At 46.1% G+C, this 56354-nt stretch carries 38 protein-coding genes and 2 pseudogenes; 22 read left to right on the top strand and 18 right to left on the bottom strand.

What is annotated here, in order from left to right; translation table 11 throughout:
- Positions 1–107: 107 nt before the first annotated feature.
- Together QUA53_RS20270 and QUA53_RS20275 are read right to left on the bottom strand one after the other, a co-directional pair.
- Positions 108–3650, bottom strand: coding sequence for an AAA-like domain-containing protein (locus tag QUA53_RS20270; RefSeq protein ID WP_333099454.1), 3543 nt, complete (start codon positions 3648–3650; stop codon positions 108–110).
- 27 nt (positions 3651–3677) lie between these two features.
- Complete coding sequence (locus tag QUA53_RS20275) at positions 3678–7235, bottom strand: WD40 domain-containing protein (protein ID WP_333099455.1); 3558 nt, start codon at positions 7233–7235, stop codon at positions 3678–3680.
- Between the two features lie 207 nt (positions 7236–7442).
- On the opposite strand from QUA53_RS20275, the pseudogene QUA53_RS29295 reads away from it, so the two are divergent.
- Together QUA53_RS29295 and QUA53_RS20280 are read left to right on the top strand one after the other, a co-directional pair.
- Positions 7443–7726: pseudogene (locus QUA53_RS29295) on the top strand (hypothetical protein); the annotation flags it as partial.
- Between the two features lie 155 nt (positions 7727–7881).
- Positions 7882–8796: an NF038130 family PEP-CTERM protein gene (locus tag QUA53_RS20280; protein ID WP_333099456.1), complete on the top strand. Its 915-nt coding sequence runs from the start codon at positions 7882–7884 to the stop codon at positions 8794–8796.
- A 123-nt stretch (positions 8797–8919) separates the two neighbouring features.
- Here QUA53_RS20280 and QUA53_RS20285 read toward each other — a convergent pair.
- Positions 8920–9513 (bottom strand): annotated as a pseudogene (locus QUA53_RS20285) (AAA-like domain-containing protein); the annotation flags it as partial.
- A 405-nt stretch (positions 9514–9918) separates the two neighbouring features.
- On the opposite strand from QUA53_RS20285, the gene QUA53_RS20290 reads away from it, so the two are divergent.
- Positions 9919–10380 carry a Uma2 family endonuclease gene (locus QUA53_RS20290; protein WP_445304970.1) on the top strand — a complete coding sequence of 154 codons (462 nt, stop codon included), beginning with the start codon at positions 9919–9921 and terminating at the stop codon, positions 10378–10380.
- Here QUA53_RS20290 and QUA53_RS20295 read toward each other — a convergent pair whose 3' ends face one another.
- Both QUA53_RS20295 and QUA53_RS20300 read right to left on the bottom strand, forming a co-directional pair.
- Complete coding sequence (locus tag QUA53_RS20295) at positions 10381–11703, bottom strand: AAA-like domain-containing protein (RefSeq protein WP_333099457.1); 1323 nt, start codon at positions 11701–11703, stop codon at positions 10381–10383. It abuts the gene before it with no gap.
- Positions 11704–12094: 391 nt separating this feature from the next.
- On the bottom strand, positions 12095–12238 hold the full coding sequence (locus QUA53_RS20300) for a hypothetical protein (protein WP_333249043.1): 144 nt from the start codon (positions 12236–12238) through the stop codon (positions 12095–12097).
- Positions 12239–12353: 115 nt separating this feature from the next.
- On the opposite strand from QUA53_RS20300, the gene QUA53_RS20305 reads away from it, so the two are divergent.
- The 3 genes from QUA53_RS20305 to QUA53_RS20315 all read left to right on the top strand — a co-directional run bounded on the left by QUA53_RS20305 (position 12354) and on the right by QUA53_RS20315 (position 19108).
- Positions 12354–13907 (top strand): ATP-binding protein, encoded by a 1554-nt coding sequence (locus tag QUA53_RS20305; protein ID WP_333099458.1) that lies wholly within the window; start codon positions 12354–12356, stop codon positions 13905–13907.
- Positions 13908–14012: 105 nt separating this feature from the next.
- A complete protein-coding gene (locus QUA53_RS20310; RefSeq protein ID WP_333099460.1) occupies positions 14013–17696 on the top strand; it encodes a GAF domain-containing protein in 3684 nt (1227 codons plus the stop codon).
- Between the two features lie 194 nt (positions 17697–17890).
- Entirely contained in the window at positions 17891–19108 is a 1218-nt protein-coding gene (locus QUA53_RS20315; RefSeq protein WP_333099488.1) for an adenylate/guanylate cyclase domain-containing protein, read from the top strand.
- A 49-nt stretch (positions 19109–19157) separates the two neighbouring features.
- Here QUA53_RS20315 and QUA53_RS20320 read toward each other — a convergent pair whose 3' ends face one another.
- A complete protein-coding gene (locus QUA53_RS20320) occupies positions 19158–20438 on the bottom strand; it encodes a recombinase family protein (RefSeq protein WP_333099461.1) in 1281 nt (426 codons plus the stop codon).
- Positions 20439–20441: 3 nt separating this feature from the next.
- Positions 20442–20801 carry a VOC family protein gene (locus QUA53_RS20325; protein ID WP_333099463.1) on the bottom strand — a complete coding sequence of 120 codons (360 nt, stop codon included), beginning with the start codon at positions 20799–20801 and terminating at the stop codon, positions 20442–20444.
- A gap of 175 nt (positions 20802–20976) precedes the next feature.
- Here QUA53_RS20325 and QUA53_RS20330 point away from each other — a divergent pair, with 175 nt between their 5' ends.
- The 4 genes from QUA53_RS20330 (at position 20977) to QUA53_RS20345 (ending at position 25573) form a co-directional block, all read left to right on the top strand.
- Positions 20977–23121 carry a SpoIIE family protein phosphatase gene (locus QUA53_RS20330; protein WP_333099464.1) on the top strand — a complete coding sequence of 715 codons (2145 nt, stop codon included), beginning with the start codon at positions 20977–20979 and terminating at the stop codon, positions 23119–23121.
- A gap of 156 nt (positions 23122–23277) precedes the next feature.
- Positions 23278–24513: an adenylate/guanylate cyclase domain-containing protein gene (locus QUA53_RS20335; protein WP_333099465.1), complete on the top strand. Its 1236-nt coding sequence runs from the start codon at positions 23278–23280 to the stop codon at positions 24511–24513.
- A gap of 31 nt (positions 24514–24544) precedes the next feature.
- Complete coding sequence (locus tag QUA53_RS20340; protein ID WP_333099466.1) at positions 24545–25153, top strand: DUF6272 family protein; 609 nt, start codon at positions 24545–24547, stop codon at positions 25151–25153.
- 66 nt (positions 25154–25219) lie between these two features.
- A complete protein-coding gene (locus tag QUA53_RS20345) occupies positions 25220–25573 on the top strand; it encodes a slr1659 superfamily regulator (protein ID WP_333099467.1) in 354 nt (117 codons plus the stop codon).
- Positions 25574–25696: 123 nt separating this feature from the next.
- Here the strand turns inward: QUA53_RS20345 and QUA53_RS20350 are convergent, their stop codons facing one another.
- Both QUA53_RS20350 and QUA53_RS20355 read right to left on the bottom strand, forming a co-directional pair.
- On the bottom strand, positions 25697–27178 hold the full coding sequence (locus tag QUA53_RS20350) for an ATP-binding protein (RefSeq protein ID WP_333099468.1): 1482 nt from the start codon (positions 27176–27178) through the stop codon (positions 25697–25699).
- A gap of 436 nt (positions 27179–27614) precedes the next feature.
- Entirely contained in the window at positions 27615–28211 is a 597-nt protein-coding gene (locus QUA53_RS20355) for an alpha/beta hydrolase (protein WP_333099469.1), read from the bottom strand.
- A gap of 82 nt (positions 28212–28293) precedes the next feature.
- On the opposite strand from QUA53_RS20355, the gene QUA53_RS20360 reads away from it, so the two are divergent.
- Together QUA53_RS20360 and QUA53_RS20365 are read left to right on the top strand one after the other, a co-directional pair.
- Entirely contained in the window at positions 28294–28494 is a 201-nt protein-coding gene (locus tag QUA53_RS20360; protein WP_242720238.1) for a hypothetical protein, read from the top strand.
- 152 nt (positions 28495–28646) lie between these two features.
- Complete coding sequence (locus QUA53_RS20365) at positions 28647–30545, top strand: BamA/TamA family outer membrane protein (protein WP_333099470.1); 1899 nt, start codon at positions 28647–28649, stop codon at positions 30543–30545.
- 258 nt (positions 30546–30803) lie between these two features.
- Here QUA53_RS20365 and QUA53_RS20370 read toward each other — a convergent pair whose 3' ends face one another.
- Together QUA53_RS20370 and QUA53_RS20375 are read right to left on the bottom strand one after the other, a co-directional pair.
- The gene (locus QUA53_RS20370; RefSeq protein ID WP_333099472.1) at positions 30804–32138 is read right to left on the bottom strand and encodes a HEAT repeat domain-containing protein; all 1335 of its coding nucleotides are present in this window, start codon (positions 32136–32138) and stop codon (positions 30804–30806) included.
- 45 nt (positions 32139–32183) lie between these two features.
- Entirely contained in the window at positions 32184–32759 is a 576-nt protein-coding gene (locus QUA53_RS20375) for a CPBP family glutamic-type intramembrane protease (protein ID WP_333099473.1), read from the bottom strand.
- Between the two features lie 59 nt (positions 32760–32818).
- Here QUA53_RS20375 and QUA53_RS20380 point away from each other — a divergent pair, with 59 nt between their 5' ends.
- Complete coding sequence (locus tag QUA53_RS20380; protein ID WP_333099474.1) at positions 32819–33109, top strand: acylphosphatase; 291 nt, start codon at positions 32819–32821, stop codon at positions 33107–33109.
- 133 nt (positions 33110–33242) lie between these two features.
- Here QUA53_RS20380 and QUA53_RS20385 read toward each other — a convergent pair whose 3' ends face one another.
- The gene (locus tag QUA53_RS20385) at positions 33243–33890 is read right to left on the bottom strand and encodes a phosphoribosylanthranilate isomerase (protein WP_333099475.1); all 648 of its coding nucleotides are present in this window, start codon (positions 33888–33890) and stop codon (positions 33243–33245) included.
- Between the two features lie 133 nt (positions 33891–34023).
- On the opposite strand from QUA53_RS20385, the gene psaK reads away from it, so the two are divergent.
- The 5 genes from psaK to QUA53_RS20410 all read left to right on the top strand — a co-directional run bounded on the left by psaK (position 34024) and on the right by QUA53_RS20410 (position 38759).
- Positions 34024–34308: a photosystem I reaction center subunit PsaK gene (gene psaK, locus QUA53_RS20390; protein ID WP_333040629.1), complete on the top strand. Its 285-nt coding sequence runs from the start codon at positions 34024–34026 to the stop codon at positions 34306–34308.
- An 80-nt stretch (positions 34309–34388) separates the two neighbouring features.
- A complete protein-coding gene (locus QUA53_RS20395; protein ID WP_333099476.1) occupies positions 34389–35585 on the top strand; it encodes a site-2 protease family protein in 1197 nt (398 codons plus the stop codon).
- Between the two features lie 62 nt (positions 35586–35647).
- Complete coding sequence (locus tag QUA53_RS20400) at positions 35648–37609, top strand: adenylate/guanylate cyclase domain-containing protein (protein ID WP_333099477.1); 1962 nt, start codon at positions 35648–35650, stop codon at positions 37607–37609.
- A 38-nt stretch (positions 37610–37647) separates the two neighbouring features.
- Entirely contained in the window at positions 37648–38490 is an 843-nt protein-coding gene (locus tag QUA53_RS20405; protein WP_333099478.1) for a DUF928 domain-containing protein, read from the top strand.
- 86 nt (positions 38491–38576) lie between these two features.
- Positions 38577–38759, top strand: coding sequence for a hypothetical protein (locus QUA53_RS20410; protein ID WP_333099479.1), 183 nt, complete (start codon positions 38577–38579; stop codon positions 38757–38759).
- Here the strand turns inward: QUA53_RS20410 and QUA53_RS20415 are convergent.
- The gene (locus tag QUA53_RS20415) at positions 38756–39508 is read right to left on the bottom strand and encodes a biotin/lipoate A/B protein ligase family protein (protein ID WP_333099480.1); all 753 of its coding nucleotides are present in this window, start codon (positions 39506–39508) and stop codon (positions 38756–38758) included. The two genes, QUA53_RS20410 and QUA53_RS20415, sit on opposite strands and share 4 nt — an antisense overlap.
- A gap of 144 nt (positions 39509–39652) precedes the next feature.
- Between QUA53_RS20415 and QUA53_RS20420 the strand changes: the two genes are divergently transcribed.
- Positions 39653–39979 carry a thioredoxin family protein gene (locus QUA53_RS20420; protein WP_015177073.1) on the top strand — a complete coding sequence of 109 codons (327 nt, stop codon included), beginning with the start codon at positions 39653–39655 and terminating at the stop codon, positions 39977–39979.
- A gap of 218 nt (positions 39980–40197) precedes the next feature.
- Positions 40198–41415 (top strand): LL-diaminopimelate aminotransferase, encoded by a 1218-nt coding sequence (locus tag QUA53_RS20425; protein WP_333099482.1) that lies wholly within the window; start codon positions 40198–40200, stop codon positions 41413–41415.
- 253 nt (positions 41416–41668) lie between these two features.
- On the opposite strand, the gene QUA53_RS20430 is transcribed toward QUA53_RS20425, so the two are convergent.
- Both QUA53_RS20430 and surE read right to left on the bottom strand, forming a co-directional pair.
- Entirely contained in the window at positions 41669–42067 is a 399-nt protein-coding gene (locus QUA53_RS20430) for a hypothetical protein (RefSeq protein ID WP_333070462.1), read from the bottom strand.
- 127 nt (positions 42068–42194) lie between these two features.
- A complete protein-coding gene (gene surE, locus QUA53_RS20435) occupies positions 42195–43001 on the bottom strand; it encodes a 5'/3'-nucleotidase SurE (protein WP_333099483.1) in 807 nt (268 codons plus the stop codon).
- A gap of 223 nt (positions 43002–43224) precedes the next feature.
- Here surE and pheS point away from each other — a divergent pair, with 223 nt between their 5' ends.
- On the top strand, positions 43225–44229 hold the full coding sequence (pheS, locus tag QUA53_RS20440; protein WP_333099484.1) for a phenylalanine--tRNA ligase subunit alpha: 1005 nt from the start codon (positions 43225–43227) through the stop codon (positions 44227–44229).
- Between the two features lie 219 nt (positions 44230–44448).
- Here pheS and QUA53_RS20445 read toward each other — a convergent pair whose 3' ends face one another.
- Both QUA53_RS20445 and QUA53_RS20450 read right to left on the bottom strand, forming a co-directional pair.
- On the bottom strand, positions 44449–44898 hold the full coding sequence (locus QUA53_RS20445; protein WP_333099485.1) for a hypothetical protein: 450 nt from the start codon (positions 44896–44898) through the stop codon (positions 44449–44451).
- Positions 44899–45312: 414 nt separating this feature from the next.
- Positions 45313–48837 carry a response regulator gene (locus QUA53_RS20450; RefSeq protein WP_333099486.1) on the bottom strand — a complete coding sequence of 1175 codons (3525 nt, stop codon included), beginning with the start codon at positions 48835–48837 and terminating at the stop codon, positions 45313–45315.
- 1719 nt (positions 48838–50556) lie between these two features.
- Here QUA53_RS20450 and QUA53_RS20455 point away from each other — a divergent pair.
- Positions 50557–51180 (top strand): GNAT family N-acetyltransferase, encoded by a 624-nt coding sequence (locus QUA53_RS20455; RefSeq protein ID WP_333099487.1) that lies wholly within the window; start codon positions 50557–50559, stop codon positions 51178–51180.
- Positions 51181–51819: 639 nt separating this feature from the next.
- Here QUA53_RS20455 and QUA53_RS20460 read toward each other — a convergent pair.
- A partial coding sequence (locus QUA53_RS20460) for an Ig-like domain-containing protein (RefSeq protein ID WP_445305244.1) occupies positions 51820–56354 on the bottom strand: 4535 nt, incomplete at its 5' end.

The raw sequence follows: 56354 nt of genomic DNA on the forward strand, positions 1-56354 counted from the left end.
AGCAATCGTTTGGGGGTTTTGTGTTGCCGAATCTATCTTCCTTTCTCTCTGCTTAAATATCTGCGGAATGTGGGTTTCATAATTGATAGTTAATTGTTTGGGATAATTTAGCGATCGCCCACCCGATCGCACAAATGTCTGTCCTCCTCCTTCACATCACCATTTGTTCGCAGATAATCTCCCACGCGATCGCACGCATAACCCAGTTCATCGAGTTTGAGAATGCGCTCTAGATCCCATAAAATCACCGTGCGATCGTCCCCAACAGAAGCAATTTGTTTGCCATCGGGACTAAACGCCACCGCCCAAACATTCCCCTCATGTCGGGTTAGCGTCGTTATTTCCGTGCCGTCAATTTTCCAGAGTTTGACAGCGCCAGATGCGCCTCCCGCCACCAGCATTTGACCGTCTGGACTTAAATCAACCGCCATCATGCCTCTAGTATTTCCCTTGATAGTTTTCAGCAACGTGCCATCGATCGTCCAAAGTTTAATCGTGTCATCCATGCTCGCACTTGCCAAAGTCCGACCGTCTGGACTGACAGCCACTTCCCAAATTCCACTGCGATGACCTTTCAAAGTCTTGTTCAAGCGACCGTCCATACTCCACAACCGAACTGTGCCATCTGCACTGACAGAAACCAGCCTGTTTCCGTCGGGGGTAAAGTCCACATCGTAAACCCTAGCCTGATGTCCTGTGAACGTTTTCAGCAAAGTGCCGTCTGGCTTCCACAGTTTGACGGTTTTGTCGTCGCTGGCAGAAGCGAAGAACTGACCGTCTGGACTGACGGAGACATCCCAAACGCTCGCCCCATGTCCTGTTATGGTTTTCAGCAGCGTCCCGTCGAACTGCCAGAGTTTAATCGTTTTATCTGTACCAGCAAAAGCGAGTACAGGCGAGATATCTTCTTTGGCAAAGCTAGCAGGAGAGACGAAAGCAACCGAGTAAACGGGAGCCTTGTATCCCGCCAAAGACTTCAGCAACGTACCGTCTTTTGCCCACACTTTGAAGCTGCCATCCGAACTAGCCGAAGCTAACATCTGACCGTCCTGGCTGAAGTCTACATCCCAAATGATGCCGCTATGTCCGTACAGGACTTTCGAGAAAGGGTTTGTCGGGTTCCATAGCCGGACGGTATTGTCGTCGCTGGCGGAGACAGCGATTTGAGTGTTGGGAATAAAGGTAACGCCGCGGATTCCAGATTGATGCCCTTTGAGGACTTTCAACAGCGTCCCGTCCGGCTTCCAGAGGTTGATGGTTCCGTCTGCGCTGGCGGAAGCAATGACATCGCCTGAATCGCTGACGGCAATTTCCAACACTTCCGAACTGTGACCCCTGAGAGTGGAGAGCAGCGTTCCGTCGGGCTGCCAGATTTTAACCGTGTTGTCAGCGCTGGCAGAGAGAATAGCGAGACGTTTTGTGCCGTCACTGTCTGCGAGGAAGGCGAACTTAACGTCCCAAACGGCAGCCGGGTGCCCTTCCAGAGTTCTCACTCCTTTGCCGTCCTTGGTCCAGACCTTGACCGTACCGTCGGTGCTACTAGAGGCGAGCAGGTTTCCATCCGAACTGAAGGCAAGACCCCAAACCCCACCTTGATGTCCGCTTAGTGTCTCGATCAGTTTGCCATTAAAGTCCCACAGGCGAATCGTGCTGTCTTCGCTGCCAGTGGCAATGCGATCGCCGCCCGGACTGACGGCAATGTCCCATATTGCAGCGCTGTGTCCCTGAAAGGTTTTGAGGAGCTTGCCGTCTCGATCCCACAGATAAATGCTGCCGTTGAGACTGGATGTGACCAGGCGCTGGCTGTCGGGACTGAATTTGAGCCCGAAGACAGCAGCCTGGTGTTGCAGGTTGTGGAGCAGCGCACCGTCCCGCTGCCACAGCTTGACTGTTCGGTCGCCGCCGCCGGTGGCGATGAGTTGGGCGTCTGGGCTGATATCAAGGCCCAGAACCACGCTGGAATGCCCCGTCAGGCGATTGAATTCTGCCGTTCCGTAGATGGCCTGTTGCAGCACTTGTCGAACTTGCGATCGCAACTGGGGGTTGGAATTAGGGAGGCGATCGAGCCTGCGTCTGGCTTTGATGGCAGTGACGAGGGCGTCTAATCGCTGTTGGGAGGCGAATTGCCCTGTGGAGGAGATGCTGAGGGCTTGTATTTCGCTTTTGGCGGCGCGGTAATATTGCCCGAGGGCGAAAATGGCGGATGCGATCGCAACTATCAGCAACCCACTCAACGCTGCAATAAACTTGCGCTGTCGCTGTGCTGTCTTTCTTTCATAAGCTACGCGCTTGCGTTCTTCTACCAGTCGTGCTTCGACTTCTTTTACTCGTTCTGCTTCCAGTGCTTGCTGCATTTCCAACTTGTCTAATTCACCAGAAGCTGCTAAAAATTGATAGTCCAAATCGCTCAAACTTTTTCCCTGCGCCCAGTAGGAAGCGTCTTTTAGCGCTTGTCCGCGCAACAGTCGCGATTCATCCTGTTGTTTTGAAGCGATCCAAGCATTGAAAGCTTGGGAGTAAGGGCGCAGTTGCCCTAACTGTTTTTCTACCCATTCCAAGTTAAAGACTTCTTGATAAATCGGGTTTCTTACCTTCAACAAACCTTGTTGTTTTACTACCAAACCCGATAGCACCAGTTCGGTCTGCTCTCGACTATCATCCGCTTCAATTTCACTTCCTTGTAAGAGCTGCTGATAGATGCCTAAGCTACGTCCCGTGCGTTGCTCGTTGCGAATGAGACGATCGCGGATTGTCTTTAAATGCTCGGGTTCATCTTGCGATTGCCAATTCTGGATGATGTTTTTTCTCACCAACGCTTCCACAAAAAATCCCTCTGTTCCCGGTGGAATTTTTAAATCACCCGTGTGGGCTTCCCGCGCCATTTTTACTGCTAATTCACATATTTTTTGCGTTAAAAAGGGCTGTCCTCCCGTCCAATCTAAGATTTCTTTAAGAACTGCTTGCGGATTGGCTATGACATTTTCTAGCCCTTTCGCTAATGGTTGCGCTTCTTCTAAGCTAAATCCTGACAAATCGATCGCCACTCCGATATTAAAAGGTGTCCGATTTTTATCGGCGATTAAATCACTGGGCGTAGCTACTCCGAAAATTGCGAAGGTAATCCGATTGTATTCTGGATTAATGGCTCGTTGGTTGTAACAATAACGAATCAAGGCGAAAAAATCATCGACGGGAAAATCTAAACTTAAAATACTATCAATTTCATCGACAAATATAAAAATTCGCTCGTTAGGGCAGCTTGCTAATAAAATTTCTTCAATAAATTGACTCAATCTTTGCAATAAAGAAACTTCTTCTTGTTCTTGCCACCAGGTTTTTAAATTAACTTTTCCTACAAGATTGAAACTGCGCCATAAATCCCCAACGATTCCTTTATACCACTGTAAAGGAGTAATGTTTTCGCTACCGATACGGGTCATGTCGATCGTGCTGCATTGAAATACTTCGGCTTGCAATCGATGGAAGGTGCGAACGAGAAGGGAAGATTTGCCCATTTGCCGCGAATTGAGAATGTAGCAAAACTCCCCTCGTTTTAAGGCTTGATAAAGTTGGATATCTGCTTGTCGTTCGACATAGGTAGGCGCATCAGTTGTGAGACTGCCACCAATTTGGTAAGAGTAATCTTTCATAATTGATAATTAATTGTTTCGGATAGTTTAGCGATCGCCCACTGCATCGCACAAATGTCTGTCCTCCCCCTTCACATCAGCATTTGTTCGCAAATAATTTCCGACCCAATCGCATCCATACTGGAGAAAATCGAGCTGGAAAATTCGCTCTAAATTCCAGACAATTCCTGTGGTATCCTGACTGGCTGAGGCGACTAACTTCCCATCAGGGCTAAATGCCACTCCGAACACCCCATCGCTATGTCCCTTTAAAGTTTCAAGCTCTTGACCATCGTACCTCCAAAGTTTGACAGTGCCGTCAAAACTTGCTGAGGCGAGAGTCTTGCCATCGGGGCTAAATGCCACTCCGAATACCCCATTTTTGTGTCCCTTTAAGGCTCTGATTTCTGTACCATCCAACCGCCAAAGTCTCACCATGCTATCCATACCCGCTGAAGCGAGAGTCTTGCCGTCAGGGCTAAATGCCACTCCAGCTACCTGACGGCGATGGCTTGTTAAAGTGTGTAGAAGCTTGTAGCTGGGCTTTCCAGAGGCGATCGCATTATCCCACTGCCAAAGTTTGACAGTGCCGTCCACACTACCAGAGGCAATGAGCTTTCCATCTGGACTAAAGGCAACTCCATTAATGTGATCGGTATGCCCTTTGAGAGTTGCCAATTGGGTGCCGTCAATCCTCCAGACTTTAACCGTTTTGTCCTCACCCGCCGAAGCGAGTGACTGTCCGTCTGGGTGGAAATCCACCGCGAAAACTCTACCTTGATGTCCAGTAAAAGTCTTGATTAAGGTTCCATCTAGTCGCCACAATCGAACAGTGCTGTCATAACCGCCTGTAGCAATCGAGTCTCCCTTTGGGCTGAAATCTACTCCGAAAACTTTATCAGCTTGTTTGGGGAAAGTGCGAATTAAGCTACCATCAAGCTGCCAAAGTTTAACGGTATTGTCACGACTGGCGGTGGCAATTGTCTTACCATCAGGACTAAATTTTATGGTGTAAATTGATGCTTGATGTCCGTTAAGAGTCTTAAGCAAACTGTCATCAAGCTTCCAGAGTGCGATCGGGCCATCCCAACTGGATGAGGCGAAGATTTGCCCGTCAGGACTCCAAGCCAATCCAGAGACGACATCCTTAGCGACTAGCAGGGTTTTTAGCAGAGTGCCGTCAAGCTGCCACAATTTGACTGTTCTGTCTAGACTTGCCGAGGCAAGCAAAGCACTTTGAGGGTTAAAAGCGATTTTGGTCACGGCATCGCTGTGTCCAGTTAGGGTTTGGACTAAAGTTCCATCCAGGTGCCAAAGTTTGACCGTTTTATCCCAACTCGCCGAGGCGATGAGATTTCCTTGAGGGCTAAAGGCAACATTCTTGACTCTATCTGTATGTCCGGTGAGAGTTCTCAGCAGTTTGCCGTCTGCATTCCAGAGTTTGATAGTTTGATCTTTAGAAGCAGATGCAATAATTTGACTGTCTGGACTCAAGGCAACGCTGTCAACTTCATCTGTATGTCCGGTGAGAGTTCTCAGCAGTTGACCGTCTGTACTCCAGAGTTTAATTGTTTTATCTTTAGAAGCCGAAGCAATAATCTGATTGTTAGGAGCGATCGCGACTTGTGTAACGTTATCGATATGTCCTTTTAAGGTCTGCCACAAGGTATAACTCGGCTTTCCCATTTGTGATTTTGTACTGTTTTTGCGCCAAAGTTTGACTGTTTTATCCCCAGAACCCGAAGCAATTAGCTCCCCTCTGGGGTTAAATACAACTCCCCAAACTGCATTGTTGTGTCCTTGAAGTATTCCTAGTTTTGTACCGTCTTTTTCCCAAAGATCGATCGTTTTATCGGCAGAAGCTGAGGCGATGAGTTCCCCATCAGGGCTGAAAGTTACATCATTAACCACATTGTCATGCCCCGATAAATGATTATAGTCAACTGCTCCATAAACAGCTTGATGGAGAGCTTCTTTAACTGAGCGTTCGAGTTCTGGGTCTACACCACCTAACTTTTGTAGTTGTCGCTTTCCTCTGATTGCCTCTATGAATGCGTCTAATTTTTGATTTGAGGCGAATAGTGCTTCGGAAGATTTGGCGATCGCTTTGATTTCGCTGACAGCAGTTTGCCGATACTGAAAATACACCGCTAGCCCCAATGCACAGGCGATAATTAATGCTATAGTTACTACAAAAAGCAAAAACCTTTGCCGCCTAGAACTTTTTTTCTCTACAGCTAATCTTTTTTGTTCTTCTGTTAGTCTGGCTTCAATTTCTTTAGCCCGTTCTGCTTCCAATCCTACCTGCATTTCTCTTCGGTCTAATTCTTCAGAAGCGCCTAAAAACTGATAATCTAAGTCACTCAAACTTTTACCCTGGGCCCAAGCTTGAGCATTTTTCAATGCCTGTCCGCGCAACAGTCGGGATTTATCGGTCTGCTTGGACGTTATCCAAGCATCAAAGGCTTGAGAGTATGGACGCAAGGAAGCGAGATGTTTTTCTACCCATTTTTTGTTAAATACTTCTTGATAAATCTGGTTTCTTACCTGTAAAAACCCCTGATATTTTACTACCAAACCAGACAGCAATAGTTCTACCTGTTCTCGCGAGTCATCCGTGGGTACTTCCACTCCTTGTAAGATTTTTTGATAGATGCCTAGTAGTCTGCCAGCACGTTGCTCATTTCTCAGGATGCGATCGCGTATCGTCTTTAAATGCTCCGGTTCGTCTTGAGATTCCCAATTCTCGATGATGCGCGATCGCACGACCGATTCCACAAAAAATCCTTCTGTTCCAGGTGGAATCATCAGCACGTCAGTGTGAGATTCTCGCGTCGCTATTACTATCAATTGACACAGCTTTTGGCTCAAAAATGGTTGCCCAGAAGTCCAAGCTAATATTGATTTAATAATTGCCTCGGCATTACTAACTACACTCTCTAACCCTTGAGTTAAAGGAGAGGCTTCTTCCAAGGAAAAACCGGGCAAATCTACTGCTTGTCCGATATTAAAAGGTGTCCGATTTTTATCGGCGATTAAATCGCTGGGTGCAGCTACTCCGAAAATCGCGAAAGTAATTCGGTTGTATTCTGGATTAATGGCTCGTTGGTTGTAACAATAACGAATCAAGGCGAAAAAGTCATCGACGGGAAAATCTAAGCTTAAAATACTATCAATCTCATCGACAAATATAAAAATTCGCTCGTTAGGAAATCTTGCTAATAATACCTCTTCAATAAATTGACTCAATCTTTGCAGGAGAGAAACTTCTTCTTGTTCTTGCCACCAGGTTTTTAAATTGACTTTTCCTACAAGATGGAAACTGCGCCACAAATCCCCAACAATTCCTTTGTACCACTGTAAGGGAGTAATGTTTTCGCTGCCGATGCGGGTCATGTCGATCGTACTGCACTGAAACCCTTCGGCTTGCAGTCGGTGCAGGGTGCGAACGAGAAGGGAAGATTTGCCCATTTGCCGGGAATTGAGAACGTAGCAAAACTCGCCGAGTTTTAAGGCATCATAAAGTTCGATATCTGCTTGTCGTTGGACATAGGTAGGCGCATCAGTTGTGAGACTGCCACCAATTTGGTAAGAGTAATCTTTCATAGTTGATATTTAATTGTTATCGTGTAAAATGAGCCGGAAAATATTACCATATAAGCACTTTGGAAATTGAATCTGAACGATCAATGACTCGCCTAAAATAATTTTAATTTATAAAGTTGTTTAGGAAAGACTTTAAAAAATAAGACTAGAGAAATTATATTTTAAATTATATTTTATATCTGCCCTAGCCGTCCAAGCTTAAAGAGAAAAGAGACAAGTCGAAGTGAATTAATCACCATTCACGATGTTCATTGGGGCATTGAAACTTTCATATAGCCCTCAAACAAGTATGTGCAATTTGTCGGTTCATTGTGAGAGACACCTTCGCGATCGAGACTCACATATTTTCCTCACTTCACGCCTTTATCAAATTGGAGTTGATGCGCTCTAAAAAGATAATTAGCAATTGGTATGAAGTCCAAAGAAATCTGTTCACTTTAGTTGTCCGTGAGTATATTTTTGCGAACCTTAGCAGTGATGGCACGATGTAGAACGCATAGATAATGTTTTTTGTCAATCCTTAAGTCCTAGATTTACCTAATCTTTACATTTTCCCCACCAAAAATTAGCCCAACCTTTACATAATTACACCCAAAAGAGAGTTACAAATATAACAGACAAACAGTCATCCCTCGGAGGTATTATTATGGCAAAGGCAGCGTGGAAATTTTTAATGAGCACTTCATTAGTGGCTAGCATGAGCGCAATCACAGCGGCCTCATCTTTTGCTGCCTCTTTAACAAACCCTACTGTCTCTGGAACAGCCGGCACTGACTACTTGCTCTACAAACAAGTTGGTAATCAAACGGTTCGCGACGACTCAGCCTCTTTATCCACTGTATTAGAAGGTTCCGCGGCGAGCCCTGGTGGGAACGTCGAACTGTTTGCCAATAGCGAAACGAGCTTGTACACGACTCCCTTTTCTTCTGTCGGTCTTACCAATTTCAAGACAGCTCCCATTACGAGCTTGACCGGCTCCCTCTTCGGCATGAATCTTATCCTCAGCAGCCTGAATGGAGCAGACTGGTTTACAACCAAAAAAGGTACCTATGACACCAGTTATGGGGCAGATAACCTCGCTAACAGATGGTTTAAGGATGTCTTTGCTGCTAACGGGTTCAGCAGCGTGATTAGTCTATTCGGTTCAACCATCTACAATACCGGTTTAAATGCAGGCGTCTTCCAACGATTCAGTGACTCCAACGTTTCTTATGTGAATCAGGACACCGCTACCAGTGATATTAAGATTGGCTTAGCCGGTCACTTCGATGCAAAAACACTATTACTAAAATCCCTACCGTCTAGTGTCGTGGGGATATTGGGCACCAAACCGCTACAAGCGAGCGAAGTTATCAAAGTGACCTACGGCGGCGTGACTCAATACAAGTACAGCTTTAACGCCACTGGGTCGGGACTTACAGCAGCAGACGACGGAATTTCTCACAACGGCAACTACGAACTCACAGTCCAACCAGTACCAGAACCCACCACGATGTTAGGACTTGCTCTTGGCGCGAGTGGTTTGTTGGCGGCTAAGCGCAAGCGGACCAAAATCTCCTAAATTTTTTTTACTAAGCTCCTTTTTGTTGTGAAACCGCAGTTCAACGCAGATTATGAACTTTTCATCTGCATTTACCTGCGGCTTTTTTATAGCAACCGCCTTGGCGGTTAAGCCATAGACTGAAGGAGTGCGATTTTTATCTACTATTAAATCGCGGGGCGTAGCTACCCCGAAAATCGCGAAGGTATTTCGATTGTATTCTGGATTAATGGCGCGTTGGTTGTAACAATAACAAATCAAGGCAAAAAAGTCATCAACTGGAAAATATAAACTTAAAATACTATCAATTTCATCGACAAATATAAAAATTCGCTCCTCCGGAAATCTCGCTGATAATATGTCTTCAATAAATTGACTCAATCTTTGCGGGAGAGAAACTTCTTCTTGTTCTTCCCACTAGGTTTTCAAGTTAAATTACCCTAAAAGATAAAAGCCACGCTTTAAATCCCCAACGATTCCTTTATACCACTGTAAGGGAGTAATGTTTTCGCTGCCCATAGGGGTCATGTCGATCGTACTGCATTGAAATCCCTCTGCTTGCAATCTATGGAAGGTGCGAACGAGAAGGGAAGATTTGCCCATTTGTCGGGAGTTGAGGACGTAGCAAAACTCGCCGAGTTTTAAGGCTTCATAAAGTTCGGAATCGGCTTGTGGCACTACGTATGTAGGCGCATCACTGGCGAGACTGCCACCAATTTGGTATGTTACTTGGGTCATGCGGTTGATGGGTGGGTTGAAAGGTGAAAGTTTATAAAAAGAGGTAGTCCGATCCTTAATGTTTGTCACCCTCCCTACTTAATTATAATCCCTCCTTAAAAGTTACGTTTTTAGAGTATTTTATTTAAAAATAATATTGACCAAGTAACGAGTGGAAGTTATTTTACAATATAAATCGCCTAATCTTTTTAATTTATATTAACATTGAAATTAACAGCAAACAAGGAGAATCAATATGCTCGTTCAAGAACAACCGACCCAATCTAAACAAATGACCCTAGACGAGTTTCTGGACTGGTATCCAGAGGGTGAAGGTCGCTTTGAACTACAGGATAGGATGAAACTGTTATAGAAATCCAAGCAACTGGAACTCACGAAAAAGTAGGGGGCTTACTTGCCATTGAAGTGGGAGTAGAAATTAAACGTTTGACTTTGCCCTATTTCATTCCCCGACAAGGAATTATTAAGGCTATTGATTCTGATAAGTCTGGCTACAGCCCAGATGTGATGGTATTAGATTGGCAACAAATTGAAACGGAACCAATGTGGAAAAAGCGCTCGACTATTACCAGAGGTGAAAATATCCGTTTAGTCATCGAAATCGTGAGTACGAATTGGCCAAATGACTACTTAATAAATTTAGCAGAATATGAAAAATTGGCAATTCATGAATACTGGATTGTCGATTATTTAGGTTTAGGTGGCAGAAGATATATTGGCAACCCCAAGCAACCAACTATTTACGTAAACCAATTGGTTGACGGTGAGTATATAGTTAATCAGTTTAGAGGTGATGATGTGGTGCGATCGCTTGCTTTCCCGGATTTAAACTTAACGGCAGAACAAATTTTTCAGGTGGGGCAATAACTAAATAAAGTTGTGCGAACCAAAATAGAGGCGGTACAACTCGCAGCTTAGCGTACAGCGGTTGTTATCGATATAAATCAGCCCCATACTAAATAATTTAGAAGCCACTATCGGATCTAATTCCACTCCGTGTTCTGATTTTACCACTTGTTTAAGTGCAACCCCAAGTTCGGGATACTCTTGCAATGTTGCCCAAAAACTCCGCAAGTAATCTTTATAAATTCCTGCTATTGTGGGAGCTTCTTGTAGTAGCTGATCTAGGGTTACATTGTTTTGACAGAGGTGGTAAAGAGCTAGCCGCACCAGATAAGGATGTCCCCCCACCATTGCCATGAGTCGATCGGCATCGGAACCCTCTGTCCAATCTAGTCCGTGACGCTGGGCTAAAGCAAGTATCTGCTCTTCTGTAAAATAGGGCAATTGCAGCGGTAAACCGACATTAAAAGGCGATTCAGTGAGCTTTAAAGGAATATAAATTTCTGTGGAGTGAAAAACGATTAACCGCAGTTTTCCCAAAGTTTCAATCCGCTTTGCTTCTTCATGCCAGCTTCGCAGCAGCGGCAAAAATTCTCGGGCAATTTTTGGATACTCAAAAATTATATTTACTTCATTTAAAGCTAACACAAGAGGGGTACTCATTTCTGCTAAAATATATTGTTGCAAATAAATGGTGCAGCTTACTTTGCTACCCATGTCTTCATCCCAATAATCATCTAATAGAGGTGGTAATTCTAGGTGACGGCTGATGTTGGCACAAAACCAGCGTAAAAATTTATCGAGATTGGCTAAGACAGCTTCCTCGGCTTGCTGAAAATCTAAACTTACAGTTCGATAGTCAAGAGAAGTCGCGCGATCTAAAATCCGTAGCAGAAGGGAACTTTTTCCCATCTTCCTGGGAGCTTTAATCCGCAGCACACTTCCTGGTTTGGTAATCTCTCGATAGGCGAGTTCTTCAATTAGCGGATGAGGGATATAAAATGGCGAATCTAGGGGCACGGGAGAGCCGGGAAATTCTAAAGGTGTTGCTAGGCATTTGCTGCGGGTGAATGCTTCAATTAATTCTCGTTCCTCTGTAGTCAGGGAACGTGATTCTACACAAGAGCGAAAATTTGATTTGCTAATAGATGTCTGCAAGATTTGAGAGAGAGATTGCCACAAGGATGAGGCGATGTTTCTCAGGTAATGCTCTCCGTAATGAGAGGCAGATGCGATACTTGTATAAGTCTTTCCTTCCCAAACTTGGCGGAGTATGATTTCTTGTACGGGATATAAATCTTTTTGTAATCGCACACGAGTTAGCTGTAGTACCTCATCTATCGTCATAACTGGCAATAACCATATAAGTGTATCGTTGATATTATCACTTATGATTGAGTGTAAAGCTCCGAGCGATCGCCTATTGGATTGGGACACGATCCTGTAGCGACATTGTTCATGGGGTAATTGGTCAAATCGGTTAAATCTCCCCCGAAGAGTATCACTATCAATAAAGAATTCCCTCGCGGGGAGGGGGCGGGTGTATTTAACCTGCCTGCACTCTTCAAGGGTACAAGAGTAAACCCACCTCTACAGGTTTTTGATAAAGGTTCTCTTCATTAAGTTAAATCCGTGAAATCCGTTAAATCAGGTGATTACCCCGTTGCGTGACCGATCGCTGAGTGCTATAACCTAATTTCAATGGGCGCTGGCGCTCCTACTGGAAAGGGATTTGCGCTCAGTTTTTCTCGCTAGCTGGCGAAAATGTCATGCCGGTGTCACAGTTGGTAGTGAAGGCAGAATTAATAATGTGACAGTTGACTTTGCTAAAGCTGAGTCGATTGATGTTAATTTGATTAACAGTAGTTTCATCTTGCTGCATCTACTCATCACAAGTGTTAATTCCGAAACTCTAATTCTTATTTTTGTGCCAGCCGTTTTTAAAATTATCCTGTAACCAGCTTTAAAAAAGATTAGCAAATAACCGAGTTAATTTGATGCAAATGGTTGATGAAATGTTTTCAAATTATTTTATTCCTCACGGTCATTGCTACTTGTGGAAACCGGAATTAGTTGGGCTACACGTTTTGTCCGATGGTTTGATAGCCGTCGCTTATTTTTTGATACCGATCACGCTGATTTATATTGTCAAAAAGCGGCAAGACTTGCCTTTTGACTGGGTTTTTCTGCTGTTTGGCTCTTTTATAATCTGCTGCGGGATTACCCATATTATGGAAATATGGACGCTGTGGCATCCTAATTATTGGTTCTCTGGTTTTCTTAAAGGGATTACAGCGCTGATTTCGCTATCTACAGCTGCAGTGCTAGTCGAACTAATCCCAAAAATCTTGGCTATCCCCAGTCCCGATCAATTAGCGGTGGCAAATTTGGCTTTACAAAAAGAAATTGGTGAGCGCAAACAAGCTCAAGAAGCACTCTCGGAATTAATGCTAGAATTGGAAAAACGGGTGATGGAGAGGACGATCGCTTTAGAATCCACCAATGAACTTTTGCTACAGGAAAATCGCGATCGCTCTTTGGCGGAAAATTTATTGCGGCACTCGGAAGCTAAACTGCTAGAACAAACTCAGCACTTAGAGAACGCTCTGCAACAACTTAAAGGCGCTCAAGCTCAACTCGTGCAAACTGAAAAAATGTCCTCTTTGGGTCAAATGGTAGCTGGCATTGCTCACGAAATCAATAACCCTGTTAACTTCATTTATGGCAATCTGATTCCTGCGGAGGAATACATTAAAGAGCTTGTGGCATTGATTAAAGCTTATCAAATTTATTACCCCACTCCTGCGCCGGAAATTGCCGACAAGATTCACACTATCGAACTCGATTTTATTTTAAAAGACTTGCAAAAACTTTTTGGTTCGCTCAAAATTGGAGCAGAGCGAATTAGGGAGATTGTTAAATCTTTACGGACTTTCTCCCGATTAGACGAAGCTGACATGAAAAAGGTAAATATCCATGAAGGTCTCGATAGCACTTTAATGATTTTGCAGCACCGCTTGAAAGAACAACCAAACCGTCCTCCTATCCAAGTGATTAAAGAGTATGGAGATTTGCCACTATTAGAATGCTACGCGGGGCAGCTTAACCAAGTATTTATGAATATTTGTTCTAATGCTATTGATGCTTTAGAACAGATTGTACACCAGGGATATGCGACTAACGGCTATTGGGAAAATAATTGCTGTGACCACTTACAAAACATTTCTTGCCCACTGCTAAAAATTCGCATCCGCACTCTTTTAGTTGATGGCAAGTGGGTGCAGATTCACATTGCTGATAATGGCACTGGCATAGATTATGATGCGATCGCTAAAATTTACGATCCATTTTATACAACAAAACCTATCGGTGCTGGTACCGGGCTGGGTTTGGCGATTTCTTATCAGATTATTCAAGCCCATGAAGGTTATTTGCGCTGCACTTCCGAGGTTGGGAGAGGTACTGAGTTTATCATTGAAATTCCTTTGCGATCGCAATTTAGCGAGCGCCAACTAGTGCAGAAGCAAGCTGTTATGAACAAGCTGGGTTGAGGCGTTAATAAATAATGCTGAATCCAGCTACAATTTTCGGTTTCTTTTATTTTTGGCCTAACTTAGGCATCATCAAATCCATATTATCTACCAATAACAAGTATTATGTGGGAAGCACTCAAAAATATCTTTTCCCCAACTCAGTATATGCCTCACGGTCATTGCTATCTTTGGCAAACGCCTTTAGTCTGGCTGCACGTAACTGGGGACTTTTTAATCGCGATCGCCTACTATTCAATTCCGGCGATGCTAATTTATTTTATTTTCAAGCGGCGCGATGTTCCTTTTTTAAGAATATTTGCTTTATTTGGTGCATTTATTATTCTGTGCGGCACGGGCCACTTGCTAGACATTTGGACGTTGTGGCATTCCGCTTATTGGCTGTCGGGGATTGAAAAAGGAATTACTGCACTGGTTTCCTGCTTCACCGCCGCCTCGATGGTAACACTATTGCCCCAGTTTTTGTCTTTAAAAACACCCCAAGAATTAGAGACCATAAATCGCAAGTTGCAGACAGAGATTGGGGTGCGTGAAGATGCTGAATTAGCGCTGCGCCACGCTTATGATGATTTAGAAATTAAAGTCCAAGAGCGTACCGTACAGTTGACAGAAATCAATGGTTATTTAGAAGCAGAAATAAGAGAAAGAATAGCCGCTGAATCTGCTTTGCGCGAACGAGAAACTAGGTTAACTGAACAACAAAATGGTTTGCTAGAATTAGCAAAAAATTCTAGTATATACGAGGGAAATATTGGCGAGGCTTTGAGAGAGATTACGCAAATGGCAACCCGTACTCTGAATGTTGAGCGGGCAAGTATTTGGTTTTATCAGGAAGATAGAGCCGCAATGTGCTGTGCGGATATTTACGAACTGACGCCCAATAAACACAGCGCGGGTGCAGAAATGAAAGTTGCTGACTATCCTAGCTATTTCCAAGCTTTGAATAAAGAACAGGTGATCGCAGCGGTTGATGCCAAAACCGATCCGCGCACCCTAGAATTTAGCGAATCTTATTTGATGCCTTTAAACATCTCGTCGATGCTAGATGTCCCTATTACCCATAAAGGGCAAATTGCGGGTGTAATTTGTTTAGAACATCAGGGAACGACCAGGAATTGGACGCTCGACGAACAAAGCTTCGCTAGCTATGTGGCGCAGATCGCAGCTTTAGCAATGGAAGCTCGCGATCGCAAGCAAGCCGAGTTAAACTTGCGTTCTGTCACCGAACGCTTGCAATATTTGCTGGCGACTACTCCGGCGGTGATTTTTAGCTGCAAATTAGGGGGAAATTATGATGTAACATTTGTCAGCGATAATGTTGTTTCAATGATTGGTTACGAAGCGCGAGAATTGGTTGATGGTTCCCTTGATTGGCATAGCCTGGTTCATCCAGAAGATCGAGAGATGGTTGCTACTGCATACGCTCAGATTTTGGAAAAAGAATCGATTTCCTACGAATACCGCGAACGGCACAAAAACGGTAGTTATCGCTGGATCTACGATGAGATCAAGTTAGTCAAAAATTCTGCTGGCATACCTGTGGAGTGCGTGGGTTATGGAGTAGATATTACTGCTCGCAAACAGGCGGAAGCAGCTTTGCAGCAACAAGTAAAAAGGGAGCGACTCGTGAATTCCATTCAAGAGCGAATTCGTTCGTCTCTTAACCTAGAAGAAGTAATGACAATGGCTGTTGAAGAAATCCGGCAGTTTTTGTCAACTGATAGAACAGTTATTTACCGCTTTAATCCAGATTGGAGTGGATTTATAGCCGTCGAGTCTGTAGCTGTCGGTACGATGTCGATTTTGGGAATAGACATTAATGACCCTTGTTTTCGAGAAGGCTACGTCTCTGTTTACCAGAAGGGACACCTGCGCGCGATCGACAATATTTATACGTCAGGTCTTTCAGAGTGCCATGTTAATTTACTGAGCGATTTGGAAATTAAAGCTAACCTCGTGGTTCCCATTTTGCAAGGTGAAAAACTATGGGGGCTACTAATTGCTCATCACTGCCGCAGTTACAGGCATTGGACCTCTTCTGAGATAGAATCTCTGCAGCAAATTTCCGTGCAGCTAGCAATTGCCCTCCAGCAATCCACCCTTTTTGAACAAGCCAAAACAGAACTTGCCGAACGTAAATTAGCAGAAACAGCATTACAAAAAGCTGTCGTAGCTGCTGATACAGCTAACCGCGCCAAGAGCGAATTCCTTTCTTCTATGAGCCATGAATTGCGGACTCCTCTGAATGCCATTCTCGGATTTAGTCAGGTGATGGTGCGCGATTCATCTCTCAACAATCAACACCAGCAGCACCTAGAAATTATTAATCGTGCCGGTGAACACTTGCTTGCCCTAATTAATGACATTTTGGAAATGTCCAAAATTGAAGCCGGCCGAAGTCAGCTTAATGAAAGCAGTTTTAATTTAATGCGCTTGCTAAAAACCTTAGAAGAAATGTTTCGATTAAAAGCTAAATCTAAGAAATTGCAGCTAAATTTGGAAGTGTGTGACGGCGTACCACACTTTGTTACTGGAGATGAAGGTAAATTGCGGCAAATTTTGATTAATCTTGTAGGAAATGCCATCAAGTTTACAGAGAGGGGTAGCGTTACTTTGCGAGTGAAAAAGAAAGTCCAAGAAAGTTTGGGGGCTAAAACGGCAGAGTTTTTGGACACACAAAGAAAACGTGCCGACGCGGGTTCTGAACATTCCGAAAGCTTAGCGGTTGAAACCACAGCTATACAAAGAAAACCCGGATGGTTCACTGGTTTTAATCAGTCCGAAAGCTTGGCAGACTGTGATGGTGTAGGCGCGAATGACCTTCACCCGGAATTGTTACGCCTTCAGTTTGAAATTGAAGATACGGGTCTTGGTATTGCCGCAGAAGAAATGAATAAGTTATTTGAACCATTTGAGCAAACAAAAACAGGTCAAAAGTCTCAACAGGGGACTGGATTAGGTTTACCAATTAGCCGCAAATTTGTACAAATGATGGGAGGAGATATTACTGTCAGCAGTACACCTGAGTTGGGAAGTAAGTTTGCGTTTGATATTCACATCAGCCTTGCCACTCCCAGCGAGATTAAAATCCTTAAACCGCAGAAAAAAGTAATTGGTTTAGCACCGAATCAACCAGAATACCGGATTTTGGTTGTAGACGATCGCGCGGATAACTGCCTAGTCATAGAGAGATTATTGTCACCACTAGGCCTCATCGTGCGAGCAGCTAGAGATGGTGAAGAAGCTATTGCTGTATGGGAGGATTGGCAACCGCACCTGATCTGGATGGATATGCAGATGCCTGTCATGGACGGCTATGAAGCCACCAGAAAAATTAAAGCTCATCCTCTCGGAAAACAAACTGTAATAGTTGCTCTTACTGCTAGCGCTTTTGAAGAGGAACGACAAACTATTTTAGGAGCAGGCTGCGATGATTTCATGCGTAAACCCTTCGATGCAAAGATATTATTTGCGAAAATGGAAGAACTTTTAGGAGTGCGTTACATTTATGAGGAATCTGTTGATGCACCACCACAAGAAAATGAAATCAAAATTAGCGGAGGGACTAGCAATCAATCGGTAGAGTCACAACTCTGTCAAATGCCTATTGAGTGGGTAGAAAAGATATCTCATGCTGCTCATGAATGTTGCGACGATAAAATTCTCAAGTTGATTGAGGAAATGCCGAGCGAATTTGATTTTGCAGCACAATATTTAACTACTTTGGTGCAGGATTTCCTATTTGACGACATTATAGATATAGCGCAGTCAGCAGTTGCGACGGTGTGAAAACACCTGTTTTCAAGTAATCTAAACTTAGGAGGCTATTTCATTTAAAAAAGACCTAACATTAAGCCGCAATAGCGTCTCCTTGCAATCTTTTTTTAGGAGAGCAAAGCGGAATTTATACTGCTTCGTGTTTTTGAGGGAAACTTCTTAAGTGTTAATATCTTTTATCTTGACAAACTACCGTGAGTGATCGCATGGACAGCCATCAATATCCTACAATCCAAGCCAACATTTTAGTAGTTGATGATAAGCCCGATAATGTGCGGCTTTTATCTACAATCTTGACCGAACAAGGGTATCAGGTTCGTAAAGCGCTGAACGGACAAAGGGCGATCGCTACAGTGCAAGAGTTTCCGCCGACCCTAATTTTGCTGGACGTGATGATGCCAGATATGAATGGATATGAGGTATGTGCAAATTTGAAAGCTTCACCAAAAACCAGTTCCATTCCCGTGATTTTCTTAAGCGCCTTAGATGACGTTGTAGATAAGGTGAAAGCCTTTGATGTGGGAGCAGTTGACTACATTACTAAACCTTTTCACGGTAAAGAAGTATTGGCACGAGTGGCAAATCAGTTAACTATTCAAACTCAACAACAGTTACTTCAACAGCAAACGAAGCAATTCCAAGAACTTGTCGATCGTTTGCAAAATGAAATTAAAGAGCGGCAGGGGGTGGAGCTAGCTTTACGGCTTGCTCAAACAAAGTCGGATCATTTATTGCTGAATATTTTACCAGCAGCGATTGTTGAAAATTTGAAAAAGGGCGAGGGTTCTCCTGCCCAGAGGTTTGATTCAGCAACAGTTCTTTTTGCCGATATTGTCGATTTTACGTCTATTGCTGCTAGAATGTTACCTCTAGAATTGGTAAATGTATTGAACCAAATTTTTTCCAGGTTTGACCAACTAACTGAAAAACACGGTTTGGAAAAAATTAAAACAATTGGAGATGCTTATATGGTAGCGGGGGGGTTGCCGGTGCCGAGGGCAGATCATGCAGAAGCGATCGCGAATATGGCCTTGGATATGCAGGAAGCGATCGCTGATTTTCAAACTGACAGAGGCGAACCATTTCAAATTCGGATTGGCATTCATACAGGGCCAGTAGTTGCTGGCGTAATTGGTACTAAAAAATTTATCTATGACTTGTGGGGAGATACTGTTAATGTTGCTTCTCGGATGGAATGTCAAGGATTACCGGGATATATTCAAGTTACTACGGCTATTTACGAACTGTTAAAAGAGCGGTATTTATTTGAGGAAAGAGGTGCGATTACGATTAAAGGAAAAGGAGAGATGAGCGTCTATTGGCTAAAAGGTAAACCAGATAATCCAGCGGTAGAAACCGATGCTTGTCAAACGAAGTCCACTCCTAGCGAACTAATAGAGTACCCAAATACTCCACTTATTTAAGAAGTTGGACATCTAACCCAGGAGCTATAAATAAACGTCGAGCTAATTCTTAAAAAATGAAAATAATTTGCAGTTTCCAATTTGTATTTTCCCGGACGATTTCAATGCGATCGATAAATTCTCGAAAGTAAAACCTGCGTTCTGATTCTGATAAATCGAGCCAAAATTGCGGCAGGGAAACAGTTTGGGCAGTTTCTCGCAAATTTACTGGGGGTAGTTGAGCCAATTTGCTTTGCAGTTCGGCAATTTCGGTGCGGATTTTGTAGGCTCTAAACTCTGCCGTTTCGGTGTCTAATATGCCGCTTTCAATCAGGGCGGGAAGTTGCTCTATAATTTCTTGTTTCGATGCGATCGCCCTGACAATTCCTGCTTTAATTCCATTCATATTCGGCATTTGCAATCCAGCAACAGCAGCGGGTAAATCCCGACAAATACCGGCGATGGTTAATTGCAATACTTCATCGTAGGAAAGGCCGCTACATTTAGGTTGTTTTGGACAGTTAATCGGTCGCAAATAAAGGTATTCTTTTTCTTGGCGGTAGGAGGTGACTTTGGCAACTGTCATGGGCGATTTGCATTCTGCACAAATTGCTAAACCGGCGAGGGAACGTGGGGCGCTAGCGCTGCGAGGAGAAAGGCAGCGGTTGCGGCGCAGTAACCTGTCTATTTGGGCTGCTTCTTCTCTGGAAATAATCGGGACGTGGGTATTAGAAATTACTTGGCTGCTTTGATATTCCAAATCGCCTCGGTAGGCGGGATTTGTCAGCCAGCGGCGGCCGGTGCTTACAGAGATTTTCTTGTTGTATTTCTTGGCTAAATACCGCACGGAACCTCGCAAGGAACCGTAAATTAAAAAGTGTTCAAAAAAGTCTTTGACGGTGGGGGCGGTGGATTTATCGATCGTATAACAATCTTTGCCGCGCCGGTAGCCGTAGGGAGCCTTACCCGGTGGAATCCGGGATTTGATGCGGTTGCGGGCGTGTCCTTTGCGAATACTCCGGCTGTGTTGGCTGCGCTGGATTTCTGCGAGGATTTGCAGCAAGTTTTTGCGGTTTCGCGGTTCTGTTTCTGCTTGTACGATGATTTCGACGCCGAGGTTTTCGAGTTGGGCGAGGTGCGAACACACTTGCTGTACGGTGTCGCCGAGTTCTTCAAAACGCTGAATTAACAGGTATTTGACTGGTTCTGTTTCGCAGTCTTTTAGGAGTTGTTGCAGTTGTTGTCGCCCTCCTAAGTCTTGATAGGTGCGATCGACTTCTTGACCCCAAATTTCCGGTGCGGGTGCTGTTTCGAGTAGCGGTTCGGTGTAAGAATAAGCGATGATTTTCATCTGTTACTCGCTGAGTTCGATGATGTTGCCGTCGGGATCTTGGGTAAATAATGCCGATCGACCTGACGCGCTCATTTGAAACTGGCAATTGTGAGCGATTAACTGCTGTTTGGCAGCCTCTAAGTTAGCAACAGAAAACGCTAGATGTCGGTTGCGTCCCCATTTAGCATGGTCTACGGCATCTGGGATAATTGTGGCTGCTAAAATTAGGTGGAGCTGGAAGTCTCCGATTTGATACCAGATTCCGGGAAATTTTAAGTCTCGATCGATTTTTTGCAGTCTTAGTACGGTGCTGTAAAAGTGTTGGGATTTTTCTAGGTTGGAGATGAGTAGGGCGCTGTGGAGGGAGTTAGTAATTTGCATTTTTTTGAGTATTTATTTTTTTATTGTAACCGCTGATGGAGGCAAATGAGCGCTGATGATCGAAGATTTTTTGATGTTGGTTTAGTTTTTGATATGATAACATTGTGAGTCGCTCTTAATATATCTATTATCAAGTCTTGTAACAAAAAACTGCCCGCTGGGAGTGTTTTTAACAATGGTTTCTCAAAAAAGTGCGATCGTCTCCAGATCGGGCAAATTCCGTCTCCGCAATGTCTTAGTAGTTCCCTTTGTTCTCCAAATTTTGGCTGCTGTTGGCTGCGTTGGATATCTCTCTTACAGAAACGGAGAGCAGATAGTCAACGATATTGTTAGTCAGTTGCGGCACGAAGTGAGTGCGAGAGTTTACGAACGTGTTCAAACCTATCTGGAAGCTCCGCCATTGGTGAATCAGATCAATCAGGATGCTGTACCTTTGGGGGTGTTGAACTTTGACGATTTGGAGCAAGCACGACCCTATTTTTGGAAACAAGTTCTGCAATTTAATTCGATCGGTCACGCGGGAATTGCCAACGAAAAAGGTCAGTACCTGCGTGTGGGTTGGGTAAATCGGCTGGTTGGACTTGAACAACCTCAGCTTGCCCAGCAACTGGTTTCCGGGGGTGGCGACTTGATATATTACAACCTTGACGATAATGGGAACCCCACAAAAATTGACAAAACTACGCCCAATTATGACGTTCGCACGCGCCCTTTTTACCGAGTTGTTGTTGAGAAAAAACAGGCAGCTTGGAGTGAAGTTTATATTAATTTTGGTTACGGTACGCTGCAAATTAATGCGAGTCTACCCTATTATGATGGCGAAGGGAAACTAATTGGCGTGCTGACTTGCCAGATGGGACTCGATCAAATTCGTCACTTCCTGCAAACCTTAAGGGTGGGTAATTCCGGTCAAGTATTTATCATTGAACCCCAGGGGGAGTTAATAGCCACCTCGCTTAAAGAACAGCCTCTGTCGCTGGGAAAAGGCAAAGATACAAAGCGGATAAAAGCACAGGAAAGCAGCAACCCATTGATGCGTAAAAGTGTGGTTTATCTGCTCGATCGCTTCAAGCGTTTGGAAGACATCCATCAAACTGTTCAACTTGACTTTAAGCTAAACGGTGAGCGGCAATTTATCCAAGTTTCTCCGCTAACTGACAAGTACGGTCTCAATTGGCTGATTGTAGTAGTAGTTCCTGAAGCCGACTTTATGGCGCAAATTTATGCTAACACTCGCCAGACCATCTTGCTGTGTATTGTGGCTCTAATTGTCTCTGTTGGAGTGGGTATTTTCACCGCTAGCTGGATTACTCGCCCCCTGAATCAAATTGCTCGAGCTTCAGAATATCTAGCAGGTGGCGCTCTTAACCAGAACGTTGATTCCAGTCGAATTTGGGAAATTGAAACCTTAAGAAATTCTTTTAACAGCATGGCGAGACAACAGCAAGAATCCTTTGAAACGCTAGAAGATAAAGTCAAAGAACGTACCTCTGAACTCGCCACAGCCACTAAACAAATTGCCACTCTCAACCAGCGCCTGAAAGCGGAAAACCTCCGCATGAGTTCCGAACTCGATATGCTCAAACAAATGCAGCAGTTGATTCTGCCAAAACCTGCTGAACTCGCAGCGATTGAAGATTTAGATATTGCCGGATTTATGGAGCCAGCCTCGGAAGTAGGTGGTGATTACTACGACGTACTTTGTACTAACGGGGTTGTCACGATTTGCATTGGTGATGTCACCGGACACGGATTAGAAAGCGGTATTTTGATGGTGATGACTCAAGCTGCTGTCCGCACTCTTCAGGAAATGCAAGAATCCGATCCGGTGCGTTTTTTAGATACCCTCAACCGCACTATTTATAAAAATGTCCAGCGCATGAACTCCGACAAAAATATGACCCTAGCTTTGCTCCACTACGCCGATAGCACAATTAGTATCAGCGGTCAACATGAGGAAACTCTAGTGGTCCGGAAAGGTGGTCAAATCCAGCGGATAGACACCATAGATTTAGGATTTCCGCTCGCCTTAGATGAGGATATTTCTGATTGGATTAGCCATGTTTTAGTAGACTTAGAGCCGGGGGACGGCGTGGTGCTTTATACTGACGGCATCCCCGAAGCTAGAAACATACACAAAAAATTCTACGGTATCGAAAGACTCTGTGAAGTGGTTTCTCAAAACTGGCATTTGAGCGCCGAACAAATCAAGGAAGCCACCATCGCTGATTTGCGAAAATTTATTGGAGAACAAAAGGTATTTGATGACATTACTTTACTAGTATTGAAGCAACAGGGCAATATTGTGCATAATTTTTGATTGACGGTCGTCAACCCGGTTTCTACCATGGGTCTTGGATTTAGCGGTCAAGCATCGAAGCAGAAACAAGATTTCGAGTTCCGCGCCTGTAAGTTATAATAATTTACAGCGAGGAAGTCAAACAACTTGGCGCTTCCAGATTCAGAAGTATAAATTATGAAACCACAAATAAATTTAGCATTATCTAAATCTCCAGAAGAACTCCATAACCAGCTCCAGGAGTTGAGCGAAAAACTTGAGGAAGTAGAGGATGAAAAAAACAGCTATGAAACCTTAGTAGAAATTGTCACGCAACACTCCACGGATCTGGAAAACCAGATCCGTCATAAAAACCGAGAGATGCAGACTTACATCGAACAGGTAAAAAAGGTTATAGATGCAGCTATTGCTGTAAAAAACAATAGTTTTCAACCCGATATATTGTCAGATGTGGCAGCGCGCAGTGATGCACTGGGAGAACTGGCACAGGTATTCTCGCATATGGTGCAAACGGTGAAAGCGCGGGAACAAGAATTAGAGAAACTTTTGCAGGCTTACGGACGTTTTGTTCCCGATGAATTTCTCCAATTTCTCGGCAAGCAGAGCATGGTTGATTTCCAGCTTGGAGATCACGTGAGCAAAGAGATGGCTATTATGTTTTCCGATATGCGTTCGTTCACCACGATGGCGGAGCAAATGACTCCTCAAGAAAACTTTGACTTCATCAATAACTATTTACAGCAAATTAGTCCCGAAATTCGCAAGCACAACGGTTTTATTGTCAAGTATATTGGAGATGGAGTCATGGCAGTTTTTCCTGATGGCGTGGATGATGCTATTCAGGCAGGAATTGTGAAATTGGAGCAGTTGCACAAATACAATCAAAGCCGTAAAATAAATGGGGATATACCGCTGAAGATTGGCATTGGTATCCATGTGGGTGATACGATGGTTGGGATTATTGGAGACGCGAATCGGATGCAAGCAGATGCGCTCTCAGATCATGTCAATCTCACCGCTCGTCTGGAAGGTTTGACTAAGTATTATGGCGTATCTTTATTAATTTCTGGAGATGTGGTACAACGTTTGAGTCAACCTGAAAAGTATCATATCCGTTTTTTGGATCGGGCTATTGTCAAAGGTAGACAAGAAGCCATTACAGTTTGTGAGGTGTTAGATGTTGAAGTAGAACCAGTGCGCTCGCTCAAAATTCAAACCTTGCCTATATTTGAGGAGGGACTCCAAGAATATTGTCAGGGAAATTTTGCTAAGGCCATAGTTTTTTTTGAACAGATTGTAGCGCTAAATCCAGATGACAAGCCCAGTCAACTTTACATAAAACGCCTCCAATCGCTGTTAAGAAATAGTATTCCTGCTAACTGGAATGGCGTGTGGAAATTCACCAAAAAGTGATATTAATACATCAATTGGAGCGAAAAAAATCATGACATCTGGAAGCTTAAAAACAATGACACAAATCTTTGGTGAATTCATTGAAGAATTTCCTCCTGAACACGACTCCCTAGAACTTACATTTACTCCCAGTTCTCGCCCGATCAAACAGCGCTGGCGCAACAACAGGCTTTCAGCTCATTTTGTAGCCGATTATTTGTCTAGCTTTCTACCGGTGGATGAGGAGGATGCTAGCAGCGAGAAACGGATCAAACAAAGCAAGGGAGCTGTCAGCTACGTCGCCAACGAACTCTTAGAAAATGCGATAAAATTTAATAAGGATGATATCAATTACAAAGTCAAATTTGGCATACACTTTATTGGGGAAACAGAGGTAATAGCGGTAATTTTTGCCAGTAATAGTGTCAATCCAGAAGGGGCGAATAAGTTGAAGGAGTTTATTGAAGAAATTATGGATTCCGATCCAAATGAACTTTATTTGCAGCAGCTTGAAAAAAATGCGGAATCCGAAAGCGATACTTCGGGATTGGGCTTGCTGACGATGATTAATGACTATTCAGCTAAGATAGGTTGGAAATTCGAGTCCCGGCCAGATAGTGATACCATCATTGTTACGACTGTGGTTCAAATTAGGGTCTAGTTCCTAGCCTTTCAATATTTACTCTCTTGTGCGATCGCAATATTTTAGTCAGGAAACAAAATCACAATGGGCATTCATGAAATTAAAGGTGAAGATTACACCATTCAGTACGATCCAGAATCAGTCACTGTCACTTTCCAAGGCGAACTCAGCCTGAGCGGTCCAGCAGAGTATGCACCAATAGCCGAATTGTTAGATGAGGTCGCTAATGGCGAACCGCCTACTATTACCTTGAGCCTAAAACAATTGGAATTTGTTAACAGTTCTGGTATCAGTATGCTGTCTAAATTTGTGATTAGCGTCAGGAAAAAGAAAACGATTCAACTTGTGGTATTGGGTTCAAATGATATTCCTTGGCAACAGAAATCTCTTAGAAATTTAGAAAAGCTGTTGCCAACTTTGAAGCTCGAATTAGAGTAGGATATGTGTAAATTTTAATTACAGTTAACACAGGCGGGACGCCCGTGCCACACACGGTTAACACAGGCGGGACGCCCGTGCCACACACAGTTAACATAAATCAATTTGGATTTAGTAAATTGCTTAAGTTTGCTGTATCGGGAGTTCAATGATAAACTCGGTTCCCTTGGAGGGTTCCGACTCGCACCGGAGCGATCCTCGGTGATTTTCTACTAAGATTTTGTAGACAATAGACAATCCTAAACCGGTACCTTTACCAATTTCCTTGGTGGTGAAAAACTGCTCGAACATTCGCTCTTTTATCTGTGGTGCCATTCCGGTTCCCGTGTCAGCAATCCGCACTCTCACGCGATCGGGCCCAGCTAATTCTGTGGCGATCAAAATTTTTAGCGCAGCATAGGGCTGATTTTGTGATATCTCGTCCAAAGCATCGATCGCGTTGGTAATTAGATTCATAAATACTTGATTTAGCTGTCCTGAATAACATTCTACAGGAGGCAATTTTCCATAATTTTTAATTACTTGAATGTCGCGACGGTCTATTTGAGAATTTAGACGGTTTCGCAAAATTAACACGGTGCTGTCAATGCTGTCGTGCAAATCGCACAGGGTCATGTTACTGTTATCGGTTCGCGAAAAGTTGCCCATAGATTTGACAATTTCGCGAATGCGATTGGAACCCATTTGCATGGAAGAGATAACTTTAGGCAAGTCTTCAACGAGAAAATCAAGATCTATCTCTTCGATTTTAGCTGTGATTTCGGGACAGGGATTGGGATAGCATTCTTGATAGAGACACAGCAGGTGCAGCAAATCTTGAGTATAAATTGCGGCATGGCTCAAGTTGCCGTAAATAAAACTAACTGGGTTATTAATTTCGTGGACGATACTAGCCATTAGCGCCCCCAGCGAAGACATTTTTTCGCTGTGGAGGAGTTGAGCTTGAGTTTGTTTTAGTTCGCATAGTGCGCGATCGAGCTGGGCTGCTTGAGCTTCCGCTTTCGAGGTAGCAGCACAACTTTCTTGATAAAGTTGAACCTGTTTAAGGTCGATTTCAAATTGTTCGATTTCGCTTTCTTGCTGGTATTGACTCACCACGGCATCGAAAGCTTCTAGCAAGTCGCCGCCCGCTGCTTCGACAATATACAGCAGGTGGGGGTTTTCCAGCATGAGTTCGGCATCGGGAACTTGGACCAATGCTTTTATTCGATCGATATATGCGCGCACTTGTTTGTCTAAATACAGTGGCGGCTCAAAATACATTGCCTTGAGGGCGGCTGAAGGGGGACTCACTAAGTTGACGCTGCTGCCAATATTAATTAAGTCGCGGTGCGATTTTTCCATAAGCTCGATCGCCTCTAACAAATTTCCCCGCAGTTGGGCTTTTTCTAGGTCATCCTGAGAACAAACTAACCTCATGCAAAAAAAAGCCGTTCGTTGCGAAAGCATTCGCTGACGGCCGCTGATATTAATTACCGCAGCACTAATTTTTCTGGCTGTCGTAATTTCTTCCAGATTAAAATAGTTCCTCATTGCCGCCATTGGTAATATCCCCGACTCAACTAAATGTCTGTAGCTCGTGCTGACACAAGATTTAAGAGTCATAAGAAAAAAGTGTACAAGACACTAAACAATATATTCTGTATTTCTTACTAAAGTAGTATACTAAAACACAATTATCTTGAATTGGTAGCTTATCACAACTTTTAGGATTCGGCTTCTTGCACAGTTTTTCTTAATTATTCAAAATTTTACAAATCAACTTCGCCATAATTTGAGCTTCAGTTTGTGGCAACCCGTGAGTAGAATTGGGAACAATTGCTAACTCGGCCCCGGTATCTCGTTAGCGTAGGTTTCACCGTGGCATAGAGGAATTGTTTTGTCACTATCTGCGGCGATTACTAAGGTACGAATTTGAAATTTGTAATTTTTTTTCTACTGTATCAACTGCATCTCCCGGCCGCATCCAGCTCATAAAAAATGACCTTGCTACTGGTTGAAACATTAACTCCTTGCGCCACCATGAAATTTACTGCAATTTCTAACTTTTTCCCGCTAAACTAGCAAAAGGTTTTGCCAACTGCAAGACCCAATCCACGGCTGGGCTTTCCCACAACAGCGGCCGCAAAGCATCGTATTGACCGCAAAAACTATCGTCCCGAATTCCCGCTGGCGCTGCTAACACTAAACTGCTAACAGAATTAGGATATTGGAGGGAATATGCAGATGCTACCCAACCGCCAAAAGAATGTCCGATGATGCAGCATGGTTCGATATGTAGTTGTTCTACAACTTGCCGGACAAAATCAACTTCTACAGCTACGTCATAGCCGATTTCTGGTTGGCTGGATTCTGGAAAACCTAACATATCTAAACTGATGCACCGAAACTGAGATTGCAATAACTCAATTAATGGCAGCCAGCAAGTCTTTTCTCCAAAGAAACCGTGCAGCATCAATAAGGGTCGGCCGCACCGGATGTCGAGGTAGGCTGCTGTTTGGGTGGTGCTATTGACAAATGTACTTAAATGTGATTTTGTCTTAGAAATGCTTGAGACTGCATGGGGATCGACTCCTGAGAGGTAAGAAATCTTTGTAAACCATTGTAACAAAACAGCAGTCCAAAGGTTAAACTTCATTACGGAGTACACAATTAGAAATAGACCGTGATACTCTCTATGATTATTAGAAAATACTGCAAACTCAAAGCAGGAGAACACTTTGAACTCTACTTTAAAACAGTACCCGGCTTGCTCTCTTCGCGAAGATGTCAGTGAGTACGTAGCACACCTACAGCTTCACATGACGTTACAAGCTCGCAACTTGCTCCCTACCATTACCACCGCTAAGGACAGTCGCGAACAACTGTTGCAGCAGACTCAGGCTCATTTTGAGAAACGAGTTTCTCGACAAACTCTTTAAACAAATTTTACGATCGCCCGCGATCGAACTTTCCCAAATTTCAGCATCCCAGAAACCCGGCATCTTCAAAAATGCCGGGTTTCTTTTCGGCTAATTATGCAGGGGGCCCGGTTTTGGGTAATATGCGTTGGGTGTGCTTGAATTTTATTTTTATGCGAATTTCGATTATTGCATTTTTGACTTTGGCGGCGCTGGCTGGCGGTGAATTGGCAGCGCGGGCGATCGATCCGAGTGCCGCACCGACTGAGGCGGAGTTTAGAGAGGGAACCGCAGAGGCGCAGAGGGCGCAGAGAGAGGAGGATGAGGTCATTGGTGACAACTTAACGTCAAACCGACCATCTCTGTTGTTTGTAGCGAAGTCTAGATCCCCCCTAACTGCCCTTAATAAGGGGGGGACAAGAAATATGCTCAAAGTCCCCTTTATTAAGGGGGATTTAGGGGGATCTAGACTTGATGACAAGCGACATTTGTTATCGGTTCCAGTCTTAAATAGTAACCAATCGGATGAGGTGAACCCAACTGTGCGGGATTTGCCGGCATCCGATGAGCTCGCAGCTTCTCCAGAAGTACGCGCGGCGCAGCTATCCCCTAGGGAATCGCCCTCTCTCAAGTCCAGCCACAATAAAGATTTTACATCTCTGTTAAAAACTCCAGCGACGATCGCGGCCAACGCCGAAATCCCCGAAGCAGTAAACAGCAACGCCAGACAGCTAGGCGGTGCTCTACAAATCAGTCAAGCGGGCAATGCTGAAGGCGTTTACGTTGCAGAGGTGAAAATTCGCTTTGTCAATTCCCGAGGCGAAGCTGTTGATAAAAAAGGGAATCCGGTTGAGGGCAGAATTTCGGAAGATTTTATCCGAGGTGAGCTCAAACTCAAGGCGGGGGATAACTACAGCCGGGAAGTTGTACGATCGGATTTACAGCAATTGCAGCAATTGGGATTGTTTGACAAGGTTACGGTTTCGATTGAAGAAGTTGGCACGGATGTTAATGTAATCTACAACGTTCAAGAGCGCTCGGCTCGCTCTTTTAGCGTGAGTGCCAGTCTTAGTGATGATGTTGGCGTTGCTGTTCCTCTTTCCTATACCGATCGAACTTTCGGCACCAACCCGCAGCGGCTAGCGGTGGAACTTGAACCCAGCCTCCGAGGTATCCAGTACGATGTCGAGTTTGTCAGCCCTTACGTTGTCGCCGAAGACCGTTTGGGATACAGTGTGAGAGCTTTTGGCGATCGCAGAATATCGGAAATTTTCAACAAAGATATTGATTTGACCAACGGGAACCGAGTTCGGGAAATTCGGATGGGGGGAAATCTCAGGTTTACCAGACCTTTGGGCGATTGGCAATCGACTTTGGGACTGAATTATACAAATATCAGCACGCGCGATCGCAACTTAAAGATCGCCCGCCGCGACGAACTCGGCAATCCTCTCACATTCAGTGGCAGCGGCGTTGACGAGTTATACACTGTTTCTTTTGGTGCGGTGCTCGATCGGCGGGACAATCCCTTCAATCCCACCAGAGGCTCGATTCTCAGCCTCAGCACCGAGCAGTCGATACCTCTGGGGCGAGGAAACATTGTGAGTAACAGGCTGTTAGCGAATTATATACAGTATGTACCACTAACTTTGTTGGGCATCAGCGAGTCCGAAGCCTTGCCCGAAATGCTGGCTTTTAACTTGCAAGCGGGGACGGTAATCGGGGATTTGCCACCAACGGAAGCTTTTCGCCTGGGCGGCCGCAATTCTGTGCGAGGTTACGACGGCGGGGATATTGGCAGTGCCCGGAGTTATTTTTTGGCTTCGGGTGAATATCGGTTTCCAGTGGGTCAGGATGTCGGCGGCGTAATATTTGTTGATTTTGCGTCGGATTTGGGAACGGGAGATAGTGTACTCGGGAAACCGGCGGTAGTCAGGGACAAACCGGGGACTGGGGCGGGTGTTGGGGTAGGTGTGAGGGTGCGATCGTCCTTTGGATTAATTCGCTTAGATATGGCTGTTAGCGACTCCGGCGATCTCAAATTTATACTCGGTACAAAGCAACGTTTTTAAGAATAGTGCAACAGATCAGTTAAACCACAATCTTAAACAGATTTTGGGCGACTCAATTGCCGCCAAAGCAGTTGGCAGGGTATCATCAAACCTACCGGCCTCGGCTGGCGGGGTGTCGGTAATTGCTGCGTCTGATTGGGCGAGTTGTCGATCGAAATTGAGTGCTATACAGCACCTCGGTAAGGACACAACAATGTTGTATCCCTACTGTGTTGTAGGCAATTGACAATTGCTATATTTATTTATGCTCGTAAATGCTTAACGCTTTGGTTTCTTCAGATCAACAGTTTTCGGCTTAGCCGCTGGAGTGCGCGGATAAAACTTAAACTTATTGAGCGCAGCACTTGCCGATTTAGCCACACCGCTATCTATATCTCGCAAAGCTTTTTGTAGCAGCGGAATTACTTTTTCAGACTTAATCATTGCTAGTGCTTCCACAGCAGCTTCACGCACCTCCGGGTGAATATCTTGAGCTAACTTTCCCAAGGTTTCTATTGCTCGCTGACCTTCGGATCTCAGAGCATTAGCAGCAGCCATTTTACCTAAAGCAGACGCTGCAAACTTGCGGGTTTCTTTGTCCTGACTTTGAACACATCCCATCAACTGCGGTAGGGAATAGCTTGGTGCTTGTCTGGTAATTGGAAGCTGTTGTTCGACTGCTGGTTGATGTAAATCAATTGGTTGTGGTTCCGAAAAATCTGTGTAATTTAACTCTTCTTCAACTTCTGTTTGATTTAACTCACTTGACAGTTCCTGCCAAACTTCTTCTTGTGATAAACCTTCGGCAAATTCTGTTGAATTTAACTGACTGAACGGCTGCTCCGGGACTTCTTGTTGTTGTACATTACTTTCGTACTGATCTTGCAAAGACCTGATAGTAGCTTGCATCTGAGCTTCGTGCTCTCTCAACTGCTCGTGAGCCGCTTGCAACTGACTCTTGTATTGCTCTTGCAAAGCCTCCATATTTAACTGCATCTCAACCTCGCGGTTCTCATATTCCTCGGCAATTTGCCTCAATCGAATTTCGTGTTCATTTTGCAAGTTTTGCAAATGTTGCTCCATCTGAGCTTGATAATTTAGATGCAATTCGTCAGCAACTCTAAGTAAATGATGTTCGTGTTCTGCTTGCAAAGATTGGATATTTTGCTGCATTCTAGCATTGTTAGCGGCTTCTATTTCCTCGCTGATTTGTCGCCGCAGCTCGTGTTCATCTACGCTGGTAAGTGGTTGGAGCTGACTGTCGCGTTCTGCCAAAACTTGTTGGAGCTGACTGTCGCGTTCTGCCCGAACTTGTTGGAGCTGATTTTCGTATTGAGCCGCAACTTGTTGGAGCTGATTTTCGTATTGGGTAGTAATTTGTCTGAGTAAATTTTCGTGTTCGATAGTAGCTTTTCTAAGCTGATTTTCCCGTTCTCCTTGCTGAGATTCGACAGCTTGTTGCACCCGAGACATCTGAGCTAATTCTATTTCCTCACTAATTCTGCGAGTTTGCTGCAAGTATTCTTGCTTTTGCTTCTTTAAGCGCTTTTCCACTAACCAGTAAGCAACTGCTACCCCTGCCAAAAAACCTACGATCGCTCCTATGATAACCACAACTGACATCCTCCCGACAAAATAGTGATGCTGGACTTTTTACATTTAACCATAGAGCCTCCTGTAACCGCCCAGTAGCAACAGCCAGGCTGTCACTGCCAGCCAGTGAACTGCCACCGCAGGCCAGATAGAACCGCTTTGCAGGTATGCGATAGAGCACGCAACTCCCAAAATTGCAGCCAGTAGCAAAAATACTGGATTCATAAAGGTCGATCGACCAACAGGGTAAAAAGTAAGCGCGTTCAGCGGGTGGTAAACTACAAAAGTCGCCAAACTCGCGCATCCCCAAAACCACAGCATTAACCCAGAAGCCTTCTCGAACGGGTGTGGCAGCATTAACACGCGGAACAGTAATTCCTCGGTGATGCCCGGACTTAACAAACAGCCAAGAAGCACTCCCACAATTGTACGCCGAGAGGTTTGCACGTCTACTTTCAGAAATCCCGACCAAAAACCCACGGAAAGAGCGATTAAAGTGTAAACCAGCGCGAGCATAGCTGCAACCAGCCAATCAGTGAAATCGGGAATAGTTGAAAAAGCCAGGGTAACGCGGCGTATCAGGAGTCCCGGCAGGACTGGAAGCGGAGCTATCCCGAAGGGAATCGCACTAAAATTTAACATAATCAAACTGATCCTTAAAATTTTCACACAGATGTTAGTAGTAAGTTGAGCCGTTTATTATGCAAAACCAATCATTGCCGCCCGTCAGAGTCCGCGTTTTTGTTTCCGGATTAGTTCAAGGAGTAGGATACCGATATTCAACGAGGAATAAAGCAAAGTATTTCGGCCTGGGCGGCTGGGTAAGAAATCTCCCCGATGGGCGCGTCGAGGCTGTCTTTGAAGGATCCAAACAAGCTGTGGAAGGAATGATTAGTTGGTGCCGCCGCGGCCCCACCGGTGCTACGGTTAGTGAGTTGGTTTTGGAATACGAAGACCCGGAGGGCGAGCGCACTTTTGAGATCCGCCGATAAAACAATAAAGGAAATAAACTGCGGTTGAAACCGCTACTATACAAACGAAGTCTGCCTAGTCTGCGGCAGGCTTCGCCCAAGCAGACTAAAGAATAAATCCGATAAAAAGCGCGAACTTGGTATTGCCAATTTATCAATGATGAGCAAGTTGACTTAAATTAGCAAACAACTGAGCAACTTTGGTCAAATCTTTATCTCCCGGCGCTATTTCTACGCCGCTAGAAAGGTCAACACCGCTGAAGTTATTGCCGATCGCCCTATCAATTGCATTTAAAATATTATCGGGTGTTAAACCGCCCGCCAACAGCCAAGGACACTGCGGTCTAAACTCTGATAACATCATCCAGTCGATCGTTTTACCAGTACCGCCCAATTGCTGTGGATGGTAAGCATCCAGCAGTAAAGTATCGACACGAACAGCATAAATAGCCGCCGTCTCTAGAGTTTCAGGAGTCTTAATTCTCAGGGCTTTGATAATTTCAATTCCCGGCAAAAACTCCCGCAGTCGATCGCAATATTCCGCTGTTTCATCTCCGTGTAACTGCACCCCGCTTAAATTTGACTCTGCCGCTACTTGACAGATATTTTCTATTGTGGTGTTGGCAAAAACGCCGATGCGATCGACATTTTCCGGCAACTGCTCGACAATCAGGCGAATTGTTTCTGGGCGGACATAGCGGGGAGAAGCCGGCACACAGATAAACCCTAAAGCCTGGGCTCCCAAACGGGCGATCGCAATTCCTTGGTCTAATTTAGTGATTCCGCAAATTTTAACCCGCACTCTTCCTCCTCGGTTCCGCAGTTGTATCAAAATATCAACGAATTGTTAACTATTAAAACAAATCTTAGTTTAATGCAAACTGCTTTTTATAATCTTGGAAATCAATTTATCTGTGAAATCAGGAGATAAGAACATGATCACCTCATCTTTGCTGTTAGCCGTACAATCTACCGCTCCCTCAACACCCGAGTGGTCGCCACTGGTAGGACTGACAATGATTTTATGTAATTTGCTGGCGATCACGATCGGCTACTACGGCATCTCCAAGCAAAACCGAGGCAAGGGCCCAGCTTTACCCGTTGCACTCCCTGGAATGTTCAAAGGCTTCGGCGTACCAGAATTGCTGGCAACAGCCAGCTTCGGCCACTTGCTCGGAGCCGGAGTAATCTTGGGCTTGGGTAACGCTGGAGTTCTGTAATAAATCAGGGAAAGGCAAAGGCAAGGGGTAGAAAAGATATAATAGAAACTCTTTCTTGCTCTCCTTTCCCAGGAAACTTCATGCAGACAGGTTGGCGAATCGGCTCTTTATTTGGCATCCCCCTACTTATAGATTATTCGTGGTTTATAATTTTAGCCTTAGCAACCCGCGAATACGCCAGCAGTTACCGCGTGTGGGGGCCTGCGCTCTCCTGGAGTGCGGGGTTAGCAATAGCTCTGCTGCTGTTTGCTTCCGTGCTGTTGCACGAACTAGGACACAGCTTGGCGGCGATATCGCAAGGCATTAAAGTTAATTCTATTACCTTATTCTTATTTGGCGGGGTAGCTTCGATCGACTCGGAATCAAAAACTCCCGGTCAAGCTTTTCAAGTAGCCATTGCCGGCCCTCTAGTCAGCTTTGCGCTGTTTTTAATCCTCGGTTTGGGTTCTCAAGTTCTTCCCCCGAGAAGTTTGCTAGCAATTGTTACCGAAAGGGTAGCACTAATCAATCTCGTTTTGGGATTATTTAACTTAATTCCCGGTCTGCCTTTGGATGGAGGACAAGTTTTAAAAGCAGCAATTTGGAAAATCACCGGCTCTCGATTTACCGGCGTTCGCTGGGCGGCAAAAACAGGACAAGTTGTAGGTTGGCTGGCTGTTGCTTTGGGTCTGAGTTTATGCTTTTTAGCGCGCGAGTACGGCGGCTTGTGGATTGCGCTGATCGGCTGGTTTGGCATTCGCAATGCCACTGCTTATAGCCAAGTTACTTCGCTGCAAGAAGCCCTGCTCAAAATTAAAGCCAGCGATGCGATGAGTCGCGAGTTTCGAGTTGTAGATGCAGATTTGACTCTGCGAGAATTTGCCGATCGATATTTGTTAGAAGTCAATCCGTTTCCATTTTACATTGCTGGGACCAACGGCCGGGATTTGGGCTTAGTGTCGATCGACGATATCCGCTTCACAGAACGCAGTCAATGGCAAGTTCAGACTTTGCACAACATTTTGAAACCCCTGGGAAAAACCCCCACAGTTTCCGAAAAAGCATCCATCGCAGAAGTAATTAACAGCATGGAAGCGCGTCAACTCCCCCGAATCATCGTCCTCTCGCCGATTGGTTCAGTAGCGGGGACGATCGATCGGGGCGACGTGGTTAAAGTTTTGGCAAAATACCTCAAACCCCAGATTTCAATGGCCGACATCCAGCGCAGCAAAGAAGAAAACAGCTATCCGCAGGGATTGCAGTTAAGTGCGATCGCCAAAACCGCACAGGAAAATTAAAAATTTGGCAATTTAAGATGGGGTGCATTTTTTCAAGGAGAGTTGAAAAAATAATTATCAATATGCCCAAATTTTTTCATCAATTTCATCGTCAGTTGAAGGATAGAGGCTGGAGTTGGAAAAACTTAACTCATTCCTTCCCCTTCCCTGACTTGCAACCTCTTACTATTATCTGCATTACCGTGACAGGAGCTCTATTAGGAGTGCGGCATTTAGGCTGGTTGCAGCCACTGGAATTAAATGCTTTTGACGTGATGGTGCAGTTGCGTCCTGATGCGGGCCCTGACCCTAGGTTGCTGGTAGTAACAATCACCGATCGGGACATTAATATTATTGAAAAGTGGCCAATTTCCGATCGCACTTTAGCAAAAGCGATCGCAGAAATAGCTCGTCTTGAACCCACAGCTATTGGCATAGATATAATTCGCCCCACTCCCTACGAACCGGGAAATGCAGAATTAGCAACTCAACTGAAAAACCCCAAAGTATTTCCCATTACCTTCATCGGCAACTCAGAGTCCGATCGAGCTCCGCCACCTCCCAATATACAAAAAGAACGGATAGGATTTAACGATTTAGTCCTAGATCCAGATGGTAGAGTGCGTCGAAATTTGATGTTTGCTGGCGATGGTAAAACCACACATACTTCATTGTCAATGCGGCTAGCTTTTGCATATTTGGATAGCAAAAAAATAGATTCTAAATTGACAGAAAAACAAGAAATTCAGGCGAATAAAACAGTATTTTCAAAATTGCAATCGGACTCAGGAGGTTATCAAAACATTAATGCCCAAGGGTATCAAGTCTTACTCAACTACCGATCTGCTGAAAATATAGCAAAGATCGTGACACTAACTCAAGTTTTGGAGCAAAAAGTTGATCCTAAATTGGTGAAGGGTAAAATAGTGCTAATAGGCGTTACAGCCCGAACTGTCAAAGATTTATTCTCCAGCCCTTACAGCGCTACTGCCAGCGGAAACCGCCTGATGCCTGGGGTATTAATTCACGCCACTGCCACCAGCCAAATTCTCAGTGCAGCTTTAGACGGCAAAGGGCTATTTTGGTATTGGGACGAATGGCAAGAAATTCTCTGGATCGCAGTTTGGAGTGCAGTGGGCGGCTGTTTAGCTTGGCGGCTAGAAAAATCCCTGAATTTGATGGGAAGTGCGATCGCAGGTTGCGGTTCATTATTCGGATTCACCTTTTTCCTCTTCATGCAACAGGGGTGGATACCTCTCATGGCCCCTACCCTGGCACTTTTAATCACCGCAGCAGTTGCAGTTACCTATAAGTACGAGCAGTCGAGGCAACAGGAAGGGATTGTGATGAAATTATTAGGACAACAAACTTCACCCGCGATCGCAAATGCCCTTTGGAAAGAGCGCGTCCATCTGCTCGAATCAGGGTTATTGCCAGGGCAAAAAGTTACTGCAACGATCGTCCTCACCGACTTGCAGGGTTTTAGTACAATCTGCGAAAAACTACCGCCAGAAGTAGTAATGAGTTGGTTAAATGAGTATTTATCAGCCATGGCCCAAGAAGTCCAAGAACATCAAGGCGTGATTAACAAATTTACCGGAGATGGAATGCTGGCAGTATTTGGCGTACCCATTCCCCGCACAACTCCCGAAGGAATAGCAGAAGATGCTCGCTGCGCCGTATCTTGCGCTCTAGCCATCAGTTCCCGCTTGCCACAAATGAATCAAAATTGGCTCGATCGGGGTTTGCCGTCGGCAAAAATGCGAGTAGGTATCTTTACAGGGCCTGTGATGGTGGGTAGTCTAGGAGGCTCAACCCGTTTAGAATATGGAGTGATCGGCGACAGCGTAAATATTGCCTCTCGGCTCGAAAGCTGCGAAAAGGATCGGCAAGAGGACACTTGCCGGATATTGATTGCAGAAGAAACCTTTCTGCATCTGGCCGACAAATTTGAAGTAGAATCTTGGGGAGCTTTACCACTAAAAGGCAGGGAACAAAAAGTTAATGTCTACCGCGTCTTGGGAGAAGCAAGATCGGGAAAGTAAAAAGAGACAAAATAACTTTAAAAATTCAGGGAACTACTATGAAAAAAATGACTAATTTTTGGCTAAATTTGCTCGCATTTGGTTCCATATTATTAATAGGAGCATTTAACGCTTGCCAATTTGCAGGTCTGGGACAGCCGATACCCAGGGAGCCGGGCAAGCCAGGCACTGAATCGGGAGGACCGCGCTTCGGTCCGCCGATTCCAAGCACAGATGGCAAGCCCTCCACTGAATCGGGAGGACCGCGCTTCATTCAGCCCCGTGAAGATATCGACGATCGCCCCCCCACTCAACCGAGACGGCCTATACGCGGTGGCTGCGCGAGCATTAGTCAGCTAGGTCTCACAGCCTTAGTGCCTAAAAATAAGATCGGACGGACTGTTTCCGACTATCCAACTTTCTTTTTCTACTTGCCTCAAACAGAGGCAAAATTAGCCGAATTTACCCTAAACGATGAAAGCGGCAACCAGATTTATAAACAGGATGTCACAATTACAAATTTATCAGGGGTGATCGGCGTTAGTATCCCCCCTAACCAAAATGTGCCCCCCTTGGAAGTAGGCAAAAGTTACACTTGGAATTTTACAGTGAATTGCGATTTTGAAGACCGATCGAGCGATCAGATCGAAAGCGGTACTGTACGGCGAGTTGAAATCAGTGCAGATATCCGCCGTCAATTAGATCGGGCAGATCCGCGCCAGAAAACCGTTATTTATGCTGAAAATGGGATTTGGCAAGATGCCCTCAGCACCTTAGCTGCCGCTCGCCAAGCCAATCCTAACGATGCAGAATTAGCTGCTGATTGGGAAAGCTTGCTAGAGTCAGTGACATTGGTCAAAATTGCCAAAGAGCCGATCGTTCCAACTCAGCCACAGCCATAAGCGGTACTGCATTTAAATTTAACTTTTTTGGCGTCGGAGGAACGACCCACAAGAGTTGTAATAAAAATAAGTGTACAAATTTTTAAATGCTCTCAGTAACAGCCAAGAGAGCCGTTCCACAAGAAATAATTTTTCTTGTAGAATCGCCCTCTTGGCTGTTCCGAAAAGGCGGTATACCCCACAATAATTCTCCCAGAAATATGTGGAACGGCCATCTTGGCTGTTCCGAAAAGGTGGCAGGAAAGCCCGTCGCCAAATATGCAGATTAAATGTCAAACAGCTTATTACTTGTTAATTTCAAAATATCATGCCATTCCCGATCCGAAAGTGGCTGCACCTCCAACTCAATCCCAAAACACCGACAAGCCGCCGCACTCAAAACATCAATTACAGTTGCAATCAAATCATCCCCCCCTTCAGATAGAGGTAATTGCACAGGAATTAATTCCTCCCTAAAAACTTGAGAAAATAATTTAACATCCGGCTGCAAACGCATCGAACCGTGCTGCAAAATAGCATCACCCCGTCGCAATTGCGCGCTACCAATTAACTTGCAGCCATCAAGTGTAACTAAATCCGCACCTGTGGCAGTACCAAAACAATTCGGATTGTGAATATAACCCCTTCCAGCTTCCCCGTACTGCAAATCCAAACCCATCGCCCTCCAACCCTCAATCAAAAACTCGCAAATAGTCTGATAAGCTTTCATACGACTGCTGGCAAATCCCGACGCCACAACTGCATAAGTTAAATCCCCTTGATGCAGCACGGCGCGCCCGCCGCTTGGCCTCCTCACCAACTCCACAGGCATTCCCTGCCAAGACAAATGCTGCCAAAACTCCGGCCACCTGCGCTGGTGGTAGCCCAAGGAAATCGCCACCGGTTGCCAAGTGTAAAATCGCAGAGTTGGCGGATGTTTGCCCGCTAGATGCTGTTCCAGCAGCCATTGGTCGATCGCCATCTGCACGCTACCAGACGCCGACAACAGTGGAATTAAACGCCATACAGAATTAGCCATCAGTCCCCAGTCCTGAGTTTGCACTCAATAATTCGCAGAATGTTTTAAAATTAGTAACAGTTTTTTGGGCCTGTCTTCTAAGTTGGTGCAAGTTTCACGCCCGCCGGTGCTTTAGAAATAAATAGAAAAAATAATCGCAGAACCATGAGCAACAGTGTAATTGTCATTAACGACGAAAAATTTGAAACAGAAGTCCTGAAAGCAGAGCAACCAGTGCTTGCCTATTTTTGGGCTAGTTGGTGCGGGCCTTGCAAACTGATCGCGCCTTCGGTAGACTGGGTGGCGGCCAACTACAGCGATCGCCTGAAAGTCGTTAAAATGGAAATTGACCCCAATCCTAATACTGTCAAGCAGTATAAAGTAGAAGGAGTCCCAGCTCTCAGGCTGTTTAAAAATGCCGAAGTAGTGCTTTCTCACGAGGGCGCTATTACTAAACAAACTTTGGTCGGTTTGCTCGACGCTCACTTATAAAGTTTGAATATGATTCGGGAGTTTCCAACTCCCAACTTACAATTATAACAATCGCAATTTTTTTTAAAATCTCTCTTTTCTCCTCAATGTTCATCTCTGACTCTGCGCCCTTTGCGGTCAGTAAAAACTTTTACAAAGCCAATAAAAATGAAACATAAAAATAAATAATTTACGCAATATAAAAAGCTTCATTAAAATTTCCCAAAATTACAGAAAATATGCAATTTGCTAAACGTTTAGAGCCACTGCAATTTAATGTATTTGCCGATATGGATCGGGCAAAAGCTCAAGCTAGAGCAGCGGGGCAAAATGTGATTGACTTGTCTCTGGGTTCTTCGGATTTGCCGGCGGCTGCTCACATTACAGATGCGATCGCATATTCTCTGTCAGACACCAGCACCCACGGCTATTTGCTATTTAACGGCACAAGAGATTTCCGGGAAGCAGCAGCTATTTGGTACGAGCAAAAATTTGGGATTGCAGTCAATCCAGAAACAGAAGTGCTGCCGTTAATTGGTTCCCAAGAAGGCACGGCGCATATGCCTTTAGCTGTACTCAACCCGGGAGATTTTGCTTTGCTGCTCGATCCGGGCTATCCTTCCCACGCGGGGGGTGTGCATTTAGCCGGCGGTCAAATTTATCCGATGCCGCTATTAGCAGAAAATGCGTTTTTGCCTATATTTGAAGATATTCCGACAGCAGTGCTGGCTCAGTCGAAGATGATGGTTTTGAGCTATCCTCACAATCCTACAACTGCGATCGCCCCGGTTGCTTTTTTTGAGAAAGCTGTGGCTTTTTGTCGGGAACATCAAGTTGTTTTAGTTCACGATTTCCCTTATGTGGATTTGGTGTTTGACGATCGCAATTCTCTCATAGAGGCAGAGTCTGGTAACGAGGAAGAATATCGAAAATTGATGGCGCCGTCAATTTTTCAGGCCGATCGAGATAAGAGTGTGGCGATCGAGTTTTTTACACTATCCAAATCCTACAGTATGGGAGGTTTTCGGGTCGGATATGCGATCGGCAATTCCGAACTAATTGCAGCGCTGCGCCAGGTAAAAGCCGCAGTGGACTTCAACCAATACCGAGGGATTTTGAACGGAGCGATCGCAGCATTAAGCGGCCCTCAAGATACCGTCAGAAGCAGCGTAGAAACCTTCAGAAAACGGCGGGATGCCTTTGTAAACGCGCTACAGGGCATCGGCTGGCAAGTACCCGTACCCCCCGCCACCATGTACGTCTGGGCGAAACTGCCGGAACCTTGGGCCCAAGATTCCGTAAAATTTTGCACTCAGCTAGTACAGAGTACAGGAGTCGCAGCTTCCCCCGGTGCCGGTTTCGGGAAATCAGGAGAAGGCTACGTGCGATTTGCCTTAGTCGAGTCGCCAGCAATTTTGGAAACAGCAGTTAGAAAAATTGCTGAGTTTCTAAATTGAGCGATGCAATCTGTGTCAACTTAACCTCAAACACCCTTGTGATACTTAAGCGCACCAGAATCGAGCTTTGAGGCAGGGGTTAAAACCCCTGCCGCGCTGGGGGTTTTGAGATTTTTGGACATAGGATGAAGGACACGGCGCCTAAGTGCTTACCCGTAGCTCAAAATGGATGCAATTGCTAAAATAGTGTGATTTCTACCTAAAGGAATAGATATTTGCACGCAGTATCTGTCACAATCTTTTTTAAGAAATGTTAACGTGAGACATCTTGGGAATTACCAGTTCCGCTCACCCACTCTAAAAATCCTTGAAGTGAATTCTGTCGGGGTAGCGATTGTTCCGTAGCGGCTAGCGCACACCCGAAAAAGACCACACTGCCCAAAATTGCAATCAGCGGAAAAGGCTTGCCCAGCCCAAAGTCCCGCTGAAGGCGAGCTAACGGTCTGCTCTCGCGCCTGAGCATCTTTCCCACCGTCAGTTGTTTGAGACTAAAAGGATCGCGCACAAAATGACCGCTCCAGCTAATTACCATATGAGAATGGCAGTGGGGACAAGTGAATAGTCCACTGACCATCCCGACTGGGCCTACGACGCTAGAACGGTTGCAGATCGGGCAAGTGACAGAATGAGTGTTATAGGTGGGAGCGTTCATAACTGTTTTTCTTGATTAAAAAAAACTAACAAGTAATTGGGAGCCTGTGTTAACGCTTAAGGTATAGACCTTGAGAGGCACTTTTCCTTAATTCCTAGTTTACCGCTCCGATCGGGTCGATCGGAGCTCACTGCTTGAGAAAACCTTCAAAATGCCAACATCCCAACGAGTGCAAGTCTGGATCACAGGTGAGATTATATTGCAAGGGAGTTACGGTTATTCTGTTGTCGCGAATAGCTTGTACGTCTGTAGGAATATCATGCAGCACCGCCGAATCAGCGATTTCTTCTACATCTTCTAACAATTCCCCAGCCAGCCAATAATAAGTTTTGCCGCGCGGATCTGTGCGCTTTTGAAATATGTCGAAATAGCGGCGAATGCCTTGACGGGCGATCGCAACTCCGGTAATTTCTGCTTGTGTGACTGCTGGTATGTTGACATTCAACAGCATCGGTTTCGCCATTGGCTGTTTTTCCAACTGTGCCAGCAAGGTGACAGCGAAATCCACCGCCGGCCCAAATTCCTGCGAAGTAAAGCTCGCGAGGCTGAAAGCAATGCTGGGAATCCCTTCCATAATTCCTTCCATTGCTGCCGAAACCGTACCCGAACAGATGATATCCGTGCCTAAATTGGGCCCGTGATTGATACCGGAAAGGACAAAATCCGGCGGTTTGTCAAGTAAAGCCCACAAAGCAAGTTTTACGCAGTCGGCGGGAGTACCCGAACAGGCCCAAGCTTGGACTGCGGGATCAAAAATAGATTCGACAATTTCGGCGCGGATAGGTTGGTGCAGGGTAAGGCCGTGGCCGGTAGCGGAGCGCTCTCTGTCGGGACAAACTACGCTCACGTCGTGGCCAGCGGCGGCGAGAGCGTTGGCGAGGCTGCGGATGCCTTGTGCAAAGATGCCATCGTCGTTGCTAATTAAAAGTTTCATTGAAATTTTTAGAGGCCTTATAACAATACTAAACTAGATTTAACTAGGGCGATCGCTCTAACATCGAATTACTTATTACAAATTATCCGTAACTGCCGAAAATCCAAAATCTAAAATCTAAAATCTAAAATCAACAAGACTGTAGAGCCAAAATTGCGCTAAACTCAACTTGGCCCAAAACTGCCATCAATCTAAAATCTAAAATCTAAAATCTAAAATCAAAATGACTGTCCAGCTAAGCGACATTGAAACTCAACTAGAAATTCTCGGTCAAGAGTCCAAAAGTGCGATCGCCAGTGCCAATACCCTCGAACAACTCGAACAGTTGCGCGTCGGCTACCTCGGCAAAAAAGGCCAACTCTCTCAAATTTTAGGCATGATGGGCAAACTGTCGCCAGACCAGCGACCCAAAGTAGGTGCGATCGCCAATACAGTCAAAGAAGCCCTGCAAGCCGATTTAGAAGACAAGCGCGCCGCCCTCCAAAGCGCCCAAATCCAAGCCAAATTAGCCTCAGAAACCATCGATGTCACCATGCCGGGGATTTTTCGCCCCCAAGGCCGCGTTCACCCCTTAAATGCCGTCATAGACCGAGCTCTGGATATCTTTGTCGGTCTCGGCTACACTGTCGCCAACGGCCCGGAAATGGAAACAGATTATTACAACTTCGAGGCGCTGAACACACCGCCCGACCACCCAGCGCGGGATATGCAAGATACATTTTACCTACCAGGCGGTGACTTGCTGCGGACTCAGACATCATCGGTGCAAATTCGCTACATGGAACAGCACAAACCACCGATTCGGATTGTCTCTCCCGGCCGCGTTTACCGCCGCGATACTGTCGATGCTACTCACGCAGCAGTTTTCCACCAAATTGAACTTTTAGCAATTGATGAAGGTCTGACATTTACTGACTTGAAAGGCACAATTAAAGAGTTTTTGCGGCAAATGTTCGGGCAAGATTTGCCGATCCGTTTCCGCACGAGTTACTTTCCGTTTACGGAACCTTCTGCCGAAGTTGATTTGCAGTGGAACGGCAAATGGCTGGAAGTTTTGGGCTGCGGAACTGTCGATCCGAATGTTCTTAAAGGAGTCGGTTTAGATCCAGAAAAATATACTGGGTTTGCGGCCGGTTTTGGTGTCGAGCGGTTCGCAATGGTACTTTATGAAATCGACGATATTCGCCGGGTTTATGCTAGCGACTTGCGCTTTTTGCGACAATTTTAAACAAGGGGTTGGGGTCGCTTACACGAGCCGTCTAGAGGTCTTGGTCAATGTACATCAATCTTTCAGTTTGAAGTAAGTAAGTACAAATAAACATTACTTGGGGAGAGGGCGGGTTCTGCAACGATCGACTCGCCCTTACTGTAGATAAGCCCTAAAGCCGCCCCTACAAGCCCCTGCAAGATATTATTGTTTTTTTGCGCTTACCTACTTATTTATTGTCTACTTGCCAAAAACACCCTTGATGCTGTCAACAGCGCTCTCGACAGCATTCTTGGTATTGTCTACTGCTTTCTGAGTCCGAGCTGAATCTTCGGATGCTCTTTTCTCAATTGTGGCCGCATCTTTCTTAGCTTTGCGCTCTACGACACTACCATTCTCCGATGCTCGATCGACTTTAGCAGCATTTGTCTTGGCAGTTTCCTTAACCTTCTCTTCTGTATCTCGGATGAAGTTCTTGGCTCGTCCAGCATCTTTGCTAGCTTTTTCTTGAACCTTATCGCCCGCATCTGCTTCTGCTGCCATCGAGTTTACAGCAGGAGAGGCCATTGCTGCGGTGTTCGAGAAGAACGCACCAGACCACACGAAGGCCATCGCGGACACGCAAAGCACAGTTGCAGCCATCCAGCGCCCGACTGTCGAAAGCCGTTTCGTAAAAGAATTCAGTTTCATACAATACACAATCAGATATGACATTCTATTTCTACTCGATCGGAGCGCTCGGCTGAACCGTTCTCTAGAGAGAGGTTATCCGCCGACCAACGGTTAAAAAATTTCCCTCTTTTGATAGATGGAAGCAACGAAGGTCAGTCAATTTTAGATTTTAGATTTTAGATTTTAGATTTTAGATTTTACTCCCCAGCCGCCATTTGGAATCTTGAACTTTGGTGAGTCGATTGTAAATTTTAGATTAAAAATTAAACAATTGATATCGATTTCGGTGCAACCGGAATCGATATGAAACAGCCTTGGGGCGGGTGGGGTGAATGTAGTTCACTCAGTTGAAATCTGCTGTATTTACGAATAGGTTGTTTCCGAGATTGTGTGTGGGATATCAACATATAATACTTAACAAACAACTAATGACTAATCACAATTTAGTAAAAAAGTCAATACAGTTTCATCAATTCCCTTTAGTTTCAAAGGCTTATATTTAACAATGCGATTTTCCTCAACATAATCTGCAACCGCCGCCGAAATTAGCACCGTGTTGGGTTCCGTCACCTCTTGCAAGCGGGCGGCAATATTCACGCTCGGCCCGATCGCAGTATAATCCGATCGGTCGGGGCCGCCAAACATCCCCACCACCGCAGTACCCTGGTGAATTCCGCAGCGAAACCGCACCGGAGGCATCCCATTTTCTCCAACAATTCCCTGCTCCAACCAGCCCTGGTTAAGCTCCTTGAGAGCTCGCAGCATTTGCCCAGCAGCAGCTATAGCGCGGCGTACTTGCTCGTTAGGCGTTAGTTCCTCCGGCGCGCCAAAGAAAGCCATTACCGCATCTCCAACAAACTTGTCCACCGTACCGCCACTGTCAAAAATAGCCTTAGTCATTGCCGCCAAATATTCATTCAAAAGCTCAGCTACCCGGCGCGATCGCAGGGTATTTGCCATTTCAGTAAAACCAACAATATCGCTAAACAAAATAGTAATCAATCGCGGTTCGGGGCGCAAATCCAGCGCCAAATCTCCAGCGGCTGCGGCCTTCACCATCGACGGCGGCAAAAATCGGCGCAGCACCGATTCAGTTAAATAACTGTTCAACTGCTGCACTCGGCGCTCGTTTTGTTTGAGGGCGATCAAATTCCGCACTTCTGCCAACAATTCTCGATCGTTAAAAGGCTTGGACAAATAAGCATCCGCACCCCTTTCTACTCCTTCAATTCGAGTATCTTCATCGGCTTTAGCAGTCAGCAAAATTGCCGGAGTTCCCTGCAATTCCTCATCCTCTCGAATCATCTTAATCAAATCCAATCCCGAAATCAAAGGCATCATCAAATCAGTTATAATTAAATTAGGGTGACGTTTTTTAGCCACGGCAAATCCTTCTTCTCCGTTGCGCGCCAGCAAAACTGCAAAGCCGGAATCTCGGAGAATTGCCGACACATAAAAGCGCAAATCCGGATTGTCGTCAACCACCAAAACCGTTCCCACTGCTGTTTCCGATCTGAGCGATTGGATCGCCTCAAAGTTATAATTTTCAACCTCATTTTCCGATAAATCCGCCTCAACATCTGCCAGTTCCACCGCAGCTTTGGATGAGTGAAACTCCGCAGGTATTTCTAGTACCTGTTCCGGGGGCAAGTGAGTCGAACCGAAGTGCAGCCAAACGGTAAAAGTAGTACCTTCACCGTAAACTGACTCAACTGAGATTTGACCGCCGTGGAGTTCGACTAATTCTTTTACAAGTGCCAAACCTAAGCCGCTGCCTTCGTAGGAACGGCTAGCTGAACCTTCGGCTTGATGAAACCGCTCGAATAAATAAGGAATTTGTTCGGTGCGAATGCCGATACCCGTGTCTTTTACTTGCAACAAGCAGTGAGCGCCGGCAGATTCAACTTTGAGAGTGATAGTTCCGCCTTCTGGGGTGAATTTGACAGCATTTGACAGCAGGTTGTAAATAACTTTGTCAAATCTTTCCAAGTCCAAATAAAGTAAAGGACATTCTTGCAGTTGGGTAATTAAGTGCAGTCCTTTTTTCTCGCAGTAGGCGCGGAATGACTCTGCGGTAGAGTAACAGAAACCGACTAAATCGCAGGGGCGGAAACTCGGCTGCATCCGTCCGGCATCGAGCCGCTGCAAGTCCAGCAGTTGATTTACCAAGCGCAGGAGGCGGCGGGAATTGCGCAAAGCGATTACGGCTTGTTCGTAGGGCAAGTCTTCTTGGCGCCTGCAAGCTGATTCTAGAGGGCCGATAGTTAGAGTTAAAGGGGTGCGGAACTCGTGGGAGATATTTTGGAAAAATTCGGTTTTGAGCCGATCGGCTTCCAGAAGCCGTTCTGCCTGCTGTCTGGTAGTCTGGTAGAGGCGCGACTGCTGCACGGCCAGAGCCGCTTGAGTTGCGACTATTTGAGCCAGGTCAATGTCTGAGATGTTCCAGCGGCGGATGCTGTGATTTTGGCGCAGGGAAATGCTGCCGATGATTTTGCCTTCTGAGAGTAAGGGAACGACTAACAGGGCGCGGGCTGGCGATCGAACTTGCAGTTCTGTAACATTTAACTCGGGGTGTTCGTGGAGATCTTCGATCGCCACCGGTTCTTTTGATACCATAACTTGCAATAACACCGGATTGCCCCGAATCGGCACCAAAGACTGTGGCAAAGAAGGATGGGCAAAAACCCAGGCGCGAGTGTTCTCAGCAGCATCACCCGAAGCCGTGTCGTAGCCCAGAGGGTTCGCAACTACCTCTGGATTGTCAATAAAACCCGGTTCTACAGCAACGGTATCCCTATGTGTGTCGTATAGCCCCACGCATTGGACGTATTCATCATCTTCTGTCCACAGAGATAGGGCGCAGCCGTCAACTTGCAAAGCTTGGCCGAGTTGTTGAGTAATGGCTGCAAAAATATTTTGGGGATCGAGACTCGATCGAATTGCCGTAGTAATAGTATTGACTAATGCCTCGCGCTTGGCCAGCGCCCGCACCTGTTCGTAAGCCCGGGCTTGAGAAAGCGCCAAAGCCGCTTGGTCTGCCACCGTAATTACCAACTGTACCTCGTGGTCTTGCCAGTGGCGCGGTTGCTCGAACTGGTGCAGCGCCAAGACTGCCATCAGTTCCATTTTGTAAAACAGCGGTACGATCAAGCTCGATCGAATATTCGCAGCTTCGTAAGCCTGCTGTCGTTGCTGATTATCCCAGTTTAAAACTCGCTCGTCAGTTTGGGCATCTTGAATCACCTCCACATCCAGAGTTTCCCAAACCAAATCCGGCAGCAAATCTGGGGAGAGTTCTGCTGCACAAGCATCTCCGGGCGTGACTTCCTCATCGCCCCCCAAACCTTTAGTTTCGGCTTTCTGGTAAACGAACCACTCATCGGCCACCCGGCCGTCTTGGAACGGCCGCAGCAGACAGCAACTCACCTCAAACATCTGCCCGACAGTTTCCACAATTCTTTGCAGCATTTGCTGGTAATTGGGAGCCGATCGGATAGTATTGGTAACGGCATAAAGCAGCGATTCTTGGCTCAAAGCACGGCGCAGTTCATTGGTGCGCGTTTTCAGAAGATTGTGAGTCTCAACAGCTTGACTGACAAGATTTATCAGCTCTTGAGCATCCCAAGGCTTGGTAACGTATTTGAATACTTTGCCAGCGTTAATAGCTTCAACTAAATCTTCAACATCCGTATAGCCAGTTAAAATAATTCGGATCACGTCGGGGTACTGAGCCGCCGTCAGGCTGAGAAACTCGGTACCGCTCATTTTTGGCATTCGCTGGTCGGAGATGATCACCGCAACTTCTCCCTCTTTTGCCAAAATTTCGAGAGCAGCGGGACCAGATTCGGCTCTGAGCACTTTGTAGTCTCGATGGAAGGTGCGGTAAAGCAAGTCGAGGTTATCCGGTTCGTCATCGACGATCAGAATTTTTAGCTTAGGATTTTCTTGGGAATTCATGCACCGTTCTCCTGTGCCCCAGGGCTGTTCGATTTAATAAGTCTGATTAAAGGAAGAATTCGCCGATTTAAATTGCTGAAGTCATACCATTTTCGATTTTCGATTTTCGATTTTCGATTGCGATTGACTGATGACATAAGGGTTGGTATTTTGCCTAGAGTGCCATTATTTTTGGAAAATGGTATCACAATAATTCGTGGACATGAAGTTGTTGTGAGTATGCGAGGCAAGCATCAACCTTGATTTTTGATGTCTGGGTTTTCAATTCGGAATTCTTCTGAGCCACAGTTATCTGTCGTGCACCCCAATTTTATTATTTAATGATATTCACATAAACTCGTCTCCCGATAATTTTCTTTCGCCCGTTATCTTTATGCAGCAGGAGAGCAAACACAAATCTGGGCATTTTAACTGCCGTCTGGATATCTCAGAATACATAGGAATAACCGTCCTGATTGTGAGTTGATTTGCCAAATTTATGTTTGAGCCTGGCTCCTGGGACTATTTTATTTGGTATGTGAAAGCTGCCCGCAGCAAGATACAATAGACAACCAACATCTTCGCCTGTGTTTTTTCCCACAAGTAACAGCAACTTTAACAGTCAGCCAATGATACCGACCACAATCCGGCGTCGATCCCCTGACTGATATTTCGGGGTGGCCCACAGACCACAGAGGTGTCTGTGGGAGTGACGCAATTGCTGTACCATTTTAGTTAGACTTGCACTTTTTTCCCCGATCTCGGAATTTTTTCTGCCTCCTGCAGACCAACGCCCAAGCCAATTACTGTGGCGAAACACCGCAAGAGCGAGCATCCATCTGTTAATCTTAGCTAGGGATGTACTCTGTGGAAACCTATCAGTCGATTTTAGATTTTAGATTTTAGATTTACTCCACAGATGAATCGCGGAGCTTGAACTAGGGTCTAAAATTTTGATCTCTCCACGACCAGTGTCGGTGGCGTATATCATCGGTTTTTGGGCGGGGTCAATCAGCTCGATCGAGGTTTTGAAGGTCTCGCTCGCGCGCAGCAGAGTATCGAACCGACGGGGAAAACCCCTGCAGACTGTTTTCAGGCATCCAAATTTAAATTAGGAGGTTGGAAAAGTACCCCCTAGCTCAACAGGTAAAGCCGGTTCGATCGAGGACGGGCGATGGATTGCCCAGAACTGCTGAAAGCTGGGGTGCCAGGCCCGGGGGCGGCGGGGAACATCCGACACGCCAGCGCGCCCGGTGTTAGTCTGATAAGTCGTTGAGTTTTTCAACTACCGCTTGACGGATAAATTATATTCGATCGGGTATTTCCGTAAGCAGAGAGCGGTAGGATTCCGAGAACCTGACCTTAAAACCTTTGTGATTGTTTTTAATACCTTGCCCCCTAAGCTGTCGCGAATTTAATTTGTAAGCTACTGTTTACTGAAACTCTTGTGCTGCCGGTCCAAAGCGAGGGATTAAGCTTCAAGTTAAAGCCCAAATAGCTGATCCACAAATCTAGTATTATCGGATGAGTTTGATTCTTTCAGAACTAGAGTATTAAAGGCTCAAAATTTTCCATTTACCTCAAATACTACTTAAAGTCAAACACAAAAAAATGTAATTTAATCTGGATAATAAACTATGCCTATAAGTTACGTTATAAGATTCAGTATAACATCAGTAAATTTTCTAAGAGGGTAGCTTAGAAACTAGCGTAAAATAATTAATATAGTGGCCTGGCATTGTGAATCCTTCATTTTTTTCCTCACCATCTCACCAACAACAAACTCCCGGACTTTCTGGTTTTTCGATCCGGGTGGCTGCGCCCAACGACTTAACGCAGCTAGCTGATATTTTAGCCATGAGCTTTCACTCCCGCGAGGGGTTTGTAGAATGGGTGTATCCAGTGTTACGTTTGGGCATTTACGAAGATTTAAAAAATCGACTGCGTTCTAAGGCCGAACATTACATTTGTCTGGTTGCTGAGCTAGTCTCGCGCGACGAGGGAACGCAGAATTATCGATCGCACCGAGCTCAGCGCATGGCAGGAACAGTAGAAATGGCTTTGCGTTCTCGCTTTCCTTGGCAAATCCCTAATTCTGACTATCCTTATTTGTCGAATTTAGCCGTTCACCCCGACTATCGGCGGCAGGGGGTTGCTCAACAATTGCTCAGCAACTGCGAGGAGACAGCCAGAGAATGGGGATTTTCTGAGATTTACCTCCACGTTCTGGAAAATAATCACGCGGCGCGACAGTTGTACTATCAGGCAGGCTATCGCTTGCAACAGGTGGATTGGAATTGGACTGGTTGGCTGTTGGGCCAGCCGCGCCGCCTGTTTTTACGCAAGCAGATTTCGCTATCTTAAAGTAAGTATTGGAATTGATCGTGGGGAATTGGGACGAAGCAGGAAAAAGGAAAAACTAGCTATCCGTGTATCTTTGACTTCCGAATTGTGAATCAATGGAATGGGTATGAGGAATTAGTTATGAATTTTAGTTCGCTCTTAAGCGCGATCGCACAACACACTAAAATTATTTGGTAGTAAACACTTGAGCTACTAACCCTTGTGTACCTGGGAACACCTGAAAAACCCCATACAAAGTTAGATCGACTCCGGTAGCCTTGTCGGCCGTAAAAGCTCGTCAATAATCATAGAGAGTGCAACAGAAATTTATCTGCGTTAATCTGTGTTTATCTGCCCTCATATGCGGTTGAAAAAAGATAATTTATCGAACCGCACATGACAAGGGATTGAAGCCGCTAAAGATAATAGACTTATAAATAATTCCGAGGCTAACAAATTTGATGTTATACCAAATCCGGCTTGAATACACCTTAATTTTTTAGCATTTTAGAGAGGGAAAAAAGGCAACTGTAATAGCGATGTCAAGGGCAGAGTGCTACACAGTTTCTAAGCCAGATTGAGTATTGTGAGGAACGCCACAGAAGTTCTGATCTGCTGTGGCGTTTTGTTTGTCAAAACAGGAGACTTTCGCCACCAATTCTAGAGCTCAGAGAGATTTGGTAGGAAATCCGAGGAGCCGATCGCCCCCTGAACCCCAACCAGATTCGCTAAAACCCGATCGGTGCCTGCTACTTGCAGCAACGTACCGTTCGGAGTGGCGCTAAATTGCAACTGCTGGAAACTCAGCCCGTCGGTCAAAACAAACTTATCGACGCCTACCTCGAAGTTAATCACAGTATCAGTGCCGCCCTCACCATTCAACAAAAATTGATCGCTCCCAACACCTCCAATTAAAGTATCGTCGCCCAAGTCGCCAAACAGCCAGTCATCTCCAGCGCCCCCATTGAGCAGGTCGTTATCTTTACCCCCAATTAGGGTATCGCTGCCAGCATCTCCGTTGATAGTATCTTGGCCTTCGTTGCCGTAAAGCAAGTCATCGCCCTCACCGCCGTTGATGCAGTCTTGCTGGTCGTTTGCCCCCACCGAGACACCCCGGTTATCAGCACGATCGCCATAGATGGTATCGTTGCCCTCGCCACCGCAGAGTTCATCGCTGCCGTCACCGCCGTAAATCAAGTCGTCGCCCCGATCTCCCTGTATGAGGTCGTTAGCTTTGCCGCCGTAAATCAAGTCGTTGTCTTGACCGCCACTGATGGTATCTTCAGCTTCATCGCCGAACAGCACATCAGCACCGATGCCGCCAAAGAGCAAGTCTTGGCCGCCAACATCTTTAGCTCGACTGCGAGCACCGCCGTACATGGTGTCGTCGCCGCTGTCGCCGACAAGGGTATCAGAGCCGAGTTCGCCCCAAATCAGGTCATTATCTTTGCCACCCCAAACACAATCATTGCCTTTACCTGCTTGCACGGTATCATTACCGTGGCCGCTGCCGATGATGTCGTTGCCGCTGCCACCAAACAGGAAGTCTTGTTCCCCGATATCCCCGATTGACTGGGAACTGCCACTGTCGCCGAGCAGAGTATCGGCTCCTTCGCCGCCGTAGAGGGTATCGGAGCCTAATTGACCGTAGATGATGTCATTGCCTTTACCTCCGTAAGCGCGATCGTTATCTTTGCCTGCAACCAGCGTATCGTTGGCTTGTTGACCGTTGAGGAAGTCGTTACCGAAGCCTCCGTACAGCAAGTCGCGTCCCTGGGAGTCGTTGGCCCTTTGGTCGCGGATGCCCCCAAACAAGCTGTCGGAGCCGATGCCCCCAAACAACGTATCGGAGCCGAGTTCGCCCCAAATCAGGTCATTTTCTTTACCTCCAAGGGCAATATCGTCACCTTTGCCGGTATGGATGGTATCGTCGCCCTCGTTGCCGTTAATGATGTCTGCACCCTCGCCTCCAAAAATCAAATCGCGAGCATCGTCAGGACTCTGGGAGTTGTTCTGCCCGGTGTCTCCGAGAATCGTATCCGCACCTCGATCTCCAAATAGGTTGTCAGAGCCTAAGTCCCCGGCAATCCAGTCATTCTGTTTGCCTGCGAATACGATATCGTTGCCCTCGTCTCCGTAAACAATATCGGTGTCAATGCCACCAAAAATCCTGTCATTGTCTTCGTTGCCGTAAATTTCGTCCGCGCCATCTTCACCTAAAAGCAGGTCGTTGCCTTCAAAACCGACAATTTTTTGGTTGCCTTTGGTGTCTACGATGAAGTCATCGCCGTCGGTTCCTTTGGTGGTTTTTCCCTGTGAAAATTGTGAAATAGGCCGGACAAATCCAACTGCGGGTGGTTGCTGCGGGGGCGCAAAGGTAATTGCCGGTTTTTCAACAATGGGCTGACACAAACAGTCGGTATCTGGTTCCCCGATCGGATTTGAGATGATCGGCGATGCCGGAGTTGGTGTCGGCCTTGGCGCCACCGGCCGCAAGATAGCGACAACAGTAGCGACAGCGGGACTGGAGGCGCCACTGTTGTCTGTGGCGCTGTAGGTGAAATTGGCTCCTGTAAAGTTGCCAGTTGTTTGGAAAAATAGTTCCTGTAACTGTTGAGGCATCAGAACTTGACCTGCTGTGACTGGTACACCGCCGTTGGCTGGGTCTCCTAAAAACAGGACGGCTTGGTCTGGTGAGGGCAGGGTGTTGATGGTGTAAGAGACGATCGACCCGTCGGGGTCGCTGCCTCCCAATCCGGTGACTAACTGGCTGGTGTTGGGCCCGAGGTTGGAGTTGGCATTGTTGGCAACTGGTGGTTGGTTGTCAGTTGGAAGTATGGCCGCCACCGTAGCGGCCGCAGGACTGGATGCGCCGCTGTTGTCTGTGGCGCTGTAGGTGAAATTGGCTCCTGTAAAATTGCCAGTTGTGAAGAAAAATAGTTGCTGCAACTGTTCTGGCGTCAGAACTTGACCTGCTGTCACCGGTACACCGCCGTTGGCTGGGTCTCCTAAAAACAGGACGGCTTGGTCTGGTGAGGGCAGGGTGTTGATGGTGTAAGAGACGATCGACCCGTCGAGGTCGCTGCCGCCCAATCCGGTGACTAACTGGCTGCTGTTGGGCCCGAGTCTGGAGTTGGCATTGTTGGCAACTGGTGGTTGGTTGTCAGTTGGTGTGGGAGTTGGTGTGGGAGTTGGTGTGGGAGTTGGTGTGGGAGTTGGTGTGGGAGTTGGTGTGGGAGTTGGCACTATCAGTCCATTCACACTAGCGGTAGCGGGTGGACTGATAGCACCGCTGTTGTCTCTGGCGCTATAAGTGAAATTGGTTCCTGTAAAGTTGCCCGTTGTGAAGAAAAATAGTTGCTGTAACTGTTCTGGCGTCAGGACTTGGCCTGGTGTCACCGGTACGCCGCCGTTGGCTGGATCTCCTAAAAACAGGACGGCTTGGTCTGCTGGGGGCAGGGTGTTGATGGTGTAAGAGACGATCGACCCGTCGGGGTCGCTGCCGCCCAATCCGGTGACTAACTGGCTGCTGTTGGGTCCGAGGCTGGAGTTGGCATTGTTGGCCAATGGTGGTTGGTTGTCAGTTGGTGTGGGAGTTGGTGTGGGAGTTGGGGCCCCCGGCCGCAAGATAGCCGCCACAGTAGCGACAGCAGGACTGGAGGCGCCACTGTTGTCTGTGGCGCTGTAGGTGAAATTGGCTCCTGTAAAGTTGCCAGTTGTTTGGAAAAATAGTTGCTGCAACTGTGCTGGAGTCAGGACTTGACCTGGTGTCACCGCCACACCGCCGTTGGCTGGATCTCCTAAAAAAAGGACGGCTTGGTCTGGTGACGGCAGGGTGTTGATGGTGTAAGAGACGATCGACCCGTCGGGGTCGCTGCCTCCCAATCCGGTGACTAACTGGCTGCTGTTGGGCCCGAGGCTGGAGTTGGCATTGTTGGCTAAGGGCGGTTGGTTATCTGTTGGAAGTATGGCGGCCACAGTAGCGGTAGCGGGACTGGTGGCGCCGCTGTTGTCGGTAGCGCTGTAGGTGAAATTGGCTCCTGTAAAGTTGCCTGTGGCTTGGAAAAATAGTTGCTGCAACTGTTCTGGAGTCAGGACTTGACCTGCTGTCACCGGTACACCACCGTTGGCTGGATCTCCTAAAAACAGCACGGCTTGGTCTGCTGGAGGCAGGGTGTTGATGGTGTAAGAGGCGATCGACCCGTCGGGGTCGCTGCCGCCCAATCCTGTGACTAACTGGCTGCTGTTGGGGCCGAGGCGGGAGTTGGCATTGTTGGCTAATGGCGGTTGGTTGTTAGTTGGACTTGGTGTTGGTGTGGGAGTTGGCGAAACAGGCCGCAAGATAGCCGCCACAGTAGCGACAGCGGGACTGGATGCGCCGCTGTTGTCGGTAGCGCTGTAGGTGAAATTGGCTCCTGTAAAGTTGCCCGTCGTTTGGAAAAATAGTTGCTGTAACTGTTGAGGCGTCAGGACTTGACCTGCTGTGACTGGTACGCCGCCGTTGGCTGGATCTCCTAAAAACAGGACTGCTTGGTCTGGTGAGGGCAGGGTGTTGATCGTGTAAGAGGCGATCGACCCGTCGGGGTCGCTGCCTCCCAATCCGGTGACTAACTGGCTGCTGTTGGGCCCGAGGCTGGAGTTGGCATTGTTGGCTAAGGGCGGTTGGTTATCTGTTGGAAGTATGGCGGCCACAGTAGCGGTAGCGGGACTGGTGGCGCCGCTGTTGTCGGTAGCGCTGTAGGTGAAATTGGCTCCTGTAAAGTTGCCTGTGGCTTGGAAAAATAGTTGCTGCAACTGTGCTGGAGTCAGGACTTGACCTGCTGTCACTGGTACACCACCGTTGGCTGGATCTCCTAAAAACAGCACGGCTTGGTCTGCTGGAGGCAGGGTGTTGATGGTGTAAGAGGCGATCGACCCGTCGGGGTCGCTGCCTCCCAATCCTGTGACTAACTGGCTGCTGTTGGGGCCGAGGCGGGAGTTGGCATTGTTGGCTAATGGCGGTTGGTTGTTAGTTGGAGTTGTGGGAGTCGGTGTGGGAGTTGGAGTTGTGGGAGTCGGTGTGGGAGTTGGAGTTGTGGGAGTCGGTGTGGGAGTTGGAGTTGTGGGAGTCGGTGTGGGAGTTGGAGTTGTGGGAGTCGGTGTGGGAGTTGGAGTTGTGGGAGTCGGTGTGGGAGTTGGAGTTGTGGGAGTCGGTG

Source organism: Microcoleus sp. Pol12B3, from assembly GCF_036701355.1.
Classification (GTDB): Bacteria; Cyanobacteriota; Cyanobacteriia; order Cyanobacteriales; family Microcoleaceae; genus Microcoleus.

Excerpts from the sequence above, each read along its gene's own strand:
- QUA53_RS20270 (WP_333099454.1), bottom strand. The coding sequence starts at position 3,650 with ATGAAAGATTACTCTTACCAAATTGGTGGCAGTCTCACAACTGATGCG.
- QUA53_RS20275 (WP_333099455.1), bottom strand. The coding sequence starts at position 7,235 with ATGAAAGATTACTCTTACCAAATTGGTGGCAGTCTCACAACTGATGCG.
- QUA53_RS20280 (WP_333099456.1), top strand. The coding sequence starts at position 7,882 with ATGGCAAAGGCAGCGTGGAAATTTTTAATGAGCACTTCATTAGTGGCT.
- QUA53_RS20295 (WP_333099457.1), bottom strand. The coding sequence starts at position 11,703 with ATGACGATAGATGAGGTACTACAGCTAACTCGTGTGCGATTACAAAAA.
- QUA53_RS20300 (WP_333249043.1), bottom strand. The coding sequence starts at position 12,238 with ATGCAGCAAGATGAAACTACTGTTAATCAAATTAACATCAATCGACTC.
- QUA53_RS20305 (WP_333099458.1), top strand. The coding sequence starts at position 12,354 with ATGCAAATGGTTGATGAAATGTTTTCAAATTATTTTATTCCTCACGGT.
- QUA53_RS20310 (WP_333099460.1), top strand. The coding sequence starts at position 14,013 with ATGTGGGAAGCACTCAAAAATATCTTTTCCCCAACTCAGTATATGCCT.
- QUA53_RS20315 (WP_333099488.1), top strand. The coding sequence starts at position 17,891 with ATGGACAGCCATCAATATCCTACAATCCAAGCCAACATTTTAGTAGTT.
- QUA53_RS20320 (WP_333099461.1), bottom strand. The coding sequence starts at position 20,438 with ATGAAAATCATCGCTTATTCTTACACCGAACCGCTACTCGAAACAGCA.
- QUA53_RS20325 (WP_333099463.1), bottom strand. The coding sequence starts at position 20,801 with ATGCAAATTACTAACTCCCTCCACAGCGCCCTACTCATCTCCAACCTA.
- QUA53_RS20330 (WP_333099464.1), top strand. The coding sequence starts at position 20,977 with ATGGTTTCTCAAAAAAGTGCGATCGTCTCCAGATCGGGCAAATTCCGT.
- QUA53_RS20335 (WP_333099465.1), top strand. The coding sequence starts at position 23,278 with ATGAAACCACAAATAAATTTAGCATTATCTAAATCTCCAGAAGAACTC.
- QUA53_RS20340 (WP_333099466.1), top strand. The coding sequence starts at position 24,545 with ATGACATCTGGAAGCTTAAAAACAATGACACAAATCTTTGGTGAATTC.
- QUA53_RS20345 (WP_333099467.1), top strand. The coding sequence starts at position 25,220 with ATGGGCATTCATGAAATTAAAGGTGAAGATTACACCATTCAGTACGAT.
- QUA53_RS20350 (WP_333099468.1), bottom strand. The coding sequence starts at position 27,178 with ATGACTCTTAAATCTTGTGTCAGCACGAGCTACAGACATTTAGTTGAG.
- QUA53_RS20355 (WP_333099469.1), bottom strand. The coding sequence starts at position 28,211 with ATGAAGTTTAACCTTTGGACTGCTGTTTTGTTACAATGGTTTACAAAG.
- QUA53_RS20365 (WP_333099470.1), top strand. The coding sequence starts at position 28,647 with ATGCGAATTTCGATTATTGCATTTTTGACTTTGGCGGCGCTGGCTGGC.
- QUA53_RS20375 (WP_333099473.1), bottom strand. The coding sequence starts at position 32,759 with ATGTTAAATTTTAGTGCGATTCCCTTCGGGATAGCTCCGCTTCCAGTC.
- QUA53_RS20380 (WP_333099474.1), top strand. The coding sequence starts at position 32,819 with ATGCAAAACCAATCATTGCCGCCCGTCAGAGTCCGCGTTTTTGTTTCC.
- psaK (WP_333040629.1), top strand. The coding sequence starts at position 34,024 with ATGATCACCTCATCTTTGCTGTTAGCCGTACAATCTACCGCTCCCTCA.
- QUA53_RS20395 (WP_333099476.1), top strand. The coding sequence starts at position 34,389 with ATGCAGACAGGTTGGCGAATCGGCTCTTTATTTGGCATCCCCCTACTT.
- QUA53_RS20400 (WP_333099477.1), top strand. The coding sequence starts at position 35,648 with ATGCCCAAATTTTTTCATCAATTTCATCGTCAGTTGAAGGATAGAGGC.
- QUA53_RS20405 (WP_333099478.1), top strand. The coding sequence starts at position 37,648 with ATGAAAAAAATGACTAATTTTTGGCTAAATTTGCTCGCATTTGGTTCC.
- QUA53_RS20410 (WP_333099479.1), top strand. The coding sequence starts at position 38,577 with ATGCTCTCAGTAACAGCCAAGAGAGCCGTTCCACAAGAAATAATTTTT.
- QUA53_RS20415 (WP_333099480.1), bottom strand. The coding sequence starts at position 39,508 with ATGGCTAATTCTGTATGGCGTTTAATTCCACTGTTGTCGGCGTCTGGT.
- QUA53_RS20420 (WP_015177073.1), top strand. The coding sequence starts at position 39,653 with ATGAGCAACAGTGTAATTGTCATTAACGACGAAAAATTTGAAACAGAA.
- QUA53_RS20425 (WP_333099482.1), top strand. The coding sequence starts at position 40,198 with ATGCAATTTGCTAAACGTTTAGAGCCACTGCAATTTAATGTATTTGCC.
- QUA53_RS20430 (WP_333070462.1), bottom strand. The coding sequence starts at position 42,067 with ATGAACGCTCCCACCTATAACACTCATTCTGTCACTTGCCCGATCTGC.
- surE (WP_333099483.1), bottom strand. The coding sequence starts at position 43,001 with ATGAAACTTTTAATTAGCAACGACGATGGCATCTTTGCACAAGGCATC.
- pheS (WP_333099484.1), top strand. The coding sequence starts at position 43,225 with ATGACTGTCCAGCTAAGCGACATTGAAACTCAACTAGAAATTCTCGGT.
- QUA53_RS20445 (WP_333099485.1), bottom strand. The coding sequence starts at position 44,898 with ATGAAACTGAATTCTTTTACGAAACGGCTTTCGACAGTCGGGCGCTGG.
- QUA53_RS20450 (WP_333099486.1), bottom strand. The coding sequence starts at position 48,837 with ATGAATTCCCAAGAAAATCCTAAGCTAAAAATTCTGATCGTCGATGAC.